Source organism: Rhodovulum sp. MB263 (assembly GCF_002073975.1).
Lineage (GTDB): Bacteria > Pseudomonadota > Alphaproteobacteria > Rhodobacterales > Rhodobacteraceae > Rhodovulum.
Genome location: NZ_CP020384.1, coordinates 2,538,554 through 2,593,564, shown reverse-complemented (window position 1 = coordinate 2,593,564; position 55,011 = coordinate 2,538,554). Strand labels below are relative to the sequence as shown.

At 68.8% G+C, this 55,011-nt stretch carries 55 protein-coding genes (2 of these 55 only partly in view); 32 read left to right on the top strand and 23 right to left on the bottom strand.

The features are described from left to right. The 3 genes in view from pyrC to B5V46_RS12120 are tightly spaced (each overlapping or abutting the next) and all read right to left on the bottom strand, a layout consistent with a single transcriptional unit that may run on beyond the window. On the bottom strand, window positions 1-119 hold the 5' end (the start) of the coding sequence (pyrC, locus tag B5V46_RS12130) for a dihydroorotase (protein WP_080616844.1). Its footprint begins 1,156 nt before the window's first position; only the first 119 of its 1,275 coding nucleotides appear in the window; the start codon lies at window positions 117-119; the stop codon falls past the left edge of the window. Continuing rightward, complete coding sequence (locus B5V46_RS12125; protein ID WP_080616843.1) at window positions 116-562, bottom strand: hypothetical protein; 447 nt, start codon at window positions 560-562, stop codon at window positions 116-118. The genes pyrC and B5V46_RS12125 overlap by 4 nt, the downstream gene beginning before the upstream one ends. Then, a complete protein-coding gene (locus tag B5V46_RS12120) occupies window positions 555-1,514 on the bottom strand; it encodes an aspartate carbamoyltransferase catalytic subunit (protein WP_080616842.1) in 960 nt (319 codons plus the stop codon). Before B5V46_RS12120 ends, B5V46_RS12125 begins: the two co-directional genes overlap by 8 nt. 97 nt (window positions 1,515-1,611) lie before the next feature. Here B5V46_RS12120 and B5V46_RS12115 point away from each other — a divergent pair, with 97 nt between their 5' ends. From B5V46_RS12115 to B5V46_RS12095, 5 genes are all read left to right on the top strand, one after another. Next, a complete protein-coding gene (locus tag B5V46_RS12115) occupies window positions 1,612-2,406 on the top strand; it encodes a uracil-DNA glycosylase family protein (RefSeq protein ID WP_080616841.1) in 795 nt (264 codons plus the stop codon). Further along, window positions 2,406-3,032, top strand: a complete 627-nt coding sequence (locus tag B5V46_RS12110) for a LysE family translocator (RefSeq protein ID WP_080616840.1) — start codon at window positions 2,406-2,408, stop codon at window positions 3,030-3,032. The genes B5V46_RS12115 and B5V46_RS12110 overlap by 1 nt, the downstream gene beginning before the upstream one ends. Window positions 3,033-3,034: 2 nt before the next feature. After that, entirely contained in the window at window positions 3,035-3,577 is a 543-nt protein-coding gene (gene moaB / locus B5V46_RS12105) for a molybdenum cofactor biosynthesis protein B (RefSeq protein WP_080616839.1), read from the top strand. Between the two features lie 126 nt (window positions 3,578-3,703). Then, window positions 3,704-5,167 (top strand): efflux RND transporter periplasmic adaptor subunit, encoded by a 1,464-nt coding sequence (locus B5V46_RS12100; protein WP_080616838.1) that lies wholly within the window; start codon window positions 3,704-3,706, stop codon window positions 5,165-5,167. A 4-nt stretch (window positions 5,168-5,171) separates the two neighbouring features. Beyond that, window positions 5,172-8,567, top strand: a complete 3,396-nt coding sequence (locus B5V46_RS12095) for an efflux RND transporter permease subunit (protein ID WP_080616837.1) — start codon at window positions 5,172-5,174, stop codon at window positions 8,565-8,567. A 733-nt stretch (window positions 8,568-9,300) separates the two neighbouring features. Here the strand turns inward: B5V46_RS12095 and B5V46_RS12085 are convergent. Next, window positions 9,301-10,137 carry a protein-disulfide reductase DsbD domain-containing protein gene (locus B5V46_RS12085; RefSeq protein WP_080616835.1) on the bottom strand — a complete coding sequence of 279 codons (837 nt, stop codon included), beginning with the start codon at window positions 10,135-10,137 and terminating at the stop codon, window positions 9,301-9,303. Between the two features lie 137 nt (window positions 10,138-10,274). Between B5V46_RS12085 and B5V46_RS12080 the strand changes: the two genes are divergently transcribed. Beyond that, complete coding sequence (locus B5V46_RS12080; protein ID WP_080616834.1) at window positions 10,275-10,832, top strand: YqgE/AlgH family protein; 558 nt, start codon at window positions 10,275-10,277, stop codon at window positions 10,830-10,832. A 49-nt stretch (window positions 10,833-10,881) separates the two neighbouring features. Here B5V46_RS12080 and B5V46_RS12075 read toward each other — a convergent pair whose 3' ends face one another. Then, window positions 10,882-11,856 (bottom strand): L-threonylcarbamoyladenylate synthase, encoded by a 975-nt coding sequence (locus B5V46_RS12075; protein ID WP_080616833.1) that lies wholly within the window; start codon window positions 11,854-11,856, stop codon window positions 10,882-10,884. Window positions 11,857-11,982: 126 nt separating this feature from the next. Here B5V46_RS12075 and B5V46_RS12070 point away from each other — a divergent pair, with 126 nt between their 5' ends. The 3 genes from B5V46_RS12070 to B5V46_RS12060 all read left to right on the top strand — a co-directional run bounded on the left by B5V46_RS12070 (window position 11,983) and on the right by B5V46_RS12060 (window position 15,652). After that, complete coding sequence (locus tag B5V46_RS12070) at window positions 11,983-13,692, top strand: acyl-CoA dehydrogenase (RefSeq protein WP_080616832.1); 1,710 nt, start codon at window positions 11,983-11,985, stop codon at window positions 13,690-13,692. Continuing rightward, window positions 13,689-14,741 carry an MBL fold metallo-hydrolase gene (locus B5V46_RS12065; RefSeq protein ID WP_231119107.1) on the top strand — a complete coding sequence of 351 codons (1,053 nt, stop codon included), beginning with the start codon at window positions 13,689-13,691 and terminating at the stop codon, window positions 14,739-14,741. Before B5V46_RS12070 ends, B5V46_RS12065 begins: the two co-directional genes overlap by 4 nt. A gap of 272 nt (window positions 14,742-15,013) precedes the next feature. Beyond that, window positions 15,014-15,652: a hypothetical protein gene (locus B5V46_RS12060; protein ID WP_080616831.1), complete on the top strand. Its 639-nt coding sequence runs from the start codon at window positions 15,014-15,016 to the stop codon at window positions 15,650-15,652. Window positions 15,653-15,715: 63 nt separating this feature from the next. Here the strand turns inward: B5V46_RS12060 and B5V46_RS12055 are convergent, their stop codons facing one another. Then, window positions 15,716-16,033, bottom strand: coding sequence for an AzlD domain-containing protein (locus B5V46_RS12055; RefSeq protein ID WP_231119106.1), 318 nt, complete (start codon window positions 16,031-16,033; stop codon window positions 15,716-15,718). A 12-nt stretch (window positions 16,034-16,045) separates the two neighbouring features. Then, on the bottom strand, window positions 16,046-16,750 hold the full coding sequence (locus tag B5V46_RS12050) for an AzlC family ABC transporter permease (protein WP_080616829.1): 705 nt from the start codon (window positions 16,748-16,750) through the stop codon (window positions 16,046-16,048). A gap of 80 nt (window positions 16,751-16,830) precedes the next feature. Between B5V46_RS12050 and mobA the strand changes: the two genes are divergently transcribed. Together mobA and B5V46_RS12040 are read left to right on the top strand one after the other, a co-directional pair. Continuing rightward, entirely contained in the window at window positions 16,831-17,439 is a 609-nt protein-coding gene (mobA, locus tag B5V46_RS12045) for a molybdenum cofactor guanylyltransferase MobA (protein WP_080616828.1), read from the top strand. Further along, window positions 17,436-18,353 carry a hypothetical protein gene (locus B5V46_RS12040; protein WP_080616827.1) on the top strand — a complete coding sequence of 306 codons (918 nt, stop codon included), beginning with the start codon at window positions 17,436-17,438 and terminating at the stop codon, window positions 18,351-18,353. Before mobA ends, B5V46_RS12040 begins: the two co-directional genes overlap by 4 nt. Here B5V46_RS12040 and B5V46_RS12035 read toward each other — a convergent pair. After that, window positions 18,334-19,386, bottom strand: a complete 1,053-nt coding sequence (locus B5V46_RS12035; RefSeq protein ID WP_080616826.1) for a hypothetical protein — start codon at window positions 19,384-19,386, stop codon at window positions 18,334-18,336. The two genes, B5V46_RS12040 and B5V46_RS12035, sit on opposite strands and share 20 nt — an antisense overlap. Before the next feature lie 25 nt (window positions 19,387-19,411). After that, the gene (gene greA / locus B5V46_RS12030; RefSeq protein ID WP_080616825.1) at window positions 19,412-19,882 is read right to left on the bottom strand and encodes a transcription elongation factor GreA; all 471 of its coding nucleotides are present in this window, start codon (window positions 19,880-19,882) and stop codon (window positions 19,412-19,414) included. 372 nt (window positions 19,883-20,254) lie between these two features. Between greA and B5V46_RS12025 the strand changes: the two genes are divergently transcribed. From B5V46_RS12025 to B5V46_RS12010, 4 genes are all read left to right on the top strand, one after another. After that, window positions 20,255-21,904 (top strand): electron transfer flavoprotein-ubiquinone oxidoreductase, encoded by a 1,650-nt coding sequence (locus B5V46_RS12025; protein ID WP_080616824.1) that lies wholly within the window; start codon window positions 20,255-20,257, stop codon window positions 21,902-21,904. Between the two features lie 197 nt (window positions 21,905-22,101). Further along, complete coding sequence (locus B5V46_RS12020; protein ID WP_080616823.1) at window positions 22,102-23,811, top strand: tetratricopeptide repeat protein; 1,710 nt, start codon at window positions 22,102-22,104, stop codon at window positions 23,809-23,811. Beyond that, window positions 23,801-24,640: a 4-(cytidine 5'-diphospho)-2-C-methyl-D-erythritol kinase gene (locus B5V46_RS12015; RefSeq protein ID WP_080616822.1), complete on the top strand. Its 840-nt coding sequence runs from the start codon at window positions 23,801-23,803 to the stop codon at window positions 24,638-24,640. Before B5V46_RS12020 ends, B5V46_RS12015 begins: the two co-directional genes overlap by 11 nt. A 144-nt stretch (window positions 24,641-24,784) precedes the next feature. Next, window positions 24,785-25,309 carry a GNAT family N-acetyltransferase gene (locus B5V46_RS12010; RefSeq protein WP_231119105.1) on the top strand — a complete coding sequence of 175 codons (525 nt, stop codon included), beginning with the start codon at window positions 24,785-24,787 and terminating at the stop codon, window positions 25,307-25,309. A 158-nt stretch (window positions 25,310-25,467) separates the two neighbouring features. On the opposite strand, the gene B5V46_RS12005 is transcribed toward B5V46_RS12010, so the two are convergent. After that, a complete protein-coding gene (locus tag B5V46_RS12005) occupies window positions 25,468-25,743 on the bottom strand; it encodes a helix-turn-helix domain-containing protein (protein ID WP_196774239.1) in 276 nt (91 codons plus the stop codon). 137 nt (window positions 25,744-25,880) lie between these two features. Here B5V46_RS12005 and B5V46_RS12000 point away from each other — a divergent pair, with 137 nt between their 5' ends. Continuing rightward, on the top strand, window positions 25,881-26,408 hold the full coding sequence (locus B5V46_RS12000; RefSeq protein ID WP_080616820.1) for a DUF2867 domain-containing protein: 528 nt from the start codon (window positions 25,881-25,883) through the stop codon (window positions 26,406-26,408). Window positions 26,409-26,768: 360 nt separating this feature from the next. On the opposite strand, the gene B5V46_RS11995 is transcribed toward B5V46_RS12000, so the two are convergent. Beyond that, window positions 26,769-27,770, bottom strand: coding sequence for a polyprenyl synthetase family protein (locus tag B5V46_RS11995; protein WP_080616819.1), 1,002 nt, complete (start codon window positions 27,768-27,770; stop codon window positions 26,769-26,771). 54 nt (window positions 27,771-27,824) lie between these two features. Here B5V46_RS11995 and B5V46_RS11990 point away from each other — a divergent pair, with 54 nt between their 5' ends. The 3 genes from B5V46_RS11990 (at window position 27,825) to B5V46_RS11980 (ending at window position 29,075) form a co-directional block, all read left to right on the top strand. After that, window positions 27,825-28,046: a DUF2007 domain-containing protein gene (locus B5V46_RS11990; protein ID WP_042460427.1), complete on the top strand. Its 222-nt coding sequence runs from the start codon at window positions 27,825-27,827 to the stop codon at window positions 28,044-28,046. Window positions 28,047-28,050: 4 nt separating this feature from the next. Continuing rightward, the gene (locus B5V46_RS11985; protein WP_231119104.1) at window positions 28,051-28,803 is read left to right on the top strand and encodes a tRNA1(Val) (adenine(37)-N6)-methyltransferase; all 753 of its coding nucleotides are present in this window, start codon (window positions 28,051-28,053) and stop codon (window positions 28,801-28,803) included. Between the two features lie 104 nt (window positions 28,804-28,907). Continuing rightward, a complete protein-coding gene (locus B5V46_RS11980; protein ID WP_080616817.1) occupies window positions 28,908-29,075 on the top strand; it encodes a DUF465 domain-containing protein in 168 nt (55 codons plus the stop codon). On the opposite strand, the gene B5V46_RS11975 is transcribed toward B5V46_RS11980, so the two are convergent. The 4 genes from B5V46_RS11975 to B5V46_RS11960 all read right to left on the bottom strand — a co-directional run bounded on the left by B5V46_RS11975 (window position 29,066) and on the right by B5V46_RS11960 (window position 33,151). Next, window positions 29,066-29,944: a DMT family transporter gene (locus tag B5V46_RS11975; RefSeq protein WP_080616816.1), complete on the bottom strand. Its 879-nt coding sequence runs from the start codon at window positions 29,942-29,944 to the stop codon at window positions 29,066-29,068. The genes B5V46_RS11980 and B5V46_RS11975 overlap by 10 nt on opposite strands. A gap of 213 nt (window positions 29,945-30,157) precedes the next feature. After that, entirely contained in the window at window positions 30,158-30,880 is a 723-nt protein-coding gene (gene phbB, locus B5V46_RS11970) for an acetoacetyl-CoA reductase (protein WP_080616815.1), read from the bottom strand. Window positions 30,881-30,976: 96 nt separating this feature from the next. Next, window positions 30,977-32,152 (bottom strand): acetyl-CoA C-acetyltransferase, encoded by a 1,176-nt coding sequence (locus B5V46_RS11965; RefSeq protein WP_080616814.1) that lies wholly within the window; start codon window positions 32,150-32,152, stop codon window positions 30,977-30,979. 159 nt (window positions 32,153-32,311) lie between these two features. Beyond that, window positions 32,312-33,151, bottom strand: coding sequence for an EAL domain-containing protein (locus B5V46_RS11960; RefSeq protein WP_080616813.1), 840 nt, complete (start codon window positions 33,149-33,151; stop codon window positions 32,312-32,314). Between the two features lie 131 nt (window positions 33,152-33,282). On the opposite strand from B5V46_RS11960, the gene B5V46_RS11955 reads away from it, so the two are divergent. Then, window positions 33,283-33,852, top strand: a complete 570-nt coding sequence (locus B5V46_RS11955; protein ID WP_080616812.1) for a DNA-3-methyladenine glycosylase I — start codon at window positions 33,283-33,285, stop codon at window positions 33,850-33,852. 4 nt (window positions 33,853-33,856) lie between these two features. On the opposite strand, the gene B5V46_RS11950 is transcribed toward B5V46_RS11955, so the two are convergent. Beyond that, complete coding sequence (locus B5V46_RS11950) at window positions 33,857-34,414, bottom strand: TlpA disulfide reductase family protein (protein WP_231119103.1); 558 nt, start codon at window positions 34,412-34,414, stop codon at window positions 33,857-33,859. A 25-nt stretch (window positions 34,415-34,439) separates the two neighbouring features. Between B5V46_RS11950 and argH the strand changes: the two genes are divergently transcribed. The 7 genes from argH (at window position 34,440) to B5V46_RS11920 (ending at window position 41,583) form a co-directional block, all read left to right on the top strand. Next, on the top strand, window positions 34,440-35,843 hold the full coding sequence (gene argH / locus B5V46_RS11945; RefSeq protein WP_231119102.1) for an argininosuccinate lyase: 1,404 nt from the start codon (window positions 34,440-34,442) through the stop codon (window positions 35,841-35,843). After that, the gene (locus B5V46_RS11940; protein WP_080616810.1) at window positions 35,840-36,133 is read left to right on the top strand and encodes a hypothetical protein; all 294 of its coding nucleotides are present in this window, start codon (window positions 35,840-35,842) and stop codon (window positions 36,131-36,133) included. The genes argH and B5V46_RS11940 overlap by 4 nt, the downstream gene beginning before the upstream one ends. Continuing rightward, window positions 36,123-36,305: an argininosuccinate lyase gene (locus B5V46_RS19825; RefSeq protein ID WP_155774038.1), complete on the top strand. Its 183-nt coding sequence runs from the start codon at window positions 36,123-36,125 to the stop codon at window positions 36,303-36,305. Before B5V46_RS11940 ends, B5V46_RS19825 begins: the two co-directional genes overlap by 11 nt. Next, on the top strand, window positions 36,302-36,625 hold the full coding sequence (locus tag B5V46_RS11935; RefSeq protein ID WP_080616809.1) for a DUF2834 domain-containing protein: 324 nt from the start codon (window positions 36,302-36,304) through the stop codon (window positions 36,623-36,625). The genes B5V46_RS19825 and B5V46_RS11935 overlap by 4 nt, the downstream gene beginning before the upstream one ends. An 18-nt stretch (window positions 36,626-36,643) precedes the next feature. Further along, window positions 36,644-37,909, top strand: a complete 1,266-nt coding sequence (gene lysA / locus B5V46_RS11930) for a diaminopimelate decarboxylase (RefSeq protein ID WP_080616808.1) — start codon at window positions 36,644-36,646, stop codon at window positions 37,907-37,909. A 37-nt stretch (window positions 37,910-37,946) separates the two neighbouring features. Continuing rightward, the gene (locus B5V46_RS11925) at window positions 37,947-40,490 is read left to right on the top strand and encodes a TIGR02302 family protein (protein ID WP_080616807.1); all 2,544 of its coding nucleotides are present in this window, start codon (window positions 37,947-37,949) and stop codon (window positions 40,488-40,490) included. A gap of 70 nt (window positions 40,491-40,560) precedes the next feature. Next, window positions 40,561-41,583, top strand: a complete 1,023-nt coding sequence (locus B5V46_RS11920; protein WP_080616806.1) for an endonuclease/exonuclease/phosphatase family protein — start codon at window positions 40,561-40,563, stop codon at window positions 41,581-41,583. A gap of 94 nt (window positions 41,584-41,677) precedes the next feature. On the opposite strand, the gene B5V46_RS11915 is transcribed toward B5V46_RS11920, so the two are convergent. The 3 genes from B5V46_RS11915 to dgcN all read right to left on the bottom strand — a co-directional run bounded on the left by B5V46_RS11915 (window position 41,678) and on the right by dgcN (window position 44,578). Continuing rightward, window positions 41,678-42,538 (bottom strand): D-amino-acid transaminase, encoded by an 861-nt coding sequence (locus B5V46_RS11915; protein ID WP_080616805.1) that lies wholly within the window; start codon window positions 42,536-42,538, stop codon window positions 41,678-41,680. 63 nt (window positions 42,539-42,601) lie between these two features. Then, window positions 42,602-43,567: an N-acetyl-D-Glu racemase DgcA gene (dgcA, locus tag B5V46_RS11910; RefSeq protein ID WP_080616804.1), complete on the bottom strand. Its 966-nt coding sequence runs from the start codon at window positions 43,565-43,567 to the stop codon at window positions 42,602-42,604. 9 nt (window positions 43,568-43,576) lie between these two features. Continuing rightward, window positions 43,577-44,578: an N-acetyltransferase DgcN gene (dgcN, locus tag B5V46_RS11905; protein WP_080616803.1), complete on the bottom strand. Its 1,002-nt coding sequence runs from the start codon at window positions 44,576-44,578 to the stop codon at window positions 43,577-43,579. Between the two features lie 253 nt (window positions 44,579-44,831). On the opposite strand from dgcN, the gene B5V46_RS11900 reads away from it, so the two are divergent. The 4 genes from B5V46_RS11900 (at window position 44,832) to B5V46_RS11885 (ending at window position 49,467) form a co-directional block, all read left to right on the top strand. Further along, entirely contained in the window at window positions 44,832-45,791 is a 960-nt protein-coding gene (locus tag B5V46_RS11900) for an L-malyl-CoA/beta-methylmalyl-CoA lyase (RefSeq protein WP_080616802.1), read from the top strand. Window positions 45,792-46,064: 273 nt separating this feature from the next. Beyond that, window positions 46,065-46,661 carry a LysE family translocator gene (locus B5V46_RS11895; RefSeq protein ID WP_080616801.1) on the top strand — a complete coding sequence of 199 codons (597 nt, stop codon included), beginning with the start codon at window positions 46,065-46,067 and terminating at the stop codon, window positions 46,659-46,661. A 245-nt stretch (window positions 46,662-46,906) separates the two neighbouring features. Then, on the top strand, window positions 46,907-47,986 hold the full coding sequence (gene cysK / locus B5V46_RS11890) for a cysteine synthase A (protein WP_080618039.1): 1,080 nt from the start codon (window positions 46,907-46,909) through the stop codon (window positions 47,984-47,986). A 521-nt stretch (window positions 47,987-48,507) separates the two neighbouring features. After that, a complete protein-coding gene (locus B5V46_RS11885; protein ID WP_080616800.1) occupies window positions 48,508-49,467 on the top strand; it encodes an acetyl-CoA carboxylase carboxyltransferase subunit alpha in 960 nt (319 codons plus the stop codon). Between the two features lie 86 nt (window positions 49,468-49,553). Here B5V46_RS11885 and B5V46_RS11880 read toward each other — a convergent pair whose 3' ends face one another. From B5V46_RS11880 to B5V46_RS11870, 3 genes are read right to left on the bottom strand one after another with little or no spacing between them, the layout of a single operon-like run. Then, window positions 49,554-50,288: a 1-acyl-sn-glycerol-3-phosphate acyltransferase gene (locus tag B5V46_RS11880; protein WP_080616799.1), complete on the bottom strand. Its 735-nt coding sequence runs from the start codon at window positions 50,286-50,288 to the stop codon at window positions 49,554-49,556. A gap of 3 nt (window positions 50,289-50,291) precedes the next feature. Further along, entirely contained in the window at window positions 50,292-51,179 is an 888-nt protein-coding gene (locus B5V46_RS11875; protein WP_080618038.1) for an ABC transporter permease, read from the bottom strand. Window positions 51,180-51,211: 32 nt separating this feature from the next. Continuing rightward, entirely contained in the window at window positions 51,212-51,889 is a 678-nt protein-coding gene (locus B5V46_RS11870) for a cell division ATP-binding protein FtsE (protein ID WP_080616798.1), read from the bottom strand. Window positions 51,890-52,064: 175 nt separating this feature from the next. Here B5V46_RS11870 and B5V46_RS11865 point away from each other — a divergent pair, with 175 nt between their 5' ends. Continuing rightward, window positions 52,065-52,853, top strand: coding sequence for a zinc-ribbon domain-containing protein (locus B5V46_RS11865; RefSeq protein ID WP_080616797.1), 789 nt, complete (start codon window positions 52,065-52,067; stop codon window positions 52,851-52,853). Between the two features lie 700 nt (window positions 52,854-53,553). Here the strand turns inward: B5V46_RS11865 and B5V46_RS11860 are convergent. Next, on the bottom strand, window positions 53,554-55,011 hold the 3' portion of the coding sequence (locus B5V46_RS11860; protein ID WP_080616796.1) for a SulP family inorganic anion transporter. Its footprint extends 192 nt past the window's final position; 1,458 of the gene's 1,650 nt are visible here — the last part of the coding sequence; its start codon lies beyond the right edge, outside the window; the stop codon is at window positions 53,554-53,556.

Genomic DNA, 55,011 nt, shown 5'->3' with positions numbered 1-55,011 from the left:
TCGGGGGCCGCGTCATGGCCCTTGTCGAGGATCGTGCCGCCGCCCGAAAGCAGCCAGCCCACGCGGTCTGTCCCCGCCTCGGGGTCGATCAGGCGGGCATTGGAAAAGACGGTTCTCATGCCTCCGGCCCTCCCGTGGCCAGCCTCGCCGTGTCGATCCGGGCCTTCACGCCCGCCGGATCTGCGAGAAACTTGATCAGATGCTTGTCGCCGCCCAGCGTGACGACCTGCGTCGCCGCGCCGATGATGCGGACCCTGTCGATGCTCGAGAGCCGCACCCGCCGCCCGCCGGGCCCCAGCAGGGCGCGGTCGGTCAGCACCCAGCGCGCGCCGAGCTCTTCGCTCATCAGGAAGGCGCCCCGGATCGCGATCGCCAGCACCGCCGCGACGATCCCGGCCCAGGGGTAGGGGTTGCCGGTCGCGGCCAGCAGGACGGTCGCGCCGATCCCGGCCAGCACGGCGATGATCGCATGGGCCTTGATATAGGCCCCCCGGTCGGCCCGGAACGTCACCCTGACGGCTTCGCCCTCTTCCAGCGGAGCCTCGGTCCTGGGATCAAACATGGGTGGGCTCCCCGGCCGCCCGGGCCGCGCGCTGGTTCCGTGCCAGCAGGTCCATGCAGGCCATCCGGACCGCGACCCCCATCTCGACCTGATCCTGGATCACCGAGCGGTTGATGTCGTCGGCCAGCGTGCCGTCGATCTCGACGCCGCGGTTCATCGGCCCCGGATGCATGACGATGGCATCTTCCTTCGCATAGGCCAGCTTCTCGGCATCGAGCCCGAAGCGGTGGTAATACTCGCGTTCCGAGGGGATGAAGCCGCCATCCATGCGCTCTTTCTGCAGCCTGAGCATCATCACCACATCGGCGCCCTCGAGGCCCTCTTTCATGTCGTCATAGATCTCGACACCCATATCGGCCGCGCCCGAGGGAATGAGCGTAGGCGGCCCGATCAGCCGCACCCGGTTCTCCATCTTGCCCAGGAGCAGCATGTTCGACCGCGCGACCCGGCTATGGGCGATGTCGCCGCAGATCGCGACCGTCAGGCGCTGGATCCGGCCCTTGGCGCGGCGGATCGTCAGCGCGTCGAGCAGCGCCTGGGTCGGATGCTCGTGCCGGCCGTCGCCGGCATTGATCACCGCGCAATTGACCTTCTGGGCCAGCAGATCGACCGCGCCCGAATGCGGATGGCGCACTACCAGCAGATCGGGATGCATCGCGTTCAGGGTCAGCGCCGTGTCGATCAGCGTCTCGCCCTTTTTGATCGAACTGGCCTGCATCGCCATGTTCATCACATCGGCGCCGAGGCGCTTTCCGGCGATCTCGAAGCTCGACTGGGTTCGGGTCGAGGCCTCGAAGAACATGTTGATCTGGGTGAGCCCCGCCAGCACATCGGCATGTTTGGTGGCGCCGCGGCTGAGATCGACATAGCTTTCCGCCAGGTCGAGGATGATGCGGATGTCCCAGGGGCTGAGATGCTCGATGCCAAGCAGGTGACGCGCGCGAAATTCCATGGAGCCTCCGACCTGATTGGCCCGCTTATAGAAACGGGGGGCGGCAGGGGCAAGGGAGGCATTGCCGAGGCCTCTGCGGCAGCATAGCCTAGGCGCCATGGACCCCGCACTGACCCCGCATGAGGCGCTGGCGCTTCTGGCCTGGCAGGTCGATCTCGGCGCGACCGAGGCGATCTGCGACGCCCCCGTGAACCGTTACGAGGCGCCGCGCCCTGCTCCGGCGGCGACTCCGGCGGCGGCGCGTCCTGTCGCGTCCGCGCCCCGGCCGCCCGCCCGGCCCGCGCCGGTCGATCCGGTGGCGGTGGCGCGCGCGGCGGCGGACGCGGCCACCGATCGCGAGGGGCTGGCGGCGGCGATGGCGGCCTATGAGCTCTGCGAGCTGAAGAAGGGCGCGCGGAATCTCGTCTTTTCCGATGGCAACCCGAAGGCGCGGGTGATGGTGATTGGCGAGGCGCCGGGCCGCGAGGAAGACCTGCAGGGCAAGCCCTTCGTCGGCCGCGCCGGGCATCTGCTCGATCAGATGTTCGGGTATATCGGGCTGGGGCGGAACGATCCGGCGGCCGATCGCGCGCTCTACATCACCAATGTCCTGCCATGGCGGCCGCCGCAGAACCGCGACCCCGAAGCCGGCGAGGTCGCGATGATGCTGCCCTTCCTCGAGCGCCATGTGGCGCTTGCCGATCCCGACATCCTGGTCCTGATGGGCAACCATTCCTGCGGTGCGCTTCTGGGCCGGAAGGGCATCACCCGGCTGCGCGGCCACTGGGTCGAGGCGCTGGGCCGGCCTGCGTTGCCGATGTTCCACCCGGCCTATCTGCTGCGCACCCAGCTGGCCAAGCGCGATGCCTGGCACGATCTGCTGATGCTGCAGACGCGGTTGAGGGGGGGCTGATGGGGCCGGTCGATCTTCTGACGCTCGCGGCCTTCGTGCCGGCGGCACTGGCGCTGAACCTGACGCCCGGGGCCGACATGATGTTCTGTCTGGGGCAGGGGCTGCGGGGCGGCCCGCGCGCGGCGCTGGCGGCCGATCTCGGCATCGCGCTGGGCGGTTTCGTCCATGTCACGCTGGCCGGGCTTGGTCTTGGCGCGGTGGTTGCGGCGGTGCCGGGCGCTTTCGAGGCGATCCGCTGGGCGGGCGTCGCCTATCTGCTCTGGCTGGCCTGGCGGGCGGTCCGTCATGGCGCGCTGGCCCCGGATCTGCCCGCCGTCTCTCCGCGTCGGGCCTTCCGCGAGGGGCTGACGGTCAATCTGACCAATCCCAAGGTGATCCTCTTCGTGCTGGCCTTCCTGCCGCAATTCGTGGTGGTCGAGCGCGGCGCGGTGCTGGCGCAATTCCTGATCCTCGGGGCCGTGCTGTCGCTTGGCGGGCTGCTGGTCAATGGCGCGGTCGGGCTTTTCGCCGGGCAGGCGCGGCGGCTTCTGGGGGGCTCGCGCGCGATGCAGCGCGGGCTCGGCCTCGTTTCGGCGACAATCTTCACGGCGCTGGCGGTGCGGCTGGCGCTTCTGCAAAAGGGATGACCATGGCAGGCATCGACGAGAGCAAGGCCTTTGTGCCGGTCCGGATCGCGGTTCTCACCGTCTCGGATACCCGCAGCCTTGACGAGGACCGCTCGGGCCGGACGCTGGCCGACCGGATCGCGGCGGCAGGCCATATCCTCGCCGACCGCAGGATCCTGAAGGACGAGCGTGCCGAGATCGCGGCCCAGCTTCGCGCCTGGTGCGCCGATCCCGAAATCGACGTGGTGATCTCGACCGGGGGCACCGGGCTGACCGGGCGCGATGTCACCGTCGAGGCCCATCGCGATGTCTACGAGAAGGAGATCGAGGCCTTCGGGACGCTGTTCACGCTGGTCTCCTTCGGCAAGATCGGCACCTCGGCGGTCCAGAGCCGCGCCACGGGCGGCGTCGCCCAGGGCACCTATCTGTTCGCGCTGCCCGGCAGTACCGGCGCCTGCAAGGACGCCTGGGACGAGATCCTGGTGCATCAGCTCGACTATCGCCACCCGCCCTGCAATTTCGTCGAGATCTTTCCGCGACTCGACGAACACCGGCGACGGAAATAGGTGTACCCGACGTAGGGAATGCGCACCCCGTCGCGAATGTCCCGGCGGAACTGACGCCGGGCGCCGCGACCTCGGGTGCCGCGACCTGTGGCCTTGCGACCCGATGCGACGGGAAAGGACGGTTCGATGCGTTTCCTCCGCCGCAGCCTCACGGGGCTGTTCCTGCTGGCCGTGACGCTTGGGCTTCTGGCCTATGCGGCGGGGACGCTGCGTTCGGCCATCGAGACGCGTCTGGCCGACCGGCCCAAGGCGCCGCCCACGGCCGAGCGGGTCTTCTCGGTCAATGTCGTCCCGCTGCGCCCCCGGACCATGACGCCCGAGCTGACCGCCTTCGGCGAGATCCGCTCGCGCCGCAGCCTCGAGCTGCGGGCCGAGGCCAGCGGCCGGGTGGTCTATCTGCATCCCGCTTTCGAGGAGGGCGGGCGGGTCGCGGCGGGCGATCTGCTGCTTCGGGTCGATCCGGCCGATGCGACCTCGGCCCGGGATCTGGCGCGGGCCGATCTGAGCCAGGCCGAGGCCGATCTGGGCGACGCGAAGCGGCGGCTGGAGCTGGCCCATGACGAGCTGGCCGCGACCGAGCTGCAGGCCGGGTTGCGGCAGAAGGCGCTGGGGCGCCAGAAGGATCTGCGCGGGCGCGGGGTCGGCACCGATGCCGCGGTCGAAGAGGCCGAGCTGACCGCCGCCGCCGCCGATCAGGCGGTGGTGTCCCGGCGCCAGGCGCTGGCCCAGGCCGAGATCGGGCTCGAGACCGCTACGACCGGGCTGGCCCGTGCCCGGATCGCGCTGGCCGATGCCGAGCGCGCGCTGGCCGATACCGAGCTTTCCGCGGCCTTTTCCGGCACGCTGATCGATGTGAGCCTGGTCGAGGGCGGGCTGGTCGCGGCCAATGAACGGGTGGCCGATCTGATCGATGTCTCTGCGCTCGAGGCCGGAGTGCGGGTCTCGACCGCCGAGTTCAGCCGCCTGCTCGACGACAGGGGCGCGTTGCGGCCGCTGCCGGTGACGGTGACGCTCGATGTCTACGGGGCCAACCTGACCGCATGGGGGGTGCTGTCGCGCGAAAGCGGGGCGGTGCCAGATGGCCAGGTCGGGCGGCTGGTCTATGCCCGGCTGGACGACGCCCCGGGCTTTCGGCCGGGCGATTTCGTGACCCTCCGGGTCGAGGAGCCCGCGCTCGGGGATGTCATGGTCCTGCCTGCGGGCGCGCTTGACGCGGCGGGCGAGATCCTGGTGCTGGATGCCGGGGACCGGCTGGAGGCGGTGCCGGTGACGCTGTTGCGCCGCGAGGGCGACCGGGTGATCATCCGCGCGCCGGAGCTTGAGGGGCGCGAGGCTGTGGCCGAGCGCTCGCCGCTTCTGGGCGCGGGGATCAGGGTGCGCCCGCTGCGCCCCGGCGCCGCCGCCGAACCTGAGGACAGGACAGAGGCGACGGTCGCGCTCAGCCCCGAACGCCGCGCCGCGCTGATCGCCTTCGTCGAGACCAGCCCGGCCCTGCCGCAAGAGGCCCGCGCCCGGATCCGCGCCCAGCTCGACCAGCCGCTTGTGCCCGCGCAACTGGTCGAACGGCTCGAAACCCGGATGGGGGGCTAGGCCGGTGCCGGGGCGGGTCGCGAGCGCCGCGGGCGGGCTTCTGTCCTATTTCACCCGCCACCGGACGGCGGCGAACCTGCTATTGCTGCTGCTGATCGTGGCCGGCCTCTTTGCCGCGCCGCGGATGCGTGCTCAGTTCTTTCCCGACGTGATCGTCGAGACGGTCTCGGTCTCGGTGGTCTGGGAGGGCGCGGGGCCCGAAGAGGTCGATGCCGGGATCGTGCAACTCCTGGAACCGGAACTCCGCGCGGTCGAAGGGGTGGAAGAGACCACCTCGCAATCGCTCGAGGGGCGTGCGACCATCACCCTCGATTTCGAACCCGGCTGGGACATGGCCCGCGCCACCAATGACGTGCAGGCCGCGGTCGATGCCGAGACCGACCTGCCTGCCGAGACAGAGGAACCCGAGGTGACGCGCGGCGCCTGGCGCGACCGGGTGACCGATGTGGTGATCACCGGGCCGGTCGCGGTGGACCAGCTCGGGCGGCTCGCCGACGAGCTGGTCGACCGGCTGTTTGCGGCGGGCATCACCCGCAGCACGATCCGCGGCCTCGCCGCTCCCGAGACGCTGGTCGAGGTGCCCTCGATCGAGCTCATGCGCCATGACATCACCATGGCCGAGATCGCGGCCGCTTTGGCCGCCGAGGCCGAGACCGCGCCTGCGGGCGATGTCTCGGGCGGCAATACGAGGGTCCGGACCGGAATCGAGAAGCGCAGTGCGGCCAGCATCGCCGGCATCGTCCTGCGCTCCTATCCGGACGGCTCCAAGCTGACCGTGGGCGATCTGGCCGAGATCCGGGTCGAGGGCGCCGACCGCGAACGGGCCTATTTCGTCGGCCCCCACCCGGCGATCGCGCTTCGGATCGACCGCTCGGACCGGGGCGATGCCATCGAGATGGAGGCCGGGGTGCGGGCCGTTGTGGCCGGGATGACGCCGTCGCTGCCCGCGGGCGTGCATATCGATCTGATCCAGACCCAGGCCGATTACATCGCCGGGCGGCTCGACATCCTGCTTGGCAACGGGCTGATGGGGCTCGGGCTGGTGCTGGGGCTTCTGTTCCTCTTTCTCAATGCGCGCACCGCCTTCTGGGTGGCGGCGGGCATTCCGGTCGCGATGCTGGCCACCGCCGCGCTGATGTTCGCGGCCGGGATCACCATCAACATGATCTCGCTCTTCGCGCTGATCATCACCCTCGGGATCGTGGTTGACGATGCCATCGTGGTGGGCGAGCATGCCGATTTCCGCGCCCGCCATCTGGGCGAGCCGCCGGTCCTGGCCGCCGAGAATGCCGCCCGCCGGATGGCCGCGCCGGTCTTCTCGGCGACGCTGACCACCATCATCGCCTTCTATGCGCTGGTGGTGATCGGCGGGCGCATGGGGCATCTGATCGCCGATATTCCCTTCACCGTGATCGCGGTGCTGACCGCCTCGCTGCTGGAATGCTTCCTGATCCTGCCCAATCACATGGTCCATGCGCTGACGCATTCGGCGAAGGAGCATTGGTACGACTGGCCGTCGCGCCAGTTCAACCGGGGTTTCCTGTGGTTCCGCGAGGGCCCGTTCCGGCGGCTGATGCGGCTGGTGATCCGGGGCCGCTATCCGGTGATGGCGGGCTGCCTGCTGCTGCTGGCGCTGCAGGTGGCGGCGGTGATCCGGGGCGACGTGCCCTGGCGCTTCTTCAACGCCCCCGAAGAGCGCTCGGTCAGCGGCAATTTCATGATGCTCTCGGGTGCCGGGCGCGCCGATACCGCCGCGATGATGGCCGAGCTGCAGCGCGCGGCCGGGGCGGTCGGCGCGCGCTATGCGGCCCGATACGGCACCGATCCGGTGACCTATGCGCTGGCCGAGATCGGCGGCAATGCCGGGCGCGGGCTGGCCGGGGCCGAGATCAAGGACCCGGATCTCTTGGGCGCGATCTCGCTCGAGCTGATCGATGCCGATGCCCGGCCCTATTCCTCCTTCGACTTCGTGCGCGCGCTTCAGGACGAGGTGCGGCCCCATCCCAAGGTGGAAAGCCTCAGTTTTCGCAGCTGGAGGGCCGGGCCGGGGGGCGATGCGCTCGATGTCCAGTTCTTCGGCGCCGAGGCGCGGGTGCTTAAGGCCGCGGCCGAGAGGCTGAAGACCGAACTCGCACGTTTTGGCGAGGTCTCGGCGCTGGAGGACAGCCTGGCCTATGACAAGGAAGAGGCGGTGCTGGAGCTGACCGCCCAGGGCGCGGCGCTGGGGGTCACCATCGAGGATCTGGGCCGGGTGCTGCGGCACCGCATCAACGGGATCGAGGCCGCGACCTATCCCGAGGGCCCGCGCTCGGCCACGATCCGGGTCGAGCTGCCCGAGGCCGAACTGACCGCCGATTTCCTCGACCGGATGCAGGTGCGCAGCCCCGATGGCATCTACCTGCCGCTGGCCGATCTGGTGACGGTCGAGCGCCGCACCGGCTTTTCCTCGGTCCGGCGCGAAAACGGGCTGCGGGTGGTCACGGTCACCGGCGATCTGTCCGAGGACGACCCGGCGCGTGCCGCCGCGATCTCGGCCGAGCTGAAAGAGGCGATCCTGCCCGGGATCGAGCGCGATCTGGGCGTGTCCTGGCGGCTGGGCGGGCTGTCGGAACAGGAACGCGACTTTCTTGCCGATGCGCGGCTGGGCTTCGGGCTGTGCCTCGTCGGGATCTATCTGGTGCTGGCCTGGATCTTCTCGAGCTGGAGCCGGCCGCTGGCGGTGATGGCGATCGTTCCCTTCGGGCTGGTCGGGGCGATCTGGGGGCATGCGCATTGGGATGTGCCGCTGTCGATGTTCTCGGTGGTCGGGCTGATCGGGATGACCGGCATCATCATCAACGATTCCATCGTGTTGGTCGGGACGGTCGATGAATATGCCGAGAGGCGGGCGCTGGTGCCGGCCATCGTCGATGCCGCGGCCGACCGGCTGCGGCCGGTGCTGCTGACGACCCTGACCACCGTTCTGGGGCTCGCGCCGCTGCTGTTCGAGACCTCGCAGCAGGCGCAGTTCCTCAAGCCGACGGTGATCACGCTGGTCTATGGGCTCGGTTTCGGGGTCGGGCTGGTGCTTCTGGTGGTGCCGTCGCTGCTGGCGATCGGGCAGGATGTCGGGCTGTCGCTGCGGGCGTTGCGCCGCGCGCTGGGGCCTCGCGGGCGTCGGGCGCTGCCGGTGCTTGCCGCCATGGCGCTGGCGCTGGCCCTGGTCTTCGCCGCGACGCTTCTGCCGGTTCTGGCGACCGGAAGGCTGCCCGGGGGACTGCTGGCCATATTGCCGCCGCTCGGGAGGGTGTCGCCCGCGGCGGCTGCCCTGATCCTGTTTCTTGCCGGGAGCGGGCTGGCAGCACTGGCGGTCGCGGTGCTGGCCCGGTCCTTGCGGCGGCCCGGCGCGACGGATCTCTAGCTGTCTGATCCCGGGGCTTGATCCCGCGATCCTGTCGGGGGAGGGAGGCCCCCATGGGACAAGCTCGTCGCGGCTTCGCGCCGCGTCGTACCTGCCCCCTGATCGCTCTCTGAACCTGCCCGGATCTCGTCAGCCGGCCTGCACCCGAACGGCTGATGAGATGCGGGCATGGCGGAACATGACATATTGCCCATGAACGACGGCCACGAGATGGCCCATGATCGACGGGCGCCTCTGCCAGACAGGTCGGGCGAGAGGGGGAGGGATGAGGAAACTGCCCGGGGGAGGCTTCGCCTGACAAGGGAACAGGGCGCTTTCGGCCGTGACCGGGGCGACGGGGCGCCCGATGACGCTCTGCATGTTGGGCGGACGGGCGCGCGATGGCGGGGGCATCTGCGCCTCCAAGCCATCTGCCAGGCGCCGATCGGGGCCTGGCAGGCCGGAACCATCCCGCGGGCTGGCTGAGGGAAAGCTTGAAGGACGGGAAGAGACGGGCCTGCATTCCCTGCAGGAGGGGCACGGGGCGGCGGTGAGGCAGGACAAGCGGCGGTAGAGATGGCGCGACCGCATCGCGCCTCATGTCTGGCCGGTTGAAGGGTTGGCGCTGCGTTGGCGCCCGGTCTGAGCGCTGCCCGGAGCCCTTTCTCGGCCATTCGGCGCCCGGGAGGGGCCGACCGCACCCGCCAGCGGGGGAAACGGCCGGGCAGGGGGGCTTCCGGGCGGCGCGCGGCGATCAGTGCGCGGCGTCGCAGCCCCGGATGTCGATGGCACGGTCCCGGCCCAGCAGTGTGATCCGGATGGCCGAGCGGTCCAGCGCGAAGGGGGTGCCATCGGCCGGAACCATGTCCGAACGCGCGACCAGCGTTCCGCCCTCGCGCGCGATCTCGCTCTGGGCCACCCAGATCGTCGGGTCGGGCAGCTCGAACACGGCCGCTTCGCTGCCGCCGAGCGGGGGGACCTCGATCCGTGCGGTCAGCCGCAGCCCGTCGGAAATCGGTGCGATCTCGCAGGTGACCCGTCCGACCCGGGCGGTGCGGGCGTCGAGCGGCCGGCTGGCCAGAGCGGCGCGGATCGGCTCGGCCCGGCTTGCATCGGGCAGCCGCCGGTCGAGCTGAAGCTCCATCGGCATGCAGATATCCTGGCAGACCCCCAGATCGATCCGGGCGCGCAGCTCCATCGGCCGTCCCGGATCGGCGGGGGTCAGCTCGATCGGCAGCACCACGTCCTCGACATAACCGATGCTGCGTATCCCGTTCGACGAGAAGATCCGCGGCCGGGGCCAGTGCAGTTTCACCGCCGCCAGATTGGACGAGCCGCGCCAGTCGAAGCTGGGCGGGATGCCGGCATCGCCGGGCGCGCGCCAATAGGTCTTCCAGCCCGGGGCCAGGCGCAGATGCAGCCCGGCCATGTAGGTGCCGCGCTCGGTCTGCCAGCCCGGCAGGATCTCTGCCTGCAGAACGCCGTCCTGCCGCGAGGCGGTTTCGGCGGCGACCGGGGCCGGGGCGGCGGTCGCGCAAAGGGCCGCGAGCATCAGCGCGACGGCCCGGGAAGCGAAAAGGTATCTTGCCATGGCGCAGAAGATAGGCGCTTCGCGCCCGGCGCGGAATCACAAAGCGGCGAGAGCCCGCCGGAATTCGTTTCCGTTGCCCTTGCGTCCGCGCGGATGGGGGCACATGCTGGGCAAGACAGGCGAATGGAAAGGACCCGATGCAGCTTGGAGGAAAGCTCCTGATCGCGATGCCCGGCATGGGCGACCCGCGCTTCGAGCGAAGCGTGGTCTATCTCTGCGCCCATTCCGACGAGGGCGCGATGGGGCTCATCGTCAACAAGCCGCTCAGCGAAATATCGTTTTCCGACCTGCTCGATCAGCTCGAGATCGACCGCAGCCCCGGGGCGCAGGATATCCGCGTGCATTTCGGCGGACCGGTCGAGCATGCACGGGGGTTCGTGCTGCATTCGGGCGATTACCGGACGAAGCGCGATACCACGCTGCGGGTCGATTCCGATTTCGGCATGACCGCCACGCTCGATATTCTCGAGGCCATCGCCCAGGGCGACGGGCCCTCCGAATCCCTGCTGGCGCTGGGCTATGCCGGCTGGGGGCCGGGGCAGCTCGAGGGCGAGATCCTCCAGAATGGCTGGCTGACCTGCGATGCCAGGCCCGGGCTGGTCTTCGGCGGCGCAGATGCCCAGAAATGGGAACGCGCGCTGCGGGCCATGGGCGTCGACCCGCTGGTGCTGTCTTCCGCCGCCGGGCGGGCCTGAACCGCCGGGCGCGCGGGCTTTCACTTTCGGCTTTCACGCGCGCTGCGGGTCAGGCCGCGCCCGGTCGCGGTGCGGCGGCGCGGCGCAGCCGGTCATTGATCGCACGGCCAAGCCCGCGCTCGGGGATGGGAGCGACGGCGATGACCCCGGACGGGGCGACCCGGGCGTCGAGCAGGCGCAGCGCGTGGAACAGCGCGGCCGCGGCCTCGACCAGATCGCCCGAGGGCGACAGGTTCAGCGCCGCGCCCGCGCAATCGGGGCCGAAGCCCAGCCAGAGGCCCTGTTCGGGCGCGGTCGTGGCGTTCAGAACGACGCGTGCGCCCGGCGCGTAATGCGAGCCGAGCTGGCCCGGCGCGCTGATCCCGGCGCTCTCCTCCCGGGCTGCAGGCGGCCGGCCGAGGCAGGCCTCTATCGCCTCGATGGGCAGACCGCCCGGTCTGAGCAGAACAGGGACCGCATCATCATCGGCAGGTAGGCCTAGGATCGTCGATTCCACGCCGACCGGACAGGCGCCGCCCTCGACCACTGCCGCGATCCGCTGTCCGAGACCCTCGATCACGTGATCGGACCGGGTCGGGCTGACTGCCCCCGAGACATTGGCCGAGGGCGCGGCGACCGGTCCGCCGAAAGCTGACAGAACGCCCTGCGCGACCGGATGGTCGGGCACCCGCAGCGCCACCGTGGGCAGCCCCGCGCTGACCAGGGGCGACAGCCCCGCTTCGGGCCGGAGCGGCAGCACCAGCGTCAGCGCACCGGGCCAGAACGCCTCGGCCAGCCGCAGCGCGCTGTCGGAAAAGACCGCAAGCCGGCGGGCTGCCGCGAGGTCGGGCAGATGCACGATCAGCGGATTGAAGCGGGGCCGTCCCTTGGCCTCGAAGATCTGCGCCACCGCGCGGTCGTTGCGGGCATCGGCGCCGAGCCCGTAGACGGTTTCCGTGGGCAGCGCGACCAGTTGCCCGTCGGCCAGCAGGGTCGCGGCCCGGGCCAGCCCCTGCGAATCGGGTCTCAGCAATTCGGCGCTCATCTGCGGTTCCCTTACGTTGCGTTTGCGCTTGATGGGACGAGGCGTTCGGTTACCTTCTGCCCAGGAAACAGGCGGTCAGATACAGCCGCGAAGCGATCCCGGCAAGCGGCGACAAAGGAGACAGCCATGGCATACCGAGCCCCGGTGGAGGAAATCCGGTTCATTCTCGAGCATGTGGCGGGCCTTCCCGATGTCGTGGCGACCGAGCGTTTCGCCGAAGCCACGGACGATGTCACCGCCGCGATCCTCGACGGCGCGGGGCGGCTCTGCGACGAGGTGCTGGCGCCGCTGCAACGGCCCGGGGACCTGCACCCGGCGCGGCTTGAAAACGGCGTGGTCCGGACCTCGCCCGGTTATGCCGAGGGGTATCGCGCCATCGCCGAGGGCGGCTGGGTGGCGCTGTCGGCACCGGCCGAGCATGGCGGGATGGGGCTGCCGACGGCCCTGTCGACGGCGGTCAACGACATGATGAGCGGCGCCTGCCTGTCCTTGCAGCTGAACCCGCTGCTGACCCAGGGCCAGATCGAGGCGCTGTGCCACCATGCCAGCGACGAGATCCAGGCGCTGTATTTGCCGAAGCTGATCGCGGGGGAGTGGTCGGGCACGATGAACCTGACCGAGGCGCAGGCCGGCTCGGATGTCGGCGCGCTGAAGACCCGGGCGGTGCCCAATGGCGACGGCACCTATGCGGTCACCGGCCAGAAGGTCTACATCACCTGGGGCGATGCGGATTTCATGGAGAACGTGATCCATCTGGTGCTGGCGCGGCTGCCCGACGCGCCCGAGGGCACCAGAGGGATCAGCCTGTTTCTGGTGCCGCGCAATCTGCCCGATGCCGAGGGACGTCCTGGACCTGCCAATGGCGTGAAGGTCATCAGCCTCGAGCACAAGCTGGGCCTGCATGGCAGCCCGACCGCGCTGATGGATTTCGACGGCGCCACCGGCTGGATGGTGGGCGCGCCCAACAAGGGCATGGCGGGGATGTTCACGATGATGAACAATGCCCGGCTCGGGGTCGGCGCCCAGGGCGTGGGTGTGGCCGAGGCCGCGTTCCAGCAGGCGCTGGCCTATGCGGGCGAGCGCCGGCAGGGGCCGACGCCCTTGGGGGACGGGCCGATCATCGGTCATGCCGATGTGCGCCGGATGCTCGCCGGGATGAAGGCCGAGATCTTCGCGGCCCGGGCCATCGCGCTGTCCTGCGCGGTGGCGGCCGACATGGCTGCGGCCACCGGCGAGCCCGACTGGACCGCGCGCGCGGCCTTCCTGACCCCGATCGCCAAGACCTGGGGCACCGAGGTCGGCATGGAGGTCGCCCAGCAGGGCGTGCAGGTCCATGGCGGCATGGGCTTCATCGAGGAAACCGGCGCCGCGCAATATCTGCGCGATGTGCGGGTGACGGCGATCTACGAGGGCACCAACGGCATCCAGGCGATGGATCTGGTCGGGCGCAAGCTCGGCGATGGCGGCGAGGCCGCCTGGCGCCTGCTGGAAGAGGTCGAGCAGACCGCCGAAGCCGCGCGCGAGGCCTTCCCCGATCTCGCGCGCGAGCTCTGGACCGCGGCCGAGGCGCTGCGCGATGCGACCGAATGGATGCTGAGCCAGGAGATGACCGACCGCTTTGCCGGGGCGGTGCCCTTCCTGCGCGGCTGGGCCCGGGTTCTGGGCGCGCATCTGCACCTGTCGGCGGCGCTGGCCGAGGGCGGCGAGGGGCCGCGCAGCGTGCTGGCGCGGGTCTTCATCCGCCGGATGCTGCCCGAACATGGCTCGGCGCTGGCGGCGGCCCGCGCGGGCGCAGGCGATCTTTACGCCTTGTCCGACGCGGCGCTCTCGGCGTGAGGGACGGCCGCTTCGCGCCGGTCCGGACCCCGTTCGAGACCCCGCCCGGCGAGGGCGAGGCGGTCGAGATCGCCGAGGGCGTGCTCTGGATGCGGCTGCCGCTGCCCTCGCCGCTGAAGCATGTCAATGTCTTCGCGCTGGATGACGGGGAGGGCTGGACGCTGGTCGATACCGGGCTGTCGACCGGCCGCAGCCGCGCGATCTGGGCCGCGCTCCTGGCCGGGCCGCTTGGCGGGCGCCCGGTCGGGCGGGTGATCCTGACCCATCACCACCCCGACCATGTCGGGCTTGCGGGCTGGTTCCAGTCCGAGGCCGGGGCCGAGCTCTGGACCAGCCGCACCGCCTGGCTGTTCGCGCGGATGCTGACGCTTGACGAACAGGCACGGCCGCGGCCCGAGACGCTTGAATTCTACCGTGGCGCCGGGATGGATCCCGCACTACTGGCCGAGCGCGCGGCCGAACGGCCGTTCAACTTCGCCGATGTGGTGGCGCCGATGCCGCTTGGCTTCCGGGCGCTGGCCGAGGGCGACCGGATCAGCGCGGGCGGGCGCGACTGGGATGTGCGGCTGGGCGAGGGGCATGCGCCCGACCATGTCACGCTCTGGAGCCGCTACGACAGCCTGGTGATCGGCGGCGATCAGCTTCTGCCCTCGATCTCGCCCAATCTCGGGGTCTATGCCACCGAACCCCTGAACGATCCGGTCGCGGGCTGGCTGGAAAGCTGTACCCGGCTTGCCGCCCATGCCCGCGAGGATCATCTGGTCCTGCCGGGCCACAAGCTGCCCTTCACCGGCCTGCCGACCCGGCTGGTGCAACTGATCGAGAACCATCACGGCGTGCTGGCGCGGCTGCTCGAGGCGCTGGCCGGGGAGCGCACCGCCTGCGACTGTTTCGGCGTGCTCTACCGGCGCGAGATCGGCGCGGCCGAATACGGGCTCGCGCTGGCCGAGGCGGTCGGGCATCTCAATCACCTCTACCTGACCGGCCGCGCGACCCGGCGGCGGCGGTCGGACGGGGCCTGGCTTTACCGCCGGAGCGGGGCGGCCTGAGCCCCTCTGGTGCAGGCGGGCGTGGGCGGAATGCCACGCCGGGATGCCGGAATGCCCTGTTGCCCCGGCTTCGAGGTGACAGCCGCGCGCCGCTCGACTAGGGTGCCGCGCAGCAGACAGGCAGGGGACTTCGTGGGCATGGCAGCTTCTTCTACCGGTGCATTGCACCTGTCGGGAAGACGAGCCGCGCGCCATTCCCGTCCTGTCCTTCCCTCATCTGCCGCGCGCCCGGGCCCGCCCCGGGACGAGCCGCTCATCCCCGGTTTTTGCCAATGTTCCGTTTTCTGATTGCCTGCCTGCTTCCGCTGTTCCTGCTCGGCTGCGGCGCCCAGTCCGTCTGGGCCCCCGACGCGGATGTCGCCCGCGCCGCCTATCGCGACAAGGCCCCGCCCTCGATCACGCTTTACACCATGGTCAACAACCGCTCGGGCGCGGGGGCTCATTCCGCGCTGATGATCAATGCCAGCCAGCGGGTCATGTTCGATCCGGCCGGAAGCTGGTGGCACCGCATGGCGCCCGAGCGCAATGACGTGATCTATGGCATGACGCCGACGATGCTGGACTTCTACATCGATTACCATGCCCGCGAGACCTATCATGTCGTCGAGCAGACCGTGCAGGTCACGCCCGAACTGGCCGAGCAGGCGCTGCGTATCGTGCAGGGCTATGGCGCGGTGCCCAAGGCGATGTGCGCCCGCTCGACGAGCAACGTGCTGAACCAGCTGCCGGGCTTCGAGAGCATCCCGCATACGCTGCGGCCGAATGCGGTGATGACGGCCTTCGGCAAGCTGCCCGGGGTCACCACCCGCAAGATCTACGATGACGATCCGGACGAACATGAAGAACTTTTGCGCGAACAGCAGCGCGCCCGGTTCGACAAGCTGGTCGAGGGGATCGTCGAGGGCCGCTGAGGCCCGGAGCCCGGGACTGGCGCGGGGCTGTTTGCCCGCGCCGCCCGGTCCGGCCCGGAAATCTCAGCCCAGCAGGAACAGCAGCCCGTAAAGCGTGGCGGCGCCCGCGCCGATCGCGGCGATCACCGATTTCCGCCACCAGCCGACCGCGACGGTGACGATGGCCGCCGTCAGCCGGGCCGGATCCGGGTCGCCGCCGGTCGCCTGTGGCCAGGCCACGGCAGGGGCGACCAGCGCGGGCAGCACTGCCACCGGCGTGTAGCGCAGATGCCGCAGCAGCCAGTCCGGCAACTGCCGCCCGCCCATCGCGCCGAGGAAGGAGAACCGCAACAGGAAGGTGCCGACCCCGAGTATGACGATGATCGCCCAGGTCTCTGCCATGCTCCAGTCCATCTAGCGCGCTCCCATCCGGCGTTCGGTCTCGGCCCCGACCGCCATGCCCGCGCCTGCCGCGATGATGAGCCCCAGATTGTAGGGCTGCCCGGCGAAGACCAGCGACAGCAGGACCGAGCTGCCTGCGGCCGCGACATGGGCGGGCGTGCGCAGCGCCGGGGCGACCATCGCGAGGAAGGTGATCGGCAGCGCGAAATCCAGCGCGAATTCCGGCGGGATGCTGCGCCCGACCAGGGCTCCGACCAGGGTCATGCCGTACCAGGTGGGCAGCAGCGGGGTGACCGCACCGGCATAGAAGGCCATCCGCTCGGCCACGCCCATTTCGGGGCGGGCCTCGAAGCGGGCATGCGCGACGGCATAGGTCTGATCGAACAGCGCATAGGCCACAAGGGCGCGCTGCCAGAGCGGCGCGGGCCCGAGATAGGGCGTCAGCGAGGCCGAATACATCGCCATTCGCATGTTCACCGCCAGCGCGGTCAGGATGACGACGGCTGCAGGGGCGTTCTCGGCCATGAGCTGTACCGCCGAGAACTGTGCCGCGCCCGCGACCACCACCACCGAAAAGCCCATCACCTCGGGCAGGGCAAATCCGGCCTCGGTCGCCACCACGCCGAACAGCAGTGCGAAGGGCACGATCACCAGAAGGAAGGGCGCGCTTTGGGTCAGGCCGGTCAGATAGGCGGATTTCCGGGTGGAGACGGGCATGGCGGGGGACTAGTCTTGGGGCTGGTCCGTCAGGCGTAAGGGGCTGATGGAAAGGATGCAATCGCAAAACCGGAGGTGGAATGCGGATCTTCGGAACGATATTGGCGGGCGGGCAGGGGCGTCGGCTGGGCGGCGTCGACAAGGCGCTTCTCCGGCTTGGCGACGAGACCCTGCTGGCCCGCGCGGTCGCCCGGCTCGGGCCGCAGGTCGAGATGCTGGCGCTGAGCGCGAACGGTCCCGAGGCGGCCTATCGCGCCGCCGGGCTGGGGCGGGAGGATGCCGTTCTGCCCGACCCGCCGCCCGGCGATCAGGGGCCGCTGGCGGGCGTTCTGGCCGGGCTTGACTGGGCCCGGGCGGGCGGGGCCGACTGGCTGGTGACGGCGGCCGTCGACACGCCCTTTCTGCCCTGCGATCTGGTGCCCCGGCTGCTTCTGGCGGCCGAAACCGCCGGAACCGGGATGGCAATTGCGGCCAGCGGCGGGCGGCGGCATCCGACGGCGGCGCTCTGGCCGGTGGGGTTTCGGGAGGCGCTGGCCGCCGAGCTCGCGGGCGGGCTTCGCAGGCTTGGCGCCTTCGGTGTGGCGCGTGGCGCAGCCCTGGCCGAGTTTCCGGTCGGTCCCGGCCCCGATCCGTTCTTCAACATCAACACGGCCGGGGATCTTGCTTCGGCCGGGGCGGCGCTGGGATGAGCGCGCCCGATACCGTCATCATGGCAGACTGGTCGGCCCGCTCGGGTCATTCTCCGGCCCGGCCCACGGCCGATGCGATCTGGATCGCGGTCGCGCGCCGGGACGAGACGACCGTGACGGCCTATTTTCGCAGCCGTACCGGCGCCGAGGCGGCGCTGGCCGATCTTCTGGACGAGGAATGCCGCGCCGGCCGGCGGGTCTTGCTGGGGGTCGATTTCGCCTTCGGCTATCCGGCGGGCTTTGCCGGGGCGCTGACCGGCACGGCTTCGGCGCGGGCGGTCTGGGCCTGGCTTGCGGCCCGGCTGGAAGACGGCCCGGACAATCGCAACAGCCGGTTCGAACTGGCCGATGCGATCAACGCGGCCCTGCCCGGAGGCGGGCCGTTCTGGGGTTGCCCGGCGGCCCGGGCGGCAAGGCTTGGCTCTCTGAGCGCCACGCGCCCGGAAGGGACCGTCTTCGCGCCGCATCGGCGGGTCGAGCGGATGCTGCGTGAGCGCGGCGGCCCCGGACAGGCGGTCAAGAGCGTCTGGCAGCTTTATGGCGCGGGGGCTGTCGGCTCGCAGGTTCTGGTCGGGCTGCCGATGCTGCACCGGCTGGCCGGGCGGTTCGGGGCCGCTCTGTCGGTCTGGCCCTTCGAGCCGGTGGAGGCGCCGGTCACCCTGGCCGAGATCTATCCGGCGATGATCGGCCCGGAGGTGGCCGGGGCGCTGGCGGCGCGGCCCGGACAGATCCTTGACGAGGTCCAGATGCGGCTGATGGCCGAAGCGGTGCTGGCGGCTGAGGAAGAGGGCGAGCTTGATGCGCTGCTGGCCGCGCCCTGCGTGCCGGAGCTGGCCGAGGAGGCCTGGATCCTCGGGGCGGTCGCGCCCGGGCGGCTGCGCACCCTGGCCGGGCTCAGCCGAACATGCCGGTGACGCGGCCGAGCAGCATGAAGGCGCGGGCGGTGCGGGTTTCGGCCAGATCGGTCAGGTCCTGATCGCTGGCGACGGCCTCGAACTCGACCAGCACCCGGTCGAACTGGCGCAGGAAGTGATGCGCCACGTCGCGGAAGATCGGGTCCTGCTTCATCCGCGCGGCGGTCAGCGCAAGACATGAGCGGTCGCGCACGCCTCCCAGCGCCGAGACCGGCAACCCGCGTTCGCCCTGGGCGAAGCGACGCCAGATCTCGGGACGGGCACGGTCGGGCTGCAGGTCGTCCATGTAGATCCCCTCCTCGCTGAGGAGGGTCAGGATGTCCTGGGCCGAACGCACCAGCTTGGCCGCGATTCGGTCGTCGAGCGCGCGGCGCAGCGCCCGGAACCCGGCCCGGTCCGAGGCGTTCTCGGGGAAGTTCAGCGCCCGCACGAATTCCTCGGTGGTCAGCGGCGGAACCTCTTCGGGAATGCCGTCGAGCGCGAGTTTCGGTTGCTGGTCGGAGGCGACCCTGGCCGGACGGGGAGGGGCAGGGGGAGGAGCGGGCGGCTGGCCCCCGGCCCGGACCGGGACCGGCGCCTCGGCGGTTTCGGCGGCGCGGTCGCGCCGGGTCGCGAATGTGGCGATCGCGTCCTGGGTTTCGCGCTGGGCGCGGGCCAGATCCTCGATTCGCTTCTCCATCGAGGGGCGGTTGTCCAGGCCCGGGCCCTGCTGTTGCTGCAGATAGGCCAGCCGCAGCGCATCTGCCGCGGCCTGCAGCCGGACGGCTTCCTCGCGCAGCATCCGCGCGGTGCGCGCGCCCTGGGCCAGGACCCAGATCAGCCCGACCGGCAGCGTCACCGCCAGGACCGCGACGACGGTGCCGAACGCGCCGCCCTCAGCGGCGCTGTCGGACCCGGCCAGGATCGCGAGCGACAGGCCGAGCCAGGTCAGGCTCAGCAGCCCGGCGACGAGCTCGATCCGGGACAGCCCGCCGCGGCGGCCTGCCGCGAGGAGCCCGGTATCGAACGGCTTCTTGGTATCGCTTTCCGCCATGCCAGCGGTCCCGTCGGAGTTGATGTCAGATATAGCGGATGCTGAGCACCTCGTAGCTGCGCTCGCCTCCGGGCGTGCGCACCTCGACGCTGTCGCCTTCTTCCTTGCCGATCAGCGCGCGGGCCAGCGGCGACTTGATGTTGAGCAGGCCCTTCTCGATATCGGCCTCGGCCTCACCGACGATCTGATAGGTCTTCTCTTCGTCGGTATCCTCGTCGACAAGCGTCACCGTGGCGCCGAACTTGATCGGACCCGAGAGCTTGGCCGGGTCGATCACCTCGGCGCGCGACAGAAGCGCCTCGATTTCCTTGATGCGGCCCTCGATGAAGCTCTGCTTTTCGCGGGCGGCATGGTATTCGGCGTTTTCCGACAGGTCGCCATGTTCGCGTGCTTCGGCGATCGCCCGGATCACGGCGGGACGCTCGACGCTTTTCAGCGTCTTGAGTTCTTCGTCGAGCGCGGTGCAGCCCGCGCGGGTCATGGGTATCTTTTCCATAGGACTCTTCGGACAGTTTACATGATTACATGACAGACGGCGGGCCGCAGGGGGCCCGCCGTCTTGTGGGGGTCGCTTTACCCTGACCGGAGAGGGGAGGCAATTGCAAGAGGCGAAAGCTTTGTCCCCGCACCGGGCCCCGGGTCAGGCCCGCGCCGTCGCCGAGCTGTCCCTGCGCCGTTCCCGGGACGGGATCCGGGCGAAACGGGACCCGACCCGCGACAGGCTGTTCGCACAGACTATTCGTTTTCATATGCCGCGCTGCCGCGAAATGATCTTGCCGAACAATTGATTTGACCGTGCTGCTGAGTTAACGGTTTGCCGACAGACTCCAGCCAGGGCGGCCGGGCGCCGGCCGAGAAGGGTATTCGCATGGCCGAGATCGAACGGGAATCGATGGAATACGATGTGGTGATCGTGGGAGCCGGGCCCTCGGGGCTTTCGGCGGCGATCCGCCTGAAGGAACTCGATCCCGATCTGTCGGTCGTCGTGCTCGAGAAGGGCTCGGAGGTCGGCGCGCATATCCTTTCGGGGGCCGTGCTCGACCCGATCGGGCTGAAGGCGCTGTTTCCCGACTGGGAAGACCGCGGCGCGCCGGTTTCGGTGCCGGTCAAGGAGGACAATTTCGTCTTTCTCGGCAAGAGCGGCAACCTGCGTTTCCCCAACTGGCTGATGCCGCCTCTGATGTCGAACCACGGCAAGTACATCGTCTCGATGGGCAATGTCTGCCGCTGGCTGGCCGAGCAGGCCGAGGCGCTGGGGGTCGAGATCTTCCCCGGCATGGCCTGCTCGGAACTGGTCTGGGGCGAGGACGGTGCCGTCAAGGGTGTGGTCGCGGGCGAATTCGGGCGTCAGGCCGATGGCACGCCGGGTCCCAATTACGAGCCGGGGATGGAGCTGCACGGCAAGTATGTCTTCATTGCCGAGGGCGTGCGCGGCTCGCTCGCCAAGCAGATCATCGCGAAATACGACCTGTCCAGGGACCGCGACCCGCAGAAATACGGGCTCGGCATGAAGGAGGTCTGGGAGATCGATCCCAAGAAGCACCGGCTCGGGACGGTCACCCATACCATGGGCTGGCCGCTCAACGGCAATGGCGGCGGCGGGTCGTTCATCTATCATGCCGAGAACAACCAGATCTATATCGGCTTCGTGGTGCACCTGAACTACAGGAACCCGCACCTGTCTCCCTATATGGAGTTCCAGCGCTTCAAGCATCACCCGATGGTGGCCGGGCTTCTGGAAGGCGGCAAGCGGGTGGCCTATGGCGCGCGGGCGATCTCGGAGGGCGGCTATCAGTCGATCCCGCGGGCGGCCTTCCCGGGCGGCGTGCTGCTGGGCTGTTCGGCCGGGCTCGTGAACGTGCCGCGGATCAAGGGCAACCACAATGCGATGATGTCGGGGATCGAGGCTGCCAAGGCCGCGGTCGCGGCGATCAAGGCGGGGCGCGCGGGCGACGTGCTTGGCGATTATGACGAGGCGCTCCATGCGGGCGACATCGCCAGGGACCTGAAAAAGGTGCGCAACGTCAAGCCGCTCTGGTCGAGATATGGCGGCTTCCTTGCCACCATTCTGGGCGGTTTCGACATGTGGGTCGCGCATCTGACCGGCTGGAACCCGCTCGGGACCATCCATCACGAGAAGACCGATGCCGCCGCCACCGGCAAGGCGGCCGACTTCCCGAAGATCGACTATCCCAAGCCCGACGGCAAGATCAGCTTCGACCGGCTGACCAACGTGGCGTTCTCCTTCACCAATCACGAGGAAAGCCAGCCCTGCCATCTGCGGCTGACCGATCCCGAGATCCCGGTCCGGGTCAACCTGCCCGAATTCGCAGAGCCCGCGCAGCGCTATTGCCCGGCCGGGGTCTATGAGGTGGTCGACGAGGGCGGGGATCCGCGTTTCGTCATCAATTTCCAGAACTGCGTGCATTGCAAGACCTGCGATATCAAGGACCCGAGCCAGAACATCACCTGGGTCACGCCGCAGGGGGGCGACGGGCCGAACTATCCCAATATGTGAGCCCGTCATGTGAAGGCCGTCGCGGCCCCGGCAAGCGGGGAGGGGCCTGCGACGGGGCGGTTTCGGGCGGCATGGACAAGGCCGCATTGTCACATCCGCGCGACGGCAGGTCCTATTGCGTGCCGCGCGTCCGCCGGTCCATTGCCTTGGACCCTTCGCGGCTCTACCCTGCCCGGAAAACGAACAGGAGAGCATTCTTGGCCAATTCGCTGCCGCGCCTCGCCGCCCTGGCTGCATTGGGGCTTGCCGCTTTGATACCGGCTGCACCCGTCCGTGCCGAACAGGGCGTCTCGGGGGCCTATCTGGCTGCGCGCCAGGCAAGCTTTCTCAGCGACTACCGCGCTGCGGCAGTCTATTTCACCGAGGCTCTCGCCGCCGATCCCGCCAATCCGCGGCTTCTGGAAAACGCGATGACCGCCTTTGTCGGGGTCGGCGAGGTCGGGAAGGCGGTGCCGATCGCCCGCCGGATCGCGACGCAGGGCAATCCCGATCAGCTTGCCAGTCTGGTCCTGATGGCCGAGCAGATACGGCAGGGGCAATATGACCAGGTGCTGGCCGATTACGAGGCCGGGCGCCGCACCGCGCCGCTTGTCGACGGGCTGATCCGGGCCTGGGCGCTGTTCGGTGCGGGAAAGATGAGCGATGCGCTCGATGCCTTCGATGCCGCCTCGGCGCAGACCGGGCTCAGGCCCTTCGGGCTGTATCACAAGGCGCTGGCGCTGGCGGCTGTCGGCGATTTCGAGGGCGCCGACCGGATCTTCTCGGGAGATGCCGAGGGGCCGCTGCGCGCCACGCGGCGCGGTGTGCTGGCCCATGTCGAGGTGCTGAGCCAGCTCGAACGCAACGATGACGCCATCGAACTGATCGACGCGGTCTTCGGCAGCGAGGTCGATCCGGGCGTGGCCGGGATCCGCGCCCGGCTGGCCGCGGGCGAGGCGCTGCCCTTCGATGCCATCGACGGGGCGGCGGGCGGCGCGGCCGAGGTGTTCTTCACCGTCGCCAGAGCGCTGAACGGCGATGCGCTGGACGCCTATACCCTGCTTTACGCCCGTCTGGCCCAGTTCCTGGCGCCGCGAAATGCCGATGCGATCCTGCTGGCTGCGGGGCTGCTCGAGGCCCAGGACCGCTACGAGCTGGCGACCGAGGCCTACGCGGCCGTACCGGCCGACGATCCGGCCTTCTATGCCGCCGAGCTTGGCCGGGCCGAGGCGATGCGCCATGCCGGCGATCCCGAGGGCGCCATCGAGACCCTGCGAGGCCTGGCCGGGACCTATCCCGACATCGCCATCGTCCAGGTGACGCTGGGCGATGCACTGCGCGGTCAGGAGCGCTTTGCCGAGGCGCTCAAGGCCTATGACGCGGCCATCGCGCTGTTCGACGAGACGTCGCGCGGCCAGTGGATCGTCTATTACGCCCGCGGCATCTCCTATGAGCGGCTCGGCCGCTGGCCCGAGGCCGAGGCCGATTTGCGCAAGACGCTGGAGCTCGAGCCCGACCAGCCGCAGGTGCTGAATTATCTGGGCTATTCCTATCTCGAGATGAACACCAATCTCGACGAGGCGATGTCGATGATCGAGCGCGCCGTCGCGGCCCGGCCCCATGACGGCTATATCACCGACAGTCTGGGCTGGGGGCTCTACCGGCTCGGCCGCTATGACGAGGCGGTGCCGCATATGGAGCGCGCGGCCGCGCTGATGCCGGTCGATCCCGTCATCAACGACCATCTGGGCGATGTCTACTGGGCGGTGGGCCGCAAGGTCGAGGCGCGGTTCCAGTGGCACCGGGCGCTGTCCTTCGGACCCGAAGAGGCCGATGCCGAGCGTATCCGCAAGAAGCTGGAGGTCGGGCTCGACAAGGTGCTGCAGGAAGAAGGAGCGCCGCCGCTCCGGGCTGCCAATGACGGTTGAGGCCTTCGCGCCGGCCAAGATCAACCTGACCCTGCATGTCACCGGACAGCGGGAGGACGGCTATCATCTGCTCGACAGTCTGGTGGTCTTCGCGGATATCGGCGACCGGCTGGTGCTGGAGACGGCCGAGGATCTCAGCCTGTCGGTCACCGGCCCGCGCGCCGGGGGCGTGCCGGTCGACGGGCGCAATCTGGTGCTGAAGGCTGCGGCGCTGTTCGGGCCGGGGCAGGGGGCCAGGATCCGGCTCGACAAGCGGCTGCCGGCCGCGGCGGGCATCGGCGGCGGCTCCTCGGACGCGGCGGCGGCCCTTCGCGGGCTGGCCGCGCTTTGGGGCCGCGAGCTGCCAGGACCCGGGGCGGTGCTGTCGCTGGGCGCCGATGTGCCGGTCTGCCTCGCGCCGGGGCCTGTGCGGATGCGCGGTGTCGGCGAAGAGATCCTGCCCGCGCCCGCCTTGCCCGAATTGGGTATCCTGCTGGTCAATCCCGGCATCGAGGTGCCGACGCCCGTCGTCTTCAAGGGGCTCGTCCGCAAGGACAATGCGCCGATGCCCGCGCTTCCGGGCTGGGCCTCGGCCGCCGATCTGGCGGACTGGCTCGCGGGCCAGCGCAACGATCTCGAACCGCCCGCGCGGGCTGCGGCGCCGGTGATCGGCGAGGTTCTCTCTGCCATTGCCGTGAGCCCCGGCTGCCTTCTGGCGCGGATGTCGGGGTCAGGGGCGACCTGTTTCGGGATCTATGCCGACCGCGCCGCCGCCGGGTGCGCCGCCGCCCTGCTGCACGAGACCCGGCCCGACTGGTGGGCCGAGGCCGGGGCGTCCTATACGCTTTAGCGGCGGCTCTTCCACGCGCCTTTCGGCGCGGGCGGGCGCTGTGCTCCGCCACGGAACGGAGCGGGGCCGGATAGGAGCCGCGGTCGCTGCATGGCCAGTCGGCCGGCCATGCGGGCCCCGGCCGCCATGTGCTGCGGTCGGCCGATGGACGAGAGCGCAGGCGTGAACATTCGCGACTTCAGACCCGACGACTGTGCCCGGCTTGCGTCGGTCTTTCACGAGGCGGTTCATGCCGTGGGCAGCCGGGACTATGGCCCGGGCCAGGTGAAGGTCTGGAGCCCCGCGCCGGTCCCTGCGGAACAGTTCCTGGCCCGCATCTCTGACGGGCGGTCGGTTTTCGTTGCCGTGACAGCCAATGACGACCCGGTCGACTTCATGGAGCTGGAGGCAGATGGCCATATCGATTGCTTCTATTGCTGTCCCGACCATGTCGGCCGTGGTGTCGGGAAGGCGCTTTATCAGAGACTTGAAACAGCTGCGCGGGCGATGGGCCTGTCCCGTCTCCATGTCGAGGCCAGCGAAGCCGCCCGCCGCTTTTTCCTGGGACAGGGCTTCGCTCTCGTGACGCGGCGCGAGTTCGAGCGCCACAATGTCATGATCCACAATTACCTCATGGAAAAGAGCTTGCGCTCAGGGCGCGTGGCAGCCCCATTGGGCCGACAGGTCTGACAGGCACGGACAGGTTTTGCCGGGCGCATCCCGTTCCGCCAAAAGGCTGCATGAGGGGGGGGCGCATGCGCCCCGCCGGCCGAAGGCTATGCGGAGATCACAGCCGCGCGTCGCGCCGTCCATTTCCGGCCTCTTCAGGCTGTGCACTCCTTGCACCTCTACTCCTCGGGCGTCACGTCCGCCCAACGGTTCGCCCAGGTCTCCAGGTTGATGAACTGCTGGGCGAGCTCATGCCCCTTGGGCGTGAGACCATACCCGTCGGCCTCTCGCGTCACAAATCCGAGCGCGCGAAGCTCGCCGATCCGTTTATTGACCATCGTCGGAGAGATATCGTCGCATCGTCTCTGCAATTCGCGAAATGTGGCGGGCCCCTGCGTCAATTCCCAGAGTATCCGAAGCGTCCAGCGTTTTCCCAACACATCGAGCAGCACCATGATCGGGCGACCAGTGGTTGACCCGCGGCTCGGTTTTCCTGGTGTCTTCATGCCGATCTTACCCTTGATGCTACGGTTTCTGTAGTACACGCCATTCGCTACACAATTTATAGCTAAGGCGAGATGGACGTCCAAACTTGCAAGGCATCTGCGCTGCGGAAAGGCCCGATTTGGGACGCTTTAACATCGAGAAGGTCACGGCTGCACGGCCCTCCGTTTTCCTGGAAGACGCGAATTGGGCCGATGCATATGAATTTTGTTACCTTACGGAAAAACCGAACGCTTTGGAGGTAGTCAGGGCGATGTTCGGACAGAGCCCGCCGTTATGGGTCCGCTTGCTGAACGCAACCAGAAACAGGATCGTTGGCCTGTTCGGGCTCAAGCCGGGGCAAATCGCGATCGACGAGACACAGGAAGGCGGGTTCCAGGTCATCTTCCATTCGGAGGACGTTGTCGTCTGCGGGTTTGACGACTGGCATCTGAACTTCCGGATAGTGATCCGAGTCCATGAAAGGGATGCGGGTCGCGCTGTGCGGCTGACCACGCTTGTACGTCGCAACAACGGCTTCGGATATTGCTACATTTTTCTGATCTCTCCCGTACATAAGCTGATCTTGCGACGGCTGTTGCGGAACTTGTCGTCCAGACCGGCGCAACAGAGGTAGGCCTTGTTTCGTGGAGGAGACCTTTCTGTTGGCCTCCCTGATGCAGGACCTGGATCGACCATCCGCTCAGGGCTGGCACCGTCCGAATGTACTCGCAGCGAAGCTGTCGCCCGGCGAGGGGAAGTCAGGGCTTGAAGCGGAGTTCCATGCGCCGCTAGGTTTGCGATGCGCGGACAAGCTCTGCCGGTCGCAGCCGGTCAGCCGGGCTTTCAGCCAGGGAATGGAGCCGATGAGGATGCCCGCGCCCCGAACGCGGAAGGGCTCGATGCGCCAGGCGTGGCGGAAAGCTCCAAATGAAAATGGCGCAGACAGGGGGTATGGGGGCCGCGCGCCGGTCCGATCATGCGTGGCTGAGGCCGCTCAGTTGATCCGGGCGACCACGTAATCGGCCAGATCCGACAGCATGTCGCGGATCTCGTGCTCGGGCAGCAGGCTCAGCGCCTCCTTGGCGCGCGCGGCCCAGGCCAGCGCCTCCTGCCGGGTCGCCTCGATGGCGCCGTGCTTTGCCATCAGCCCCAGCGCATGCTCCAGATCGCCGTCGCGCTGATCGCCCTTCTCGATGGTGCGCACCCAGAAGGTGCGTTCTTCGGCATCGGCCGCGGCGATGGTCTTGATGATCGGCAGGGTCAGCTTCCGCTCGCGGAAATCGTCGCCGATATTCTTGCCGGTCGAGGCCGCGTCGCCCGCCACGTCCAGAAGATCGTCGACGATCTGGAAGCCCACCCCCAGTGCATCGCCATAGGTATGCAGCGCCTTGACCTGTTCCTCGGGCATGCCCGCGATCACGCCGCCGACCTCGGTCGCGGCGGCGAAAAGCGCGGCGGTCTTGCCGCGCACCACCTTCAGGTAGATCTCTTCGGTGGTGCCGAGATCCTGCGCCGCGGTAAGCTGCAGCACCTCGCCCTCGGCGATCACCGCGGCCGCGTTCGACAGGATGTCGAGCACCCGCATGTTGCCGGGCGCCACCATCAGCTGGAAGGAACGGGCAAAGAGGTAGTCGCCGACCAGAACCGAGGACTTGTTGTCCCAGAGCAGGTTCGCCGTCGGCCGGCCGCGGCGCTGGCCGCTTTCATCGACCACGTCGTCATGCAGAAGCGTCGCGGTATGGATGAACTCGACCGTGCCCGCCAGATAGATGTGATAGGGGCCGTCATAGCCGCACATCCGCGCCGAGGCGATGGTCAGCATCGGCCGCAGCCGCTTGCCGCCCGCGCCGACCAGATGCGCCGCGACCTCGTCGATCCGGGGCGCATATTCCGAGGTCATCCGCTCGCGGATCAGCCGGTCGACGGCCGCCATCTCTTCGGTCAGAAGCGCAGCCAGGCGTTCATGCGGTTTGGTTGCGGCGGTGTCCAGGCCCATGGCTGCCTCGTCTCTTGCTCGACAACGGGGCGCCACTGCCCTTAATTCGTTGCCATGAAAGAACTCGTTCGCACCAACGACCCGACAGTGATTGCCTATGCCTCGGCGCTTCTTCAGGGCGAGGAGATAGACTGCTTTCATATGGATGTCCACATGAGCGTGCTGGAGGGCTCGCTAGGCGTTTTGCCGCGTCGGATCATGGTCGCCGACCGCGATCTGTTTCGCGCCCGCGCCGTGTTGCGCGACAATGGCATCCCCTGCGGCGATGAGGGCTGAGCCGATGACGGCGTTGCGCCGGGACGGGTTCCTGGGCGGGCGGCTGGCGCTCTGGCAGCCGGTCGAGGGCTATCGCGCCGGGATCGACGCGGTCCTGCTGGCTGCGGCCACCCGTGCCCGGGCGGGGCAGAGCGTCCTTGAACTGGGCTGCGGCGCCGGCGTGGCGAGCCTGTGCCTGGCCGCGCGGGTGCCGGGGCTGGCGCTGACCGGGGTGGAACTGCAACCGGCCTATGCGGCGCTTGCCGGGCGCAACGCCGCCGAGACGGGGCTGCCGCTGGAGGTCGTCACCGCCGATCTGAGCGCCTTGCCGTCCGGGGTGAAGGCCAGAAGCTACGATCACCTGATCATGAACCCACCCTATTTCCGGCGTGATTGCGGCAGTGCGGCGCCCGATCCGGGCCGCGAGACCGCGATGGGCGAGGCGACGCCGCTGGCCGATTGGGTCGCGGTTGCGGCGCGGCGGCTCCGGCCCGGCGGCCGCCTGACCGCGATCCAGCGTACAGAGCGTCTTCCCGAGCTGCTTTGCGCGGCCGCGAGCGCCCTGGGCGCGATCGAGATCTTGCCGCTGGCGCCAAGGCCCGGCCGCGCGGCCAAGCTGGTTCTGCTTGCGGGCCGGAAAGGACGGCAGGGACCGTTCCGGCTGCATCCGCCGCTCGTCTTGCATGCGGGGGTTGCGCATCTCGAGGATGGCGACAGCTATACGGCGGAAGTGACGGACATTCTGCGCAACGGCAAGGCATTGTCCTGGCCTGGATGACGTCGCCGGTTATGCACGAACTGTTTTTTTTCAAGGAGGTGACACGACTCGGGATTCGTGCTGGACTGAAAATGTTTCATGACAGCTAGAGAGGAGCATCGGCCATGACTCTGAGTTCGCATCTGCAGGAACTCCGCAGGAAACACAAAGCTCTCTCGGATGAGGTCGAACGGGCCCAGCAGACCCCGGCCGCCGACACCATTCAGGTCGCCGAACTCAAGAAGCAGAAACTCAAGCTGAAGGAACAGATCGAACGCCTGTCTCAGGCCTGATCGGCCGCCCGACGGCTGGCGCGCGCGGCCAGGGCCGCGCCGCCGGTGATCAGCAGGGCCGCCGAGAAAAGCGTGGGTGTCGGGGACGCGACCCCGGCGCCGACAAGGACCAGCGTGGACAAGAGCGGAGCGGCATAGCTGGCCACGCCCAGAAGCTGGATATCTCCGCGCTTGACCCCGATATCCCAGACATAGAAGGCAAGCCCGACCGGTCCGAGACCAAGCGCCGCGATGCTGAGCCAGCCTTGCGCCCTGTCGGGCCAGACGGTTTCCTCGAATGCCAGGTGCAGCGGCCATGACAGTGCCGCCGTCGCCAGGCAGAAGATGGCGACGCTGGCGGTCGGGACGGTGCCAAGTCGGCGCGACAGCACCGAATAGCTCGACCAGGTCAGCGCGCACAGCAATGCAAGCCCATAGCCGGGCAGCGCTGCGGCCTCGAATCCGGTCACGGCACCCCGCGCCACGATCAGCGCGGCCCCCGCAAAGGCGGCAAGCGCGCCCAGAACATGGCTCGGACGCAGCCGCTCGCCGGGCAGAAGCCCCGACATCAGCACGATCAGCAAGGGCCAGAGATAGGCGATGAGCCCGGCCTCGGCCGCAGGTGCCAGCCGCAGCGCCGAGAAGTAAAGCGCGTGATAGCCGAAAAGCCCTGCCGTGCCGAAGGCATAGACCTTCCAGGAAATCCGCCGCAAGAGCGCTGCTTCGCCCCGGGCGAGCACCCAGATCAGTCCGAGTGTACCGCCGATGGCAAAGCAGAGCGCATTGAGCTGCAGCGGCGGCACCGGGGCAGACCCGACGGTGAAAAGCGCAAGCAGCGCCCAGAGCAGGACGGCGACGAATCCGGTGGCGGTGGCGCGGCGGCGGGTCATGCAACGAGGCTTATCCGGGCCGGGGTGCGCTGACCAGTCTGCAGAAACCCTTTCGGACGTTGCGTCATGGGTATTTCCGCCAAGAAGAAGGCAGGCCGGGTTTTCTTCTTGCGACAAATACCCGGCGCGCAGCGCGCCCGCGACAGCGGGCCCTGCAACGGCAAGGGGCGGCCCGTCAGGAGCCGCCCCGGATCGTGAAACCAAGTATCGGGCTCAGGCGAAGAATTGCGCGCCGTTGGCCGAGATGGTCGAGCCGTTGATGAAGGTCGCGTCATCGGAGGCGAGGAAGGCCACGCAGCGTGCGATTTCCTCGGGCTCGCCCAGCCGGCCCGTGGGGATCTGCGAGATGATCGCCTCGCGCACCTTTTCGGGCACCGCCATCACCATCTCGGTTGCGATATAGCCCGGGCAGATCGCGTTGGCGGTGATGCCGAACCGCGCGCCTTCCTGGGCCAGCGACTTGACGATGCCGAGATCGCCCGCCTTGGTTGCGGCATAGTTCACCTGACCGAACTGCCCCTTCTGGCCGTTGATCGAGCTGATCACGATGACGCGGCCGAACTTGCGCTCGCGCATGCCGGGCCAGATCGGGTGAACGGTGTTGAAGACGCCGGTCAGGTTGGTGTCGATCACCTCCTGCCATTGCGTGGGCGTCATCTTGTGGAAGGGGGCGTCGCGGGTGATGCCGGCATTGGCGACGACCACGTCGATCGGCCCCAGATCCGCTTCGACCTTCGCCAGGCCCGCTTTCGAGGCCTCGTAATCGGCGACCGACCATTTATAGGTCGAAATGCCGGTCTCGTCGGTGAATTTCTTCGCCGCCTCGTCATTGCCGCCATAGGTGGCTGCCACGGTATAACCCGCTGCTTTCAGGGCCTTGCTGATGGCTTCGCCGATGCCGCGCGTGCCGCCGGTGACCAGTGCAACTCGTGCCATGTTTCCTCCAGATAGAAATGCGTTTCTGACAATCTCGTTACGCAATTGGGATAAGGCGCGCAAGAATATTGCGCGCCCAATGTCGTTTCGCCGCGATCAGGCGCGTTCCAGGCACATGGCAACGCCCATGCCGCCGCCGATGCAAAGGGTGGCAAGGCCCTTCTTGGCGTCCCGGCGCTTCATCTCGAAGAGCAGGGTGTTGAGGATGCGCGCGCCCGAGGCGCCGATCGGGTGGCCGATGGCGATCGCGCCGCCGTTCACGTTGACGATGGCCGGATCCCAACCCATGTCCTTGTTGACGGCGCAGGCCTGGGCGGCGAAGGCCTCGTTGGCTTCGACCAGGTCGAGATCCCCGACCTTCCAGCCGGCCTTTTCCAGCGCCTTGCGCGAGGCCGGGATCGGGCCCGTACCCATGATCGACGGATCGAGCCCGGCGGTGGCGTAGGAGGCGATCCGCGCCAGCGGCTCGAGCCCGCGCCTCTCGGCCTCGTCAGCCGACATCAAGAGCACACCGGCGGCGCCGTCATTGATGCCGCTCGCATTGCCCGCGGTGACCGAGCCGTCCTTGGCGAAGGCCGGGCGCAGCTTCTGCATCGATTCGAGCGTGGCGCCGTGGCGGATATATTCGTCGGCTTCGACGATGGTGTCGCCCTTGCGGCCCTTGACCGTCACCGGCACGATCTCGTCGGCGAACTTGCCGTCTTTCTGCGCCGCTTCGGCCTTGTTCTGGCTCGCCAGGGCGAATTCGTCCTGCATCTCGCGGCTGATCTGCCATTGTTCCGCCACGTTCTCGGCGGTCTGGCCCATGTGATAGCCGTTGAAGGCATCCCAGAGCCCGTCCCGGATCATCGAGTCGATGAACTTGACGTCGCCCATCTTGTGACCCGCGCGCAGATGCGCGACATGGGGGCTGAGCGTCATGTTCTCCTGACCGCCGGCGGCGATGATGGCAGCGTCGCCCAGCTGGATATGCTGCGCGGCCAGCGCGACCGAGCGCAGGCCCGAACCACAGACCTGGTTGATCGACCAGGCGGCGGATTCGACCGGGAAGCCGGCATTGATATGGGCCTGACGGGCCGGGTTCTGACCCTGACCCGCTGTCAGCACCTGGCCGAGAATGGTCTCCGAGATGTCGGCTTTGTCGATGCCCGCGCGCGCGACGAGCGCTTCGAGCATCGTCCGGCCGAGTTCATGAGCCGGAACGGTCGCGAATGCGCCGTTGAAGCTGCCGACCGCGGTCCGGGCGGCGGAAACGATGACGACATTGGTCATGGATAGGTCCTTCTCCCCTGAATGCCTGACGGGGCGACTATAGGGGATGGAGATACGGACTTGCACCCCCGCCGACGCGCGGAATGCCGCGGACAGGCGGGTTTCGGCGTGGCGCCGCGCCGCAGCATCAGCGGCGGGCCGACAGCGTAGATCCACGCCTCAGGCGGTACGCCGTTCGGCCTGCGCGCGCCATGGCGGGATCAGGGTCGGCGCGCCGAAGGCATAGCCCTGCATGCAGTCGATGCCGGCGGCGGCGAGCCAGGCGGCATCGCGCGCGGTTTCGACATTCTCGGCCACGGTGAACATGTCGAAATGCCGGGCGATGGCGATGAGCGCCGAGGTCAGCACCTGGTTGTCGGGATCGTCGGCGATACCGCAGATGAACTGGCCGTCGATCTTGAGGATGTCGAAATAGAAGTCGCGCAGGTAGCGGATCGCGGTATAGCCGGTCCCGAAATCGTCCAGCGCGAAGGCGATGCCCTTGGCCTGCAGCTCGCGCATGAAAAGGATGACGAGATCGGGTGTCGCCATGGCCGAGCTTTCGGTGATTTCCAGGATCAGCCGTTCGGCCAGGGTGGGGTCGGCCTCGATGCCGCGGCTGAGGGTCCGGGTCCAGGGCGGATAACCGATCGAACGGGCCGACATGTTGATCGCCAGTCTGAGATCGGGGCAGTCGCGCAGCGCGGCCAGCCCCATCTCGAGCGCGAGACAGTCGATTCGCCGGCCGAGTTCGGTGGCTTCGACCGTCTCGATGAATTCGGCCGCCGGGATGGTCCGGCCGCTGCGGTCGAGGATGCGGATCAGCCCCTCATAGAACGCAATCTTGCCATTTTCCATGTTCTGGACGACCGGCTGGAAGGCCAGCACCACATCGCGCCTCTCAAGCGCATCCCGGACCATCTCAAGGACGTTCCGGTCGCGGTCGGACTGTGCTGCGGCAGGCGGATCGCCTGCTTCGTCGGTGGTGGCGACGTCCTTGTCGTGACTGTCGTCGGGCATTCCAGTCCTCCGCTTCGCTCCTGGATGTGATGGCGCAAGAGCGGTTAAGGACAGGTGAAGGTTCGCTTTTGGTTCCAATTTGAGCTAAGCTGGAACTCAAGAGCCAAGGTGCGACGAAAAAGGGAAACTTTATGGCCGAGCGGTGTAGTTGGTGCGGCAGCGAGCCGATTTACGTCACGTATCATGACACGGAATGGGGCGTTCCCGAATACGACTCGCGCGCGCTGTTCGAGAAGCTGATTCTCGACGGCTTCCAGGCCGGGCTGTCCTGGCTGACCATCCTGCGCAAGCGCGAGGGGTTCCGCGCCGCTTTCGCGGCCTTCGATCCGGAGGCGATCGCGGGCTGGGGCGAGGCCGATGTGGCGCGGCTGCTGGCCGATCCGGGGATCGTGCGGCATCGCGGCAAGATCGAGGCGACCATCGGCAATGCCCGGGCCTGGTGCGAGATCGAGGCGCGCGAGGGGTTTACGGACTATCTGTGGCGCTTCGTCGATGGCGCGCCCTTGCAGAACAGCTTTGCCAGCATGGCCGAGGTGCCGGTGCAGACGCCGCGCTCGCAGGCGATGTCGAAGGCGCTGAAGGCGGACGGGTTCAAGTTCTGCGGCCCGACCATCGCCTATGCCTTCATGCAGGCGGTGGGCATGGTCAACGACCATATGGTGAGCTGCCCGCGCCATGCCGAGGTGGCCGCACTGGGATGAGCGTTCACGACCCCTCGATCAGGCGTCCCAGCAGCGCCTTCGTCCCGGGGCTGTTCCAGTCGGCCTCGCCCATCAGGCGGCCGATCTCGCGGCCCTCGGGGTCGAGGATCACCGTCACCGGCAGGCCGATGATTCCCATCTGCCGCGCAAGCCCGGACGAGCGGTCGCGCCATTTCGGCAGATGGGCGATCTGCTTGTCCTCGAAAAACCGGTCGATGGCCTGCGGCGGGTTGCGCCCGGTGGCCACGGTGACGACGGCGAACCGTTCGCTGCCCATGCTCGCGGCGAGGCTGTCGAGCGTCGGCATCTCGGCCAGGCAGGGCGGGCACCAGGTGCCCCAGAAATTCAGCACCACCCAGCGGCCGCGATATTCGCCGAGGCTGCGCTCGGCATCGGTCTCGTCCAGCAGCACGGCCTCGGGCAGGGCCTGCGGTTCGCTGTGGAGCACCAGTTTCTTCATGCTGCCCTCGCGCATCGCCTCGAGCGTGGCGAGGTCGGCGGCAGGAGCCGCGTTTGCACAGAGCCCGAGGGCGATGTAGAGGACGAGCGACCTTAAGATCATGTTTCCCTCCGAAGGGGGCCAGCCGATGACAAAAGACCAGACCCAGAACCGTTCTAACGCCATGTGGGGCGGGCGTTTCGCTGCCGGGCCGGACGCGATCATGGAGGCGATAAATGCCTCGATCTCGTTCGACAAGCGCCTTGCGCCTCAGGATATCGCGGGCTCGCGCGCTCATGCCGCCATGCTGGCGGAAACCGGTATCCTCACCGTTACGGATGCCGAGACGATCCGGGAAGGCCTGCTCACGGTCTTGTCAGAGATCGAGGGCGGCAGCTTCGCCTTTTCGACGGCGCTTGAAGACATCCACATGAATGTCGAGGCGCGGCTGAAGGAGATCGTCGGCGAACCTGCCGGGCGGCTGCATACCGCGCGCTCGCGCAACGACCAGGTCGCGACCGATTTCCGGCTTTGGGTGCGCGACCAGGCCGACGCGGCGATCGACGGGATCGGGCGGCTGATCCGGGCGCTTCTGGCCCAGGCCGAGGCGGGGGCGGACTGGGTGATGCCGGGCTTCACCCATCTGCAGACCGCCCAGCCGGTGACCTGGGGCCATCACATGATGGCCTATGTCGAGATGTTCTCCCGCGATATGTCGCGCTTCACCGATGCGCGCGAGCGGATGAATGAAAGCCCGCTGGGGGCCGCGGCGCTGGCCGGCACCTCCTTCCCCATCGACCGGCACATGACCGCAAAGGCGCTGGGCTTTGCCCGGCCGATGGCCAATTCGCTCGATGCGGTCTCGGACCGTGACTTCGCGCTGGAATTCCTCGGCCACGCCTCGATCTGCGCGATGCATCTGTCGCGCTTCGCCGAAGAGCTGGTGATCTGGTCCTCGGCGCAGTTCCGTTTCGTTGCATTGTCGGACCGGTTCTCGACCGGTTCCTCGATCATGCCGCAGAAGAAAAACCCCGATGCGGCCGAGCTGATCCGGGCCAAGATCGGCCGGATCTTCGGCGCCAATGTCGCGCTGATGACGGTGATGAAGGGGCTGCCCTTGGCCTATTCCAAGGACATGCAGGAGGACAAGGAACAGGTCTTCGATGCGGCCGACAACCTGATGCTGGCGCTCGCTGCGATGGAGGGCATGGTGCGCGACATGACCGCGAACCGGCCCGCGCTGGAGGCGGCTGCCGCCAGCGGCTTCTCGACCGCGACCGATCTTGCGGACTGGCTGGTGCGCGAGCTGGGCCTGCCCTTCCGCGAGGCCCATCACGTCACCGGCACGCTGGTCGCCATGGCCGAGAAGAAGGGCTGCGATCTGCCCGATCTCTCGCTCGCCGACATGCAGTCGGTGCATGAGGGCATCCGCGAGGACGTGTTCGGTGTGCTGGGCGTGCATAATTCGGTGGCGAGCCGGATGAGCTATGGCGGCACCGCGCCTGATCAGGTCCGGGCCCAGATCGCCCGCTGGAAGGAGCGGCTGGGATGAGACGCGGCGCGACATTCGCCGCGGGCCTTGCGCTTCTGGCGCTGTCGGCCTGCGCCCGGCCGCATGGCGGGGTCGCGGTGTCGAACCGGGGCGATGTCAGCGGCGCGGTCTCGGCCGGCCCTGTCGCGGTCGGGGCCGGGCCGAATGGGGCCCGGGCCTCGGCCCGGGTCGTGGACACCGGCACCACGGCTGTTAGGGTGGGCACCGATGGCGCCTCGGTCGGGCTTCGCCCGCGCGGCGCCCCGGTGCGGGTGATCCTTGGTAGGGGAGGACTGGGACTTGGCTTCTGATCGGATCTTGCGGCGGGGCGGCCTTGCGGCCTTTGCCCTGACGCTTTTGGTTGCGCTGGGCGGTTGCGGTATCGAGGGCAAGCCCGAACGGCCCCAGCCAGCGCCTTCGGAACCGGGCCTGTCGGTCAGCGGCACCGCCGAAATGGGCGTCGTCAGGGGCAACCGGCCATGAAATACCTGCGCTATCTCTTCCTTGCCCTGGCGATCTGGGGGGCGATCCACCCGATGTTCTATTTCATGCGCTGGATCATCGCCAATGACTGGGACTGGGGCGGGATGATCGACGCCTGGTATGTCAATGACAGCGCGACGGGCCTGACCTGGGATCTGACCATCAGCGCCATCGCGCTGACGCTCTGGATCCTGATCGACAGCGCCCGGCGCCGCGACGCGCTGGGGCTGGTCTGCATCCCCCTGACCTTCGGCATCGGCCTGTCCTGCGCCCTGCCGCTTTACATCTTCCTGCGCTCGCGGCCCTCGCAGGCCGTCTGAGCCCCTCCGGAGACCCGAATGGACCATTTCCTGTACCGGGACGGCGCGCTTCATGCCGAGGACGTGCCGCTGAGCGAGATCGCGGCCGCTGTCGGCACGCCCTTCTACTGCTATTCCGTGGCCACGCTGACCCGGCATTTCCGTCTCTTCGACGAGGCTCTGGCAGGCACCGACCATCTGGTCTGCTATGCGATGAAGGCCAATTCGAACCTCGCGGTGCTCAAGCTGATGGGCGATCTCGGTGCGGGCATCGACGTCGTGTCGGGGGGCGAGTACCGCAAGGCGCGCGCGGCGGGCGTGCCGGGCGAGAGAATCGTCTTTTCCGGCGTCGGCAAGACCCGCGAGGAGATGCGCCTGGCGCTCGAGGGCGGCATCCGCCAATTCAACGTCGAATCCGAGCCCGAGATGGCGGCGCTCGACGAGGTCGCGCGCGCGATGGGGCTGGTCGCGCCCATCGCCGTCCGGGTGAACCCCGATGTCGACGCGAAGACCCATGAGAAGATCGCGACCGGCAAGTCCGAGAACAAGTTCGGCATTCCCATCGCCCGCGCCCGCGAGGTCTATGCCCGTGCCGCCGCGATGCCGGGGCTCGATGTGCTGGGCATCGACGTCCATATCGGCAGCCAGCTGACCGAGCTTGACCCCTTCGAGCTGGCCTATGGCAAGGTCGCAGAGCTGACGAAGCTGCTGCGCGCCGACGGCCACGACATCCGCCGGCTCGATCTGGGCGGGGGGCTCGGCATTCCCTATGAGCGCTCGAATGCCGCGCCGCCGCTGCCGGTCGAATACGGCGCCATGGTCAGGCGCGTGCTGGGCGATCTCGATGTCGAGATCGAGATCGAGCCCGGGCGGCTCATCGCCGGGAATGCGGGCGTTCTGGTCAGCCGGGTGATCTATGTGAAAGAGGGCGAGGGGCGGACCTTCCTGATCCTCGATGCGGCGATGAACGATCTGGTCCGGCCCTCGATGTATGGCGCCTGGCACGACATCGTGCCGCTGAACGAACCCGCCGCCGGGATCGGTTATGCCCCCCATGATGTCGTCGGCCCGGTCTGCGAGACCGGCGACACCTTCGCCAAGGCGCGCGATCTGCCGCCGATGGCCGAGGGCGATCTGGTCGCCTTCCGCTCGGCCGGGGCCTACGGCGCGGTGATGGCGTCGGAATACAACACCCGGCCCCTGGTGCCCGAGGTGCTGGTCAGCGGAGATCACTTCGCCGTCATTCGCCAGCGGCCCTCCTTTGACGAGATCATAAACCGCGATACCATCCCGGAATGGTTGTGACCCGGCACCCCGCCCGGGTCCGCCGCCGGATGGGAGCATGACCGACAGCACGCCGCGCCCCGACGACACGCTCGCCGAGCTTCGCTGGCCGCTGCGCCTGACCTGGGCGGGCCTTCTGGCCGAGCGTCTGTGCAGGGCCTTCTGGCCGCTGGCGAGCCTCGTGCTGCTGGTGGTCGCGGCGCTGGCCTTCGGCGCCCATGACCTGCTGTCCCAGGCCGCAGCTGTCGCGATTGGCGGGGCGCTGATGGCGGCTCTACTGGGCGCTCTGGCCTACGGGCTGCGCGGCTTCCGCCGCCCCGGACGGGCCGAGGCGCTCGACCGGCTCGACCGAAGCCTGCCCGGCCGGCCGATCTCGGCACTTTCCGACATCCAGGCCATCGGCGCGGGCGATCCGGCCTCCGAGGCGGTCTGGCGCGCCCATGTCACCCGCATGGCGGCGCGAGCGCGGGCCGCGCGCGCGGTGGCCCCCGATCTGCGCCTGTCCTCGCGCGATCCCTATGGGCTGCGACATGTCGCGCTGATCGCCTTCACCGTCGCGCTGATCTTCGGGTCCTTCCTGCGGGTGGCGAGCGTGGCCGATCTGGGCAGGGGTGGCCCGGCGCTGGCCTCGGGCCCGAGCTGGGAGGGCTGGATCGAGCCTCCGGCCTATACCGCAAGGCCCGCGATCTATCTCAACGACATTGCCGAGACCCGGCTGGCGGTGCCGCAGGGCAGCCGCGTCACGCTGCGGCTCTACGGGAAGGTCGGGGCGCTGGGTGTGACAGAGACGGTCTCGGGCAGGGAACCCGGCGCCGAGGGCGAGGCCGCGGTGCCCGCCGGGACCGATGCCATGGCCCAGAGCTTCGAGGTGATCCGCGATGGGCGGGTCGGGATCGACGGCGATGGCGGGCGGTCCTGGCAGATCGTTCTTAGCCCCGATATCCGGCCCGAGGTGCGGCTGACCGGCGAGATGGAGGTGACGGCCGATGGTGAGATGCGGCAGCCCTTCTCGGCCAGCGACGATTACGGCGTGACGGCGGGCGAGGCCAGGATCACGCTCGATCCGGACCGGGTCTCCCGTCGCTATGGCCTTGCCGCCGAGCCCGATCCGCGCGAGCCGCTGGTGCTTGACCTGCCGATGCCGATTTCGGGCGACCGGCGGCAATTCACGGAAACCCTTGTCGAGAACCTGTCGCAACATCCCTGGGCCGGGCTGCCGGTGCGGGTGGAGTTGGCCGTCGAGGATGCGCTGGGCCAGCGTGGGGTCTCGGCGCCTGCCGAGATGGTTCTGCCGGGCCGGCGCTTTTTCGACCCGCTCGCCCGTGCCATCGTCGAACAGCGCCAGGCGCTGCTCTGGGCGCGCTCGAACGCGCCCGAGGTGGCGCAGATCCTGCGCGCCATCAGTTACCGGCCCGAGGAAATCTTCCGCAGCGAACGCGCCTATCTGCAATTGCGGGTCGCGATCCGCAGGCTCGAGAGAGCGGCCGCCGCGCTGCCGCCCGAAGCCCAGACCGAGCTGGCCGGGGCGCTGTGGGATATCGCGGTCCTGATCGAGGATGGCGATCTTTCGGATGCTGCCGAGCGGCTGCGCCGGGCGCAGGAGCGGCTGGCCGAGGCGATGCGGAACGGGGCCAGCGATGCCGAGATCGCCCTGCTCATGGAGGAGCTGCGCGAGGCGACGCGGGATTACATGCGCCAGCTTGCCGAACAGCAGCAGGATAACGGTCAGCAGCAGGCGCAGAATGGCGAGACGCAGGAGATCACCGGCGATCAGCTTCAGCAGATGCTCGACCGGTTGCAGCAGCTGATGGAAGAGGGCCGGATGGCGGAGGCCCAGCAGCTTCTGCAGATGCTCCAGCAGATGATGGAGAACATGCAGGTCACCCAGGGCCCGGGCGGGGACAATCCGGGCCAGCAGGCGATGGAGGGGCTGGCCGAGACCCTGCGCGATCAGCAGGGCCTGTCCGACGATGCCTTCCGCGACCTGCAGGAACAGTTCAACCCCGGCCAGCAGGGGCAGGGCGAGGGCGGACAGGGCCAGCGCGGAGAGGGCCAGCGCGAACAGGACGGGGCCGGTCCGGGCCAGGGCGATCGGGGCGGGCAGCAGGGCCTGGCCGAGCGTCAGGAGGCGCTGCGCCGCGAGCTGGAGCGTCAGCGGCAGAACCTGCCCGGGCTTGGCGCCTCGCCCCAGAGCGAGGGAACGCGCGAGGCGCTGGATCGGGCAGGCCGCGCGATGGACAAGGCCGAGCGGTCGCTGCGCGACGATGACCTGGCCGGGGCGCTCAACGATCAGGCCGAGGCGATGGAGGCGCTGCGCGAGGGCATGCGCAATCTGGGCGAGGCGCTGGCGCAGAACCGCCAGCGCGACGGAACGGACGGACAGGGCATGGGCCGGGCCGATGCGGGCGGCGAGCGCCGCGATCCGCTGGGACGGGCGCCGGGCTCGACCGGGCAGCTCGGAACAGAGGACAGCCTGCTGCAGGGCGAGGATGTCTACCGTCGTGCCCGCGATCTGCTGGACGAGATCCGCCGCCGCTCGGGCGAGCAGAACCGCCCCGATCTCGAGCTCGACTATCTAAGGCGCCTGCTCGAGCGGTTCTGATCGCATCACCCGCGCGTCGCGCAGCTGTGCTAGACTTCCCCCGGGTCATCGGCCGCAGGGGGAGGCGGGCATGAAGATCGTCGACTGGAATCTCGAATGGATGAACAGGTGGTTTTCCGGCAATGCCCGGCCGCGCTGGGGCTCGGGCGAGCTTTCGCCCGACGAGGCGCGGACTTGTGCCCGGAAGGCTGCCGCCGTGATCGACGCGCTGGCGCCCGACCTGCTCTGTCTGCAGGAAGGCCCCAGCGCCGAGGCCGAGATGGCGCTGTTTCTCGAAGAGTTTCTGTCCGACGCTGACGGGCCGCGCTATGAGGCGCTGATCGGGTCGGACGGGGGCGCGCAGAAGCTTTACGTGCTGCGCCGCCGCGACGGGCTGGTGCGCGCCATCGAGCGCGCGACCGATGCCGCGACGCGGGCGCTGAGCGAGCCCTGGGCGGCCGATGTCAATGGCGACATGCTGCTGGAGGGCTACGAGTTCACCCGGCTGCCGCTGGTGGTCGATATCGACCCGGTGGGCGGCGCGCCGGTCCGGGTCGTGGTGCTGCATACCAAGTCGAAATATGTCCATGGCGGCGCGGCGCTCTGGCGCGATCCGGCGCGGCGGCAGGAATTCGTGGTGGCGGCATTGCTGGCCCGGCGGCGCATTTCGGCCGAGGGCTTCCGACTGCGCGCCTATCTCGACGCCCTGGTCGCCGAGGATCCGGAGGTGCGGATCCTCGTCACCGGCGACTGGAATGACGGGCCCGGGACGGATTTCTTCGAGCGCAGCTATCTCACGCATAACGTGGCCGATATCGTGCTGGGCTCGACCTTCATGCCGGGGCTGATCTTTCACCACCCGCTGCTGGCCCATGTGCCGCCCGCGGCACTCTTCACCGCGCGGTTCGACGACTTCGTCGACGAGGTGCCCGACCGGCCCTTGCTGCTGGACCATTTCGCGATCTCGCCCGGGCTTGTGCCCCGGGTGCGCGCGGCCGGGATCGCGCATGACGCCTATGAGGCAGAACTGGACGGGACGGGCACGGCCCGGACCCAGCGGCCGAGCGATCACCGGCCGATCTGGGTCGAGCTGGGCAAGCCGCTCTCGGGCTAGGGTCCCCCTGTCAGGGATCCCGGCAAGGCCCCCGGCAAGGAAAAGGCCCGGGCGGAGGGCCCGGGCCGGCATGATGGATCGTCCGGGCGTCGCCTCAGATCGCGGTCTTCATCGCCTCTTCGAGATAGATCTCGCGCAGCCGGCGCGAGACCGGGCCCGGCAGGCCGTCGCCGAGGCTGACCCCGTCGACCGACACCACAGGCATCACGAAGGCCGAGGCCGAGGTGAAGAAGGCTTCGTCGGCCTGCTTGGCTTCCTCGATGGTGAAGGCGCGTTCCTCGATTACCATCTGTGCCTCGGCTGCGAATTTCAGCACCGCGGCGCGGGTGATGCCGGGAAGGATCTCGGTGCCGAGCTGGCGGGTGATGATCTTGCCGTTCTTCACGATATAGGCGTTGTTCGAGCTGCCCTCGGTGACGAAGCCGTCCTCGACCATCCAGGCATCGTCGGCCCCGGCCTTCTCGGCGGCCATCTTCGCCATCGACGCGTACAGAAGCTGCACCGTCTTGATGTCGCGCCGCGCCCAGCGCAGGTCGTCGATCGAAATCACCTTGATGCCGGTCTCGGCGGTCTTGCTTTCGACGATCTGTTTCGACTGGGTGAACATCACGAGGCTCGGCGCGACCTTTTCCGGATCGGGGAAGTGGAAGTCGCGGTCGTCGGGCGCGCCCCGGGTGATCTGCATGTAGACCATGCCCTGATCGACGCCATTCCGCGCGATCAGCTCGCGGTGGATCTTCAGCAACTCGTCCATGTCGACGGGCGACCGCAGCTCGAGCTCGGCCAGCGAGCGCTGCAGCCGCGCGGCATGGGCATGGAAGTCGAGAAGCTTGCCGTCGACCACGCTCGCGACCTCATAGACGCCATCGGCGAACAGAAAGCCGCGGTCGAAGATCGAGACGCGGGCTTCGGTCTCGGGCAGGTAGTCGCCGTTCACATAGACGGTTCGGGTCATCGCGGGGTCCTTTTTCCAGGGGGGCGGGTGCGGCGCAGGGCGCCGCGACCCGGCAATCGGGGCCTATCCCCAGAGCGCGGCGGCGGGGGCATGCACGCCCGCCTCGTCGAAGCAGAGGGGCTCGGGGCGGTCTTCGGCCAGAAGCAGCGGCCCGTCAAGATCCGTCACCGCCGCGCCCTGCGCCAGCAGCACCGCGGGCGCCATGGCGAGGCTCGAGCCGACCATGCAGCCGACCATGAGGCCATAGCCCTCGGCCAGGGCCTGCTGCTTCAGCGCCAGTGCCTCGGTCAGCCCGCCGGTCTTGTCGAGCTTGATGTTCACCAGATCGTATTTGCCTTTCAGTCCGGGCAGGCTGGCGCGGTCATGGCAGCTTTCATCGGCGCAGACCGGCAGCGGCCGCGCGATCTCGGCCAGCATGTCGTCCTGACCGGCGGGCAGGGGCTGTTCGACCAGCGCCACGCCCAGCCGCACCAAATGCGGTGCGAGATCGGCATAGACCTCGGCGGTCCAGCCCTCGTTCGCATCGACGATGATCCTGGCCTTCGGCGCGCCCGCGCGCACCGCTTCCAGCCGGGGCATGTCGGCATCGGTGCCGAGCTTGATCTTCAGAAGCGGCCGGTGGGCATTCCGGGCCGCCGCCGCGCGCATGTTCCCGGGGGTATCGAGCGACAGCGTGAAGGCGGTGATCTCGGGGCCCGGCGCGGGCAGGCCCGCCAGATCCCAGACCCGGGCGCGGGCCTGCTTGGCCTCGAGATCCCAGAGTGCGCAATCGACGGCATTGCGCGCGGCCCCGGGCGGCAGCAGCTCCTGCAGCGTGCCGCGGGTCAGCGAGGGCGGCAGGGCCTCGATCTGGGCGGTGACGCTGTCGAGCGTCTCGCAATAGCGGGCATAGGGCACGCATTCGCCCCAGCCGGTGGCGCCGCCCGAGGTGACGCGCACGGTCAGCACGCGCGCCTCGGTGCGCGAGCCGCGCGAGATGGTGAAGGCCTCCTTCAGGCGGAAGCTCTCGGGGGTGACGGAAATCTGCATGCCTCCGCCTCAGATCGCGTCGAGCGCGTCGACGAGACGGCCCGCACCCTGCCGGAACGGGTCGACCGTCGGCAGCCCCATGCGTTTCTCGATGCCTTCGAGGCAGCTCAGCGCCTCGTCCTCGCCCATGGCGGCAGTGTTCACAGAGACGCCGACCACCTCGGCCCCGGGATTGGCGACGCGGGCAAGACCCAGCGCGGTGTCGCGCAGTGCTTCGAGGCTCGGCAGCTGGTAATCCGGCAGGCCGCGCATATGGGTCCGGGTCGGTTCGTGGCTGAGGATCAGCGCATCGGGCTGGCCGCCATGGATCAGCGCCATGGTCACGCCGGAATAGGAGACGTGGAACAGGCTGCCCTGACCCTCGATCATGTCCCAGTGATCGTCATCATTGTCGGGCGTCAGCCATTCGATGGCCCCGGCCATGAAATCGGCGATCACGGCGTCGAGCGGCACGCCCTCGCCGGTGATCAGGATGCCGGTCTGGCCGGTGGCGCGGAAGGAGGATTTCAGCCCGCGCGCCTTCATCTCGCGGTCCATCGCCAGCGCGGTGTACATCTTGCCGACCGAGCAGTCGGTGCCGACCGCGAGGCAGCGCTTGCCCGAGCGTTTCTTGCCGTTGGCGATCGGGTAGGCGACGGTCGGGATGCGCACATCATGCAGGATGCGGCCGGTGGCCTCGGCGACGCCGGCAAGGTCGGGCTCGTTGCGGAGCAGGTTATGCAGCCCCGACGCGAGATCGAAGCCCTCTTCGAGAGCCGCGACCAGGACCTTCTTCCAGGCGGGCGAGATCACGCCGCCACGGTTGGCGACGCCGACGACCAGCGTCTTGGCCCCCCTGGCCTTCGCTTCGGCGAGGTCGAGATCGGGGAGTTTCAGGTCGGCCTTGCAGCCTTCCATCCGGTACTGGCCGACGGCATTTTCCGGGCGCCAGTCACGGATGCCCTGGGCCACCTTGGCCGCCAGAGAGTCGGGGGCGTCGCCGAGAAAGAGAAGATAGGGGGTTTCGATCATCGTGGCGTTTCCTTGATTTCTTGCGCGAAAATATCACCGGGGCGCAGCAAAAATTGCCGATATATCGCGCGTTATGGGCAATCTTGCGAAGATTATCCGGTGAATTGCCGAAGGTGTCGACGAATGTTGTGCTGCGGTGCCATCGGGGACGCCGGGCGTGCTGCGGCGCAGCGAAATGGCTTGCGCAATATAACGCAACATTCTATCAGTTTTTCAGAATGATACGACATATCCTTGCCGAAGGGGTACGACCATGAGCTTTCGCATCCAGCCCACGCCCGTCTCGCGTCCGAATCGCTGCCAGTTGTTCGGCCCGGGCTCGCGCCCGGCGATCTTCGAGAAGATGGCGGCCAGTGCGGCGGACGTGATCAATCTCGATCTCGAGGATTCGGTCGCGCCCGACGACAAGTCTAGCGCGCGGGCCAATGTGATCCAGGCCATCGGCGATATCGACTGGGGCAACAAGACGCTGAGCGTGCGGATCAACGGGCTCGACACGCCCTACTGGTATCGCGACGTGGTGGAGCTGCTGGAACAGGCCTCCGACCGGCTCGACCTGATCATGATCCCGAAAGTGGGTTGCGGTGCCGATCTCTATGCGGTCGATGCGCTGGTGACGGCGGTCGAGCGCGCGACGGGGCGGAGCAAGCCGCTGGGCTTAGAGGTGATCATCGAATCGGCTGCCGGCATTGCCCATGTCGAGGAGATCGCGGCAGCCAGCCCGCGGCTGCAGGCGATGAGCCTCGGCGCGGCCGATTTCGCGGCCTCGATGGGGATGCAGACCACCGGGATCGGCGGCACCCAGGAGAATTACTACATGATCCGCGAGGGCGCGAAATACTGGTCGGATCCGTGGCACTGGGCCCAGACCGCGATCGTCGCGGCCTGCCGGACCCATGGCGTGCTGCCGGTCGACGGCCCGTTCGGCGATTTCTCGGACGAGGAAGGGTTCCGTGCCCAGGCGCTGCGTTCGGCGACGCTGGGCATGGTCGGCAAATGGGCGATCCATCCCAGGCAGGTGGCGCTGGCCAACGAGGTCTTCACGCCCTCCGAGGCGGCGGTGGGCGAGGCGCGCGAGATCCTCGCGGCCATGGAGAAGGCCAAGGCCGAAGGGGCGGGCGCGACCGTCTACAAGGGTCGGCTGGTCGATATCGCCTCGATCAAGCAGGCCGAGGTGATCGTGCGCCAGGCCGAGATGATCGCAGCGGGCTGAGACCGCGGGCAGGGGAGGCCGGTTTCGGACCGCCGGAGAATGCGCGGCGGATGTCTCCTGAAGGCCCGGCCGCGCCCGTCGCGGGACCTGCCGCGCGCCGATCCGGTTTCGCGGCGCTGAGACGCCACGAGCCGCCGGGGGCTCTACCCCCGGCCCCCTCAGCCCCCCATCCCCCGGGACGCCCGGCCGTCGGACTCCCGTCGGCTCCCCGTCTGCCGGAGCCCGCGACCCGCGGTGCTGGCAATCCGGGCAGAGCGTGCGATAGTGCGGGTCATGGACAATCTCGATCTTCTGCTGGCGCTTGGAGCCTTCGCGCTTGTGGCCTCGATCACACCGGGGCCGAACAACCTGATGCTGATGGCTTCGGGCGCCAATTTCGGGCTGCGCCGGACCCTTCCGCATATCCTGGGCGTGGCGCTGGGCTTCGTCGCCATGGTCGTGCTGGTCGGGTTGGGCGCGATGCGCGCCTTCGAGGCCTGGCCGATGCTGCGCGTGCTGCTGACCTGGCTGGGCGCCGCCTATCTGGTCTGGCTGGCCTGGAAGATCGCCCGGGCCGCGCCGCCAGAACCCGGCGCGGCGCCGGGGCGGCCGATGACCTTCCTGCAGGCGGCGGCCTTCCAATGGGTCAATCCCAAGGGCTGGACCATGGCGCTGGCGGCGCTGACGCTTTACGCGCCGGGGCAAAAGCCGTCGGCGGTGCTGCTGGTCGCGGGGGCCTTCGCAGCGGCAAGCGTGCCCGCGACGGGGCTCTGGACCATTCTCGGCACCCGCATCCGGCGGCTGCTGAGCCGACCCGCCCGGCTGCGCCTGTTCAACCGGGCGATGGCGCTCCTGCTGCTGGCCTCGCTGGTGCCGGTTTTCCTGCCTTGACGCTGCAAGACAGAGGGCGGTGGGAGCGTGTTCCGGATTTGCCGCCGGATTTGGAATAACGTCCGGATCTGGCCGGGGCCTTGAGTGCTCTGTTCCGCCCGGCCGAGATGTGCTCGGTCTTCCTCCCTAACCGCCTCGTCCGGCCCCGGCCCCCCGTGCCCTTTCCGGCGGGCGTGCTATGGTTCGCCCCGAGATCAGAGCGGCCGCCCGCGCGGCGGCCCGGTACCGAAGAAAGGGGTATGGTCATGGCAGATGACGGCATTCGCAAAACCAGCGGACGGGGGCGGCGTTTCGACAGCGTGCTCGACACCATCGGCGACACGCCCGCGATCCGCATCAACAATCTCGGCCCGAACCATGTCACGCTTTACGTCAAGGCCGAGTTCTTCAACCCCGGCGCCTCGGTCAAGGACCGGCTGGCGCTGAACATCATCGAGGCGGCCGAGCGCTCGGGCGCGCTGAAACCCGGGCAGACCGTGGTCGAGGCGACCTCGGGCAATACCGGCATCGGGCTGGCGCTGGTCTGCGCGCAGAAGGGCTATCCGCTGGTCATCACCATGGCCGAGAGCTTCTCGGTCGAGCGCCGCCGCCTGATGCGGATGCTGGGCGCCAAGGTGGTGCTGACGCCGAAGGCCGACAAGGCGATGGGGATGTATCGCAAGGCCCAGGAGCTGGCCGAGAAGAACGGCTGGTTCCTCGCCCATCAGTTCGAGACCGGGGCCAATGCCGATATTCACGAGGCCACCACCGCCCGCGAGATCCTTGCCGATTTCGAGGACGAGCGGCTTGACTATGTCGTGTCGGGCTACGGCACCGGCGGGACGGTGACCGGCATCGCGCGGGCGCTGCGCCGCGAACGCCCCGAGACCAGGATCATCCTCAGCGAACCGGCCGATGCCGCGCTGATCGCCTCGGGCCGGGCGCAGAAGCGCAATGCCGAAGGCGAGGCGGATGAAAGCCACCCGGCCTTCCATCCGCATCCGATCCAGGGCTGGACCCCGGATTTCATTCCGCTGGTCCTGCAGGAGGCGATCGACAAGGGCTTCTATGACGAGCTCATTCCGGTCGAGGGACCCGAGGCGCTGAAACAGGCGCGGGCGCTGGCCGCGAAGGAGGGCATCCTGACCGGGGTTTCGGGCGGGGCGACCGTCGCGGTGGCGCTTCAGGTGGCCGAGACCGCCGAGCCGGGCTCGGTCATCCTCGCGATGCTGCCCGATACCGGCGAGCGCTATCTTTCGACCCCGCTTTTCGAGGCGGTGGAGGCCGAGATGAATGACGAGGAAAAGGCGATCTCGGCCTCGACGCCGGGATTCCAGATCGGCTGATCGCCGGGGCCGGTCCCGCCCTGTTCCCGGGGCGGGACCGGCCGAGGCGGGGGCGTCGCCGTGAAGACCATGCGTCTTCGCGTCTGCGCGCCCCGCGAACCGGTCCTCGCATCGGGCATCGCGCGGGCGAGCCCTGCCCGGGCATCACGGACCAGCGCAAAACGGGGACAGACCCGTGCCCCCTTGTCGGGGCCGGCGGTCATCAGGGCGGCCCGAGGCGAAGTGCAGGGGCAAAGGCGCGGCCACTTTGTCATGGCGATGCGGTTCCGCGCCCGGGCGGCCTGTGTTCCGGGCGCGGTTTTCCGGTCTGGTGGCGGAGGTCCGACACTGCCCGTCGCTGATGCCACCGCGAACGGTTGCATATCGCGATCCGGCCCGTGTGCCGGCCCGTGCCCCGGCCTGCGCTCAGGACCGCCTGCCGGGATGCCGCCGGGGCAGCCGCGTCATCGTCGTCGCGCGGCGGCGTTGCAAATCGGCGCGGCGGGCGTCATATACCCCGCCAGCATCAAGGAGCCGCGTCGATGAACTATCTCGAATTCGAAAAGCCCCTGGCAGAGATCGAAGGCAAGGCCGAGGAGCTTCGGGCGATGGCCCGCGCCAATTCCGAGATGGACGTGGCGCAGGAGGCCTCGGCGCTCGATCGCAAGGCCGCCGACATGCTGAAGGAGCTTTACAAGAACCTGACCCCCTGGCGGAAATGCCAAGTCGCGCGCCATCCCGACCGGCCGCATTGCAAGGACTACATCGAGGCGCTGTTCCGCGAATACACGCCGCTGGCGGGCGACCGCAACTTCGCCGAGGACAATGCGGTGATGGGCGGGCTTGCGCGGTTCAACGACCAGCCGGTGGTGGTGATCGGCCATGAGAAGGGGTTCGATACCAAGACCCGGCTCGAGCGCAATTTCGGCATGGCCCGGCCCGAGGGCTATCGCAAGGCGGTGCGGCTGATGGACATGGCCGACCGGTTCGGGCTGCCGGTCATCACCCTTGTCGACACCCCCGGCGCCTATCCGGGCAAGGGCGCCGAGCAGCGCGGCCAGTCCGAGGCCATTGCGCGTTCGACCGAGAAATGCCTGCAGATCGGCGTGCCGCTGATCTCGATCGTGATCGGCGAGGGCGGCTCTGGCGGGGCGGTGGCCTTCGCAACGGCCAACAAGGTCGCGATGTTGGAGCATTCGGTCTATTCGGTGATCTCGCCCGAGGGCTGCGCCTCGATCCTGTGGAAGGATGCCGAGAAGATGCGCGAGGCGGCCGAGGCGCTGCGTCTGACGGCGCAGGATCTGCTCAAGCTCGGGGTGATCGACCGGATCATCCCCGAACCCATCGGCGGTGCCCAGCGCGCCCGCGAGGAGACCATCGACCGGGTCGGGCGCAACCTTGCCACCATGCTGGGCGAGCTGCTCGGCAAGGAGCCCGCTGCGCTTGTCGCCGAGCGGCGCCGGAAATTCCTCGAGATCGGCTCGAAGGGGCTGGCTGCCTGAGCAGCTTGCCTCTTCGCGCCTGACCGGGGGGCTGGCCCGGGAGGGATCCCCGGCGACGGTATCGCCGGCGTTGTCCTTTGCGGGTCTCAGCCCCTGGTCGTGAAGCCCGCCTCGGCCATCAGCCTATCCGAGGCGGTCTCGACCCTCTCTTCAAGCTCTGCCATGAAGACGTCGATCGGCTGTGCGGGCGCGATCGGCGGCAGGTATTCCAGCACCGCGAGCCCGGGTTTGCGATAGATCCCGGTGCGGGGCCAGAACACGCCCACATTGGTGGCGGCGGGGATGCAGCGCTGGCCGATCTGCTGGTAAAGCACGCCCGCGCCGATCTTGTAGGGGCGCGACACGCCCGGCGCAACGCGGGTGCCCTGCGGGTAGATGATCAGCTGCCCCGGCGCCTGCCGGCCCTCGGCCACCTGTTTTCTCATCGCAGCGATGGCCTGGCCGCGCTTGCCGCGGTCGACCGGCACGCAGCCGATCCGCAGCGCGTACCAGCCCAGGACCGGCGCCCAGGTCAGGGATTTCTTCATGATGAAGCGGGGCCGGGGCAGCGAGCCCACCAGAAGGATGATGTCGAAGAAGGACTGGTGCTTGGCGGCGATCAGCACCTCGTCCTCGGGCGGGGTGCCGCGCACCTCGGATTTCAGGCCGACCATCCAGCGCGCGGTCCAGCGCACCCAGTGGCAATAATGCCGAGCCGCCAATGTGGCGCCGCGCGGCGAGGCCAGCGCCAGCGGCAGGTAGAGCAGCCCGATGACCGGCATCGCCAGATACATCTGGCCGACGAAGACCAGCGAGCGCAGATATTGCAGGGGAGAGCGCATCGGTCAGGTGATCCTTCTGAGCATTCGCATCGCGGTCCAGCGGGTGGCGGCAAAGCCGATGGCTCCGGCCGGCACCGGCAAGAGCAGCGGTACGATCCATTGGGGGCCGGAAAATCCAAGCCCGGTCAGAAATCCGTCGGGTCCGTCGCCGGGCAGAAGGGCGACGGCGCCCATCCCGGCAAGGGTTCCGAGCGCGGCGCCTTCCAGCGTCCGCCGGGTAAAGCGGCGCACGAAGGCCCGGGCGATGAAGATGTCGCGGGCGCCGACCAGGCGCAGCACGCCGATCAGCTGGGCATTGGCGGCCAGCGCCGCATTGGCGGCCAGCGCGATCATCGCCGCCATGCTGGCCCCGATCAAAAGGGCCGCGGTCCAGCCCAGCAGCCGGAGCCGTCCGGCCGCGCGCACCAGCGGCTGGCGCCAGCGGGTGTGATCGTCGAGGGCCGCCCCCGGCGCCTCGGCCGCAAGCCTGAGGCGCAGCGCCTCGGCATCGATGCCCGCGCGGGTCTCGGTCACCTCGATCAGCCGGGGCAGGGGCAGCGTCTCGACCGGCAGGTCGGGGCCGAACCAGGGCTCCAGCAAGTGCCGCTGTTCGATGTCGCTCATGGCCCGGGCCGAGGCGATGCCGGGGGTCGTGCGCAGGATCTCGAGCACCGCGTCGGTCTGGGTGCCCATCTGCCCGGGCGGGGCCGAGATCCGCACCGTCGCGGTCCGCGCCAGCGCGTCCGCCCAGCGGTCGGCCAGCCGCCCAGAGGCCATGCTCAGCGCCAGCGCGAAGACCGCGAGAAAGGTCATGGTGGCGGCAGTGAACAGCGTGAGCCGGGCGGTGAAGCCGGTTGGCGGCACGACCCGGCTGGCTTCGGGCTCCGAGCTCAGAGCCGAGGCCAGCAGCACGACGCGCCGCCTCAGGGCCGCCAGCAGCGGCCTCACAGATCCGCCCCCGCGAGCTGCAGCCGCCGGTCCTTGATGCGCAGCACGCGCGCCGCGACCTGGGTCTTGGCGGCCCGGATCAGGTTCAGGTCATGGGTCGCGATCAGGATCGTCTTGCCCATCCGGTTCAGCTCGATCAACAGTTGCAGGATACGCAGCGACATCTCCCAGTCGACATTGCCGGTGGGTTCGTCGGCCAGGATCACGTCGGGCGACAGGATCACCGCCCGGGCCAGCGCCGCGCGCTGGCGCTCGCCGCCCGAAAGCTGCGGCGGCAGCGCCCCGGCCTGCGCCTTCAGCCCGACCCAGTTCATGAGTTCCGCGAGGTTGCGCTCTTCGGCCGCGATATCGCGGCCCGAGGCCAGCAGCGGCAGGGTGATATTCTCGGCGAGCGGCAGGTGGTCTAGGAAGCGGCAATCCTGATGCACCACGCCGATCCGGCGCCGCATCCGCGCGACCCCGTCGCGGTCGAGCCCCGCGAGATCGGCGCCGAACAGGCGCATCGTGCCATGGCTGGGATGCAGTTCGGCATAGCAGATCTTGAGGAACGTGGTCTTGCCCGCCCCCGAGGGGCCGGTCAGGAAATGAAACGAGGCCGGCGCCAGCCTCAGCGACATGTCGCACAGAAGCTCGCTGCCGCCATAGCTGTGCGAGACGTTTTCGAGCTCAATCAAGGTCCGCTCCGTCGGCCGGGGTCCGGGTCCGTTCGCCCATGGTATTGCCCACGTCCGCGCGGGTTGCAATCGCACCGACCGCAAAGGCTTTGAATTTCCGCAGCCGGTGATACAACATGGCGCGGATATGGCAGGCAGGTCCGGCGGGCCGATACGCCCCGGGGGGTAGAGCGGAATGCGATTGACGTGCCCGAAATGCGGCGCCCAATACGAGGTGGACGAGGCGGTGATCCCGGACGAGGGGCGTGACGTCCAGTGTTCGAACTGTAACCACATATGGTTCCAGGACCCGGCCGGTGCCGCGCCGCAGGACCCGCTGGCGGGCTTCGCGGTGCCGCGCGCGCCGGTGCCGCCGGAGACCGCGTCGGATGGCGCCGGTGCGGTGCCCCCGACCGGGCAGGGCACAGATGCGCCGCCGCGCCGCGGGCTCGACGAGGACGTGCTGAACATCCTGCGCGAGGAGGCCGAGCGCGAGCAGCGCGCCCGCGAGGAAGAGGCGACCGCCGAGACCTTTTCGGAACAGGCCGATCTGGGGCTTGTCAGCCCGCCGCGTTCGGGTCGGGGCAGTGCCCCCGAGGCAGCGCCGTCGCCGCGGTCCGAACCGGAGGCCGACCCGGAGGCCGCCCCGGCCGAGCCGTTGCCGGCCCGGCGGCGCGACCTGCTGCCCGATATCGAGAAGATCACCTCGACGCTTTCGGCCAGCACCGATCGCGGCGCCGAAAGCATCCCGCCCGCGGCCGCATCCCGCAGCGGTTGGGGCGGTGCCTTCGTGGCGGGCTTCCTTGTCGCGGTTCTGGTCGCGGCGGCAGCACTTTCTGCCTATCTCAAGGCGCCGGCCATTGCCGGGCTGAGCCCCGCGCTCGAGGGCCAGGTCGAGGCCTATGTCGAGACGGTCGATGCGGCCCGGGCCTGGCTGGCCGGGCTGGTCCCGGACGATCTGCTCGACCGGGGGCCGGACCGCTAGCCCGCTTGTCCTTCAGCCGCGGTGATTGGCCCGGCCCTGGCGGGGCTGACATGCCTGCGCGCGACCGCAGCGATGATGAGCTCATGCGGTTTCCCCGCGTCCTGGGGCCGCTTCGCGAAGACGTTCATTCCGGGGGGGGGGCGAGTCCGGGCCAAGAGCGCGGCCTGGAACGGGACCGGCTTCGGATGACGCCTGCCTTCAGCAATGGTGGGCTTTCCGCGCCGCGCTTCGCGGTCCCGGGCGATGGGGCGGGGCTGGTCAAAGGTGCCTCAGACGGCTTCGGGGCGGGGCTGTTCCGCGAGCGGCTAGTAGTACCGGCCCGACGTCGGGGTGAGCCGCTCAGGTGAATGCCTTGGCCGGCTGCGCGTGGCAGGGGCGTGATGAGGGCGTCGGGTGTCGTCGCCAGTGATCCGCTCACCGATGAGGCGCATCGCAGGCCGGATGCTTCAGGCGCGGTGTCGATGCAGGCTCTGTGCCGCCAGCGTCCGGGTGAAGCGCCGACACCGTAGGCTGCACTTTCTTTGGTCCGTTCCGCGGTCCCTATGGCCGCTTGCCGGCCTGCGGGAGGGGGAAGAGAGACGGTTCGAGCGCGCTGGCAGGGATGGGCGGGCCCGAAGTTCCAGAGGGCATGACCGGTCCCGTCACCGCGCCCGGGCAGGGCTGATGACTGGACAGGGGGAAGGGCCGAGATGCGCAAGGATCAGGCCGCATCGGCCATGGCCCGGGCCCCGGCGACATCCGGTGTGATATGGGTGGCGTCTGGCAGCCCGGCGGCCCTGAGCATCTGCAGATGCCGGGGGCGTGCCCCTGCCAGAGAGACCGCCATGCCCTGCTCGAGCGCCTTTCGGGCGAAGCCGGTCAGGCTGTGTGCGCCGGTCATGTCCAGAAGCGGGACATCCGCCATGTCGAGGATCAGATGGCGCGGCCGGGCCGCGATCCGGTCGAGCACATTCTCGATCACCGGAGCCGAGCCGAAGAAATAGGCGCCCGTCAGCCTCAGCACCACGGTCTGCCGGTTGGGGCCGCGATCCTCGGGCCGGCTTTCGGTATCGCTCTCGTCCAGCATCGCGTCGACCCCGCTCATCTGCGCGAGCCGGTGCAGGAAGACCAGCGCGCCGAGCGCAAGCCCGGTCACGATGGCCTCGGTCAGATCGCGCAGTACAGTCATCGCGAGCGTTGCCAGCAGTACCACGACCTCGGCCCGGGCGGTGCGTGCGAGCGTCCGGATCGCGCGGATGTCGATCATGTGCAGCGAGACCGAGACCAGCACGCCGGCCAGTGCTGCCAGCGGAATTGCCGAGGCGAGTGGTGCCAGCAGCAGCACCATGCCCAGAAGCGCCAGCGAATGGATCATGCCCGCGACCGGGCCATGGGCGCCAGCCCGCACATTGGTGGCGGTCCGGGCGATGGTGCCGGTGACGCAGAAGCCGCCGAAACAGGCCGAGGCCATGTTGGCCGCCCCCTGTCCGATCAACTCGGCATTCGAGCGGTGGCGCCGCCCGGTCATCGAATCCGCCACCACCGCCGAAAGCAGCGACTCGATGGCGCCCAGAAGGGTGAAGGCCAGCGCGTCGGGAAGGACGGCGCGGATCTTCTCGAGCCCCAGCGGCGGCAGATGTGGCGCGGGCAGGCTGGAGGCGATGCCGCCATAGGCGCTGCCGATGGTGGGCACCGGCAGCCTGAACAGCCAGACCGTCAGCCCGGCCAGCGCGATTGCCATCAGCATGCCCGGAAAGCGCGGCGCATGGCGGCGCTGCACCAGGATGAAGCCGAAGGTGCCGATGCCCATCGCCAGATCGATCGGGCCGAGCGTCGGCAGCGCGGCCCAGAGCGCAGGGATCTTCTCGAGGAAGGGGCCGGGTTCGGGGCCGTCGAGGGTCAGCCCCAGAAACGGCCGCATCTGGCTGGCGAGGATGATGACGCCGATCCCGGCGGTGAAGCCCACCGTGACGGGGTAGGGGATGAACTTGACGAAGCTGCCCAGGCGAAGCGCCCCGGCCGCGGCCAGGAAGAGGCCCGAGAGGAAGGTCGCGAGCGCCAGTCCGTCCAGCCCGTGGCGCTGGACGGTGGCCATGACCAGCACGATGAAGGCGCCGGCCGGGCCGCCGATCTGGTACCGGCTGCCGCCGAGCGCCGAGACCAGAAAGCCGCCGATGAT

Bases quoted from the DNA above. Each gene is read 5' to 3' on its own strand.
- B5V46_RS12125 (WP_080616843.1), bottom strand. From the start codon at position 562: ATGTTTGATCCCAGGACCGAGGCTCCGCTGGAAGAGGGCGAAGCCGTC.
- B5V46_RS12120 (WP_080616842.1), bottom strand. From the start codon at position 1,514: ATGGAATTTCGCGCGCGTCACCTGCTTGGCATCGAGCATCTCAGCCCC.
- B5V46_RS12115 (WP_080616841.1), top strand. From the start codon at position 1,612: ATGGACCCCGCACTGACCCCGCATGAGGCGCTGGCGCTTCTGGCCTGG.
- B5V46_RS12110 (WP_080616840.1), top strand. From the start codon at position 2,406: ATGGGGCCGGTCGATCTTCTGACGCTCGCGGCCTTCGTGCCGGCGGCA.
- moaB (WP_080616839.1), top strand. From the start codon at position 3,035: ATGGCAGGCATCGACGAGAGCAAGGCCTTTGTGCCGGTCCGGATCGCG.
- B5V46_RS12100 (WP_080616838.1), top strand. From the start codon at position 3,704: ATGCGTTTCCTCCGCCGCAGCCTCACGGGGCTGTTCCTGCTGGCCGTG.
- B5V46_RS12085 (WP_080616835.1), bottom strand. From the start codon at position 10,137: ATGGCAAGATACCTTTTCGCTTCCCGGGCCGTCGCGCTGATGCTCGCG.
- B5V46_RS12080 (WP_080616834.1), top strand. From the start codon at position 10,275: ATGCAGCTTGGAGGAAAGCTCCTGATCGCGATGCCCGGCATGGGCGAC.
- B5V46_RS12075 (WP_080616833.1), bottom strand. From the start codon at position 11,856: ATGAGCGCCGAATTGCTGAGACCCGATTCGCAGGGGCTGGCCCGGGCC.
- B5V46_RS12070 (WP_080616832.1), top strand. From the start codon at position 11,983: ATGGCATACCGAGCCCCGGTGGAGGAAATCCGGTTCATTCTCGAGCAT.
- B5V46_RS12060 (WP_080616831.1), top strand. From the start codon at position 15,014: ATGTTCCGTTTTCTGATTGCCTGCCTGCTTCCGCTGTTCCTGCTCGGC.
- B5V46_RS12055 (WP_231119106.1), bottom strand. From the start codon at position 16,033: ATGGCAGAGACCTGGGCGATCATCGTCATACTCGGGGTCGGCACCTTC.
- B5V46_RS12050 (WP_080616829.1), bottom strand. From the start codon at position 16,750: ATGCCCGTCTCCACCCGGAAATCCGCCTATCTGACCGGCCTGACCCAA.
- mobA (WP_080616828.1), top strand. From the start codon at position 16,831: ATGCGGATCTTCGGAACGATATTGGCGGGCGGGCAGGGGCGTCGGCTG.
- B5V46_RS12040 (WP_080616827.1), top strand. From the start codon at position 17,436: ATGAGCGCGCCCGATACCGTCATCATGGCAGACTGGTCGGCCCGCTCG.
- B5V46_RS12035 (WP_080616826.1), bottom strand. From the start codon at position 19,386: ATGGCGGAAAGCGATACCAAGAAGCCGTTCGATACCGGGCTCCTCGCG.
- greA (WP_080616825.1), bottom strand. From the start codon at position 19,882: ATGGAAAAGATACCCATGACCCGCGCGGGCTGCACCGCGCTCGACGAA.
- B5V46_RS12025 (WP_080616824.1), top strand. From the start codon at position 20,255: ATGGCCGAGATCGAACGGGAATCGATGGAATACGATGTGGTGATCGTG.
- B5V46_RS12015 (WP_080616822.1), top strand. From the start codon at position 23,801: ATGACGGTTGAGGCCTTCGCGCCGGCCAAGATCAACCTGACCCTGCAT.
- B5V46_RS12010 (WP_231119105.1), top strand. From the start codon at position 24,785: ATGGACGAGAGCGCAGGCGTGAACATTCGCGACTTCAGACCCGACGAC.
- B5V46_RS12005 (WP_196774239.1), bottom strand. From the start codon at position 25,743: ATGGTGCTGCTCGATGTGTTGGGAAAACGCTGGACGCTTCGGATACTC.
- B5V46_RS11995 (WP_080616819.1), bottom strand. From the start codon at position 27,770: ATGGGCCTGGACACCGCCGCAACCAAACCGCATGAACGCCTGGCTGCG.
- B5V46_RS11990 (WP_042460427.1), top strand. From the start codon at position 27,825: ATGAAAGAACTCGTTCGCACCAACGACCCGACAGTGATTGCCTATGCC.
- B5V46_RS11985 (WP_231119104.1), top strand. From the start codon at position 28,051: ATGACGGCGTTGCGCCGGGACGGGTTCCTGGGCGGGCGGCTGGCGCTC.
- B5V46_RS11980 (WP_080616817.1), top strand. From the start codon at position 28,908: ATGACTCTGAGTTCGCATCTGCAGGAACTCCGCAGGAAACACAAAGCT.
- B5V46_RS11975 (WP_080616816.1), bottom strand. From the start codon at position 29,944: ATGACCCGCCGCCGCGCCACCGCCACCGGATTCGTCGCCGTCCTGCTC.
- phbB (WP_080616815.1), bottom strand. From the start codon at position 30,880: ATGGCACGAGTTGCACTGGTCACCGGCGGCACGCGCGGCATCGGCGAA.
- B5V46_RS11965 (WP_080616814.1), bottom strand. From the start codon at position 32,152: ATGACCAATGTCGTCATCGTTTCCGCCGCCCGGACCGCGGTCGGCAGC.
- B5V46_RS11960 (WP_080616813.1), bottom strand. From the start codon at position 33,151: ATGCCCGACGACAGTCACGACAAGGACGTCGCCACCACCGACGAAGCA.
- B5V46_RS11955 (WP_080616812.1), top strand. From the start codon at position 33,283: ATGGCCGAGCGGTGTAGTTGGTGCGGCAGCGAGCCGATTTACGTCACG.
- B5V46_RS11950 (WP_231119103.1), bottom strand. From the start codon at position 34,414: ATGATCTTAAGGTCGCTCGTCCTCTACATCGCCCTCGGGCTCTGTGCA.
- argH (WP_231119102.1), top strand. From the start codon at position 34,440: ATGACAAAAGACCAGACCCAGAACCGTTCTAACGCCATGTGGGGCGGG.
- B5V46_RS11940 (WP_080616810.1), top strand. From the start codon at position 35,840: ATGAGACGCGGCGCGACATTCGCCGCGGGCCTTGCGCTTCTGGCGCTG.
- B5V46_RS11935 (WP_080616809.1), top strand. From the start codon at position 36,302: ATGAAATACCTGCGCTATCTCTTCCTTGCCCTGGCGATCTGGGGGGCG.
- lysA (WP_080616808.1), top strand. From the start codon at position 36,644: ATGGACCATTTCCTGTACCGGGACGGCGCGCTTCATGCCGAGGACGTG.
- B5V46_RS11925 (WP_080616807.1), top strand. From the start codon at position 37,947: ATGACCGACAGCACGCCGCGCCCCGACGACACGCTCGCCGAGCTTCGC.
- B5V46_RS11920 (WP_080616806.1), top strand. From the start codon at position 40,561: ATGAAGATCGTCGACTGGAATCTCGAATGGATGAACAGGTGGTTTTCC.
- B5V46_RS11915 (WP_080616805.1), bottom strand. From the start codon at position 42,538: ATGACCCGAACCGTCTATGTGAACGGCGACTACCTGCCCGAGACCGAA.
- dgcA (WP_080616804.1), bottom strand. From the start codon at position 43,567: ATGCAGATTTCCGTCACCCCCGAGAGCTTCCGCCTGAAGGAGGCCTTC.
- dgcN (WP_080616803.1), bottom strand. From the start codon at position 44,578: ATGATCGAAACCCCCTATCTTCTCTTTCTCGGCGACGCCCCCGACTCT.
- B5V46_RS11900 (WP_080616802.1), top strand. From the start codon at position 44,832: ATGAGCTTTCGCATCCAGCCCACGCCCGTCTCGCGTCCGAATCGCTGC.
- B5V46_RS11895 (WP_080616801.1), top strand. From the start codon at position 46,065: ATGGACAATCTCGATCTTCTGCTGGCGCTTGGAGCCTTCGCGCTTGTG.
- cysK (WP_080618039.1), top strand. From the start codon at position 46,907: ATGGCAGATGACGGCATTCGCAAAACCAGCGGACGGGGGCGGCGTTTC.
- B5V46_RS11885 (WP_080616800.1), top strand. From the start codon at position 48,508: ATGAACTATCTCGAATTCGAAAAGCCCCTGGCAGAGATCGAAGGCAAG.
- B5V46_RS11880 (WP_080616799.1), bottom strand. From the start codon at position 50,288: ATGCGCTCTCCCCTGCAATATCTGCGCTCGCTGGTCTTCGTCGGCCAG.
- B5V46_RS11865 (WP_080616797.1), top strand. From the start codon at position 52,065: ATGCGATTGACGTGCCCGAAATGCGGCGCCCAATACGAGGTGGACGAG.